Annotated in this window: 53 protein-coding genes, 1 tRNA gene and 1 riboswitch (2 of these 55 only partly in view); of the genes, 24 read left to right on the forward strand and 30 right to left on the reverse strand. The window is 57.8% G+C overall.

Annotated features, from left to right (window positions below; genetic code table 11):
• From LKO31_RS03585 to thiC, 4 genes are all read right to left on the reverse strand, one after another.
• Window positions 1-63, reverse strand: partial view of a reverse transcriptase domain-containing protein gene (locus tag LKO31_RS03585; RefSeq protein WP_227688703.1) — the beginning only. Its footprint begins 1,185 nt before the window's first position; the window shows 63 of its 1,248 coding nt (coding positions 1-63); the start codon lies at window positions 61-63; its stop codon lies off the left edge, out of view.
• A 24-nt stretch (window positions 64-87) separates the two neighbouring features.
• Window positions 88-492, reverse strand: a complete 405-nt coding sequence (locus LKO31_RS03590; protein WP_227688704.1) for a hypothetical protein — start codon at window positions 490-492, stop codon at window positions 88-90.
• 255 nt (window positions 493-747) lie between these two features.
• Window positions 748-1,443 carry a hypothetical protein gene (locus tag LKO31_RS03595; RefSeq protein ID WP_227688705.1) on the reverse strand — a complete coding sequence of 232 codons (696 nt, stop codon included), beginning with the start codon at window positions 1,441-1,443 and terminating at the stop codon, window positions 748-750.
• Window positions 1,444-1,611: 168 nt separating this feature from the next.
• Window positions 1,612-3,492, reverse strand: coding sequence for a phosphomethylpyrimidine synthase ThiC (gene thiC / locus LKO31_RS03600; protein WP_227688706.1), 1,881 nt, complete (start codon window positions 3,490-3,492; stop codon window positions 1,612-1,614).
• A 56-nt stretch (window positions 3,493-3,548) separates the two neighbouring features.
• A riboswitch (TPP riboswitch) is annotated at window positions 3,549-3,660 on the reverse strand.
• Between the two features lie 131 nt (window positions 3,661-3,791).
• Between thiC and LKO31_RS03605 the strand changes: the two genes are divergently transcribed.
• The 4 genes from LKO31_RS03605 to LKO31_RS03620 all read left to right on the forward strand — a co-directional run bounded on the left by LKO31_RS03605 (window position 3,792) and on the right by LKO31_RS03620 (window position 6,960).
• Window positions 3,792-4,076, forward strand: a complete 285-nt coding sequence (locus LKO31_RS03605; RefSeq protein WP_227688707.1) for a hypothetical protein — start codon at window positions 3,792-3,794, stop codon at window positions 4,074-4,076.
• A gap of 17 nt (window positions 4,077-4,093) precedes the next feature.
• The gene (locus LKO31_RS03610) at window positions 4,094-4,675 is read left to right on the forward strand and encodes a hypothetical protein (protein ID WP_227688708.1); all 582 of its coding nucleotides are present in this window, start codon (window positions 4,094-4,096) and stop codon (window positions 4,673-4,675) included.
• A gap of 69 nt (window positions 4,676-4,744) precedes the next feature.
• Window positions 4,745-6,664, forward strand: a complete 1,920-nt coding sequence (gene dxs, locus LKO31_RS03615) for a 1-deoxy-D-xylulose-5-phosphate synthase (protein ID WP_227688709.1) — start codon at window positions 4,745-4,747, stop codon at window positions 6,662-6,664.
• A gap of 110 nt (window positions 6,665-6,774) precedes the next feature.
• Window positions 6,775-6,960: a hypothetical protein gene (locus LKO31_RS03620; RefSeq protein WP_227689561.1), complete on the forward strand. Its 186-nt coding sequence runs from the start codon at window positions 6,775-6,777 to the stop codon at window positions 6,958-6,960.
• Between the two features lie 156 nt (window positions 6,961-7,116).
• Here LKO31_RS03620 and LKO31_RS03625 read toward each other — a convergent pair whose 3' ends face one another.
• The 7 genes from LKO31_RS03625 to purE form a co-directional block, all read right to left on the reverse strand.
• Entirely contained in the window at window positions 7,117-7,536 is a 420-nt protein-coding gene (locus LKO31_RS03625) for a DUF3035 domain-containing protein (RefSeq protein WP_227688710.1), read from the reverse strand.
• A 36-nt stretch (window positions 7,537-7,572) separates the two neighbouring features.
• Window positions 7,573-8,091: a signal peptidase II gene (lspA, locus tag LKO31_RS03630; protein ID WP_227688711.1), complete on the reverse strand. Its 519-nt coding sequence runs from the start codon at window positions 8,089-8,091 to the stop codon at window positions 7,573-7,575.
• On the reverse strand, window positions 8,088-11,042 hold the full coding sequence (ileS, locus tag LKO31_RS03635) for an isoleucine--tRNA ligase (RefSeq protein WP_227688712.1): 2,955 nt from the start codon (window positions 11,040-11,042) through the stop codon (window positions 8,088-8,090). The genes lspA and ileS overlap by 4 nt, the downstream gene beginning before the upstream one ends.
• A 67-nt stretch (window positions 11,043-11,109) precedes the next feature.
• Entirely contained in the window at window positions 11,110-12,039 is a 930-nt protein-coding gene (locus LKO31_RS03640; protein ID WP_227688713.1) for a bifunctional riboflavin kinase/FAD synthetase, read from the reverse strand.
• A gap of 46 nt (window positions 12,040-12,085) precedes the next feature.
• Window positions 12,086-12,577 carry a dihydrofolate reductase gene (locus LKO31_RS03645; RefSeq protein WP_227688714.1) on the reverse strand — a complete coding sequence of 164 codons (492 nt, stop codon included), beginning with the start codon at window positions 12,575-12,577 and terminating at the stop codon, window positions 12,086-12,088.
• A gap of 39 nt (window positions 12,578-12,616) precedes the next feature.
• Entirely contained in the window at window positions 12,617-13,696 is a 1,080-nt protein-coding gene (locus tag LKO31_RS03650; protein ID WP_407699240.1) for a 5-(carboxyamino)imidazole ribonucleotide synthase, read from the reverse strand.
• 5 nt (window positions 13,697-13,701) lie between these two features.
• Entirely contained in the window at window positions 13,702-14,208 is a 507-nt protein-coding gene (gene purE, locus LKO31_RS03655) for a 5-(carboxyamino)imidazole ribonucleotide mutase (protein ID WP_227688715.1), read from the reverse strand.
• Window positions 14,209-14,417: 209 nt separating this feature from the next.
• Between purE and LKO31_RS03660 the strand changes: the two genes are divergently transcribed.
• The 3 genes from LKO31_RS03660 (at window position 14,418) to LKO31_RS03670 (ending at window position 16,405) form a co-directional block, all read left to right on the forward strand.
• The gene (locus LKO31_RS03660) at window positions 14,418-15,161 is read left to right on the forward strand and encodes a GGDEF domain-containing protein (protein WP_227689563.1); all 744 of its coding nucleotides are present in this window, start codon (window positions 14,418-14,420) and stop codon (window positions 15,159-15,161) included.
• Window positions 15,162-15,282: 121 nt separating this feature from the next.
• On the forward strand, window positions 15,283-15,633 hold the full coding sequence (locus LKO31_RS03665; protein WP_227688716.1) for a hypothetical protein: 351 nt from the start codon (window positions 15,283-15,285) through the stop codon (window positions 15,631-15,633).
• Window positions 15,634-15,943: 310 nt separating this feature from the next.
• Window positions 15,944-16,405 (forward strand): Dps family protein, encoded by a 462-nt coding sequence (locus tag LKO31_RS03670; RefSeq protein WP_227688717.1) that lies wholly within the window; start codon window positions 15,944-15,946, stop codon window positions 16,403-16,405.
• A gap of 270 nt (window positions 16,406-16,675) precedes the next feature.
• On the opposite strand, the gene LKO31_RS15065 is transcribed toward LKO31_RS03670, so the two are convergent.
• Window positions 16,676-17,503: a cold-shock protein gene (locus LKO31_RS15065; protein WP_320443476.1), complete on the reverse strand. Its 828-nt coding sequence runs from the start codon at window positions 17,501-17,503 to the stop codon at window positions 16,676-16,678.
• Window positions 17,504-17,788: 285 nt separating this feature from the next.
• Between LKO31_RS15065 and LKO31_RS03685 the strand changes: the two genes are divergently transcribed.
• The 5 genes from LKO31_RS03685 to recQ all read left to right on the forward strand — a co-directional run bounded on the left by LKO31_RS03685 (window position 17,789) and on the right by recQ (window position 23,497).
• Complete coding sequence (locus tag LKO31_RS03685) at window positions 17,789-18,406, forward strand: ribonuclease D (RefSeq protein WP_227688718.1); 618 nt, start codon at window positions 17,789-17,791, stop codon at window positions 18,404-18,406.
• Window positions 18,407-18,417: 11 nt separating this feature from the next.
• Window positions 18,418-19,056, forward strand: a complete 639-nt coding sequence (gene lptC, locus LKO31_RS03690; RefSeq protein ID WP_227688719.1) for an LPS export ABC transporter periplasmic protein LptC — start codon at window positions 18,418-18,420, stop codon at window positions 19,054-19,056.
• Between the two features lie 125 nt (window positions 19,057-19,181).
• A complete protein-coding gene (locus LKO31_RS03695; protein WP_227689565.1) occupies window positions 19,182-19,670 on the forward strand; it encodes an LptA/OstA family protein in 489 nt (162 codons plus the stop codon).
• Window positions 19,671-19,868: 198 nt separating this feature from the next.
• Complete coding sequence (locus LKO31_RS03700) at window positions 19,869-21,683, forward strand: ABCB family ABC transporter ATP-binding protein/permease (protein ID WP_227688720.1); 1,815 nt, start codon at window positions 19,869-19,871, stop codon at window positions 21,681-21,683.
• A 41-nt stretch (window positions 21,684-21,724) separates the two neighbouring features.
• Entirely contained in the window at window positions 21,725-23,497 is a 1,773-nt protein-coding gene (recQ, locus tag LKO31_RS03705) for a DNA helicase RecQ (RefSeq protein WP_227688721.1), read from the forward strand.
• A 51-nt stretch (window positions 23,498-23,548) separates the two neighbouring features.
• Here the strand turns inward: recQ and LKO31_RS03710 are convergent, their stop codons facing one another.
• Complete coding sequence (locus tag LKO31_RS03710; protein WP_227688722.1) at window positions 23,549-25,609, reverse strand: spermine/spermidine synthase domain-containing protein; 2,061 nt, start codon at window positions 25,607-25,609, stop codon at window positions 23,549-23,551.
• Window positions 25,610-25,823: 214 nt separating this feature from the next.
• Between LKO31_RS03710 and LKO31_RS03715 the strand changes: the two genes are divergently transcribed.
• From LKO31_RS03715 to LKO31_RS03730, 4 genes are all read left to right on the forward strand, one after another.
• On the forward strand, window positions 25,824-26,258 hold the full coding sequence (locus LKO31_RS03715) for a TIGR01244 family sulfur transferase (RefSeq protein WP_227688723.1): 435 nt from the start codon (window positions 25,824-25,826) through the stop codon (window positions 26,256-26,258).
• Window positions 26,255-26,740, forward strand: a complete 486-nt coding sequence (locus LKO31_RS03720; RefSeq protein ID WP_227688724.1) for a hypothetical protein — start codon at window positions 26,255-26,257, stop codon at window positions 26,738-26,740. The genes LKO31_RS03715 and LKO31_RS03720 overlap by 4 nt, the downstream gene beginning before the upstream one ends.
• 81 nt (window positions 26,741-26,821) lie before the next feature.
• Complete coding sequence (locus LKO31_RS03725) at window positions 26,822-27,790, forward strand: sterol desaturase family protein (RefSeq protein WP_227689566.1); 969 nt, start codon at window positions 26,822-26,824, stop codon at window positions 27,788-27,790.
• Between the two features lie 155 nt (window positions 27,791-27,945).
• The gene (locus tag LKO31_RS03730; protein WP_227688725.1) at window positions 27,946-29,532 is read left to right on the forward strand and encodes a GMC family oxidoreductase; all 1,587 of its coding nucleotides are present in this window, start codon (window positions 27,946-27,948) and stop codon (window positions 29,530-29,532) included.
• Between the two features lie 619 nt (window positions 29,533-30,151).
• Here LKO31_RS03730 and LKO31_RS03735 read toward each other — a convergent pair.
• From LKO31_RS03735 to LKO31_RS03765, 7 genes are all read right to left on the reverse strand, one after another.
• Window positions 30,152-31,480, reverse strand: a complete 1,329-nt coding sequence (locus LKO31_RS03735; RefSeq protein ID WP_407699251.1) for an ammonium transporter — start codon at window positions 31,478-31,480, stop codon at window positions 30,152-30,154.
• Between the two features lie 87 nt (window positions 31,481-31,567).
• Window positions 31,568-31,906 carry a P-II family nitrogen regulator gene (locus tag LKO31_RS03740; protein ID WP_227688726.1) on the reverse strand — a complete coding sequence of 113 codons (339 nt, stop codon included), beginning with the start codon at window positions 31,904-31,906 and terminating at the stop codon, window positions 31,568-31,570.
• Between the two features lie 261 nt (window positions 31,907-32,167).
• Window positions 32,168-32,893, reverse strand: a complete 726-nt coding sequence (locus LKO31_RS03745; RefSeq protein WP_227688727.1) for an endonuclease/exonuclease/phosphatase family protein — start codon at window positions 32,891-32,893, stop codon at window positions 32,168-32,170.
• 332 nt (window positions 32,894-33,225) lie between these two features.
• Entirely contained in the window at window positions 33,226-33,831 is a 606-nt protein-coding gene (locus LKO31_RS03750) for a DUF924 family protein (RefSeq protein ID WP_227688728.1), read from the reverse strand.
• 13 nt (window positions 33,832-33,844) lie between these two features.
• A complete protein-coding gene (locus tag LKO31_RS03755) occupies window positions 33,845-34,246 on the reverse strand; it encodes a hypothetical protein (protein WP_227688729.1) in 402 nt (133 codons plus the stop codon).
• Window positions 34,247-34,397: 151 nt separating this feature from the next.
• Window positions 34,398-35,840: a metalloprotease TldD gene (tldD, locus tag LKO31_RS03760; protein ID WP_227688730.1), complete on the reverse strand. Its 1,443-nt coding sequence runs from the start codon at window positions 35,838-35,840 to the stop codon at window positions 34,398-34,400.
• Window positions 35,841-35,966: 126 nt separating this feature from the next.
• Window positions 35,967-36,173 carry a zinc-finger domain-containing protein gene (locus LKO31_RS03765; protein WP_407699241.1) on the reverse strand — a complete coding sequence of 69 codons (207 nt, stop codon included), beginning with the start codon at window positions 36,171-36,173 and terminating at the stop codon, window positions 35,967-35,969.
• Between the two features lie 117 nt (window positions 36,174-36,290).
• Between LKO31_RS03765 and LKO31_RS03770 the strand changes: the two genes are divergently transcribed.
• From LKO31_RS03770 to LKO31_RS03780, 3 genes are all read left to right on the forward strand, one after another.
• Window positions 36,291-37,214, forward strand: a complete 924-nt coding sequence (locus LKO31_RS03770) for an ABC transporter ATP-binding protein (RefSeq protein ID WP_227688731.1) — start codon at window positions 36,291-36,293, stop codon at window positions 37,212-37,214.
• Between the two features lie 102 nt (window positions 37,215-37,316).
• Window positions 37,317-38,903, forward strand: coding sequence for an L-aspartate oxidase (nadB, locus tag LKO31_RS03775; RefSeq protein WP_227688732.1), 1,587 nt, complete (start codon window positions 37,317-37,319; stop codon window positions 38,901-38,903).
• On the forward strand, window positions 38,900-40,357 hold the full coding sequence (locus LKO31_RS03780; protein ID WP_227688733.1) for a glycosyltransferase family protein: 1,458 nt from the start codon (window positions 38,900-38,902) through the stop codon (window positions 40,355-40,357). Before nadB ends, LKO31_RS03780 begins: the two co-directional genes overlap by 4 nt.
• 31 nt (window positions 40,358-40,388) lie before the next feature.
• Here the strand turns inward: LKO31_RS03780 and LKO31_RS03785 are convergent, their stop codons facing one another.
• Window positions 40,389-40,625: a GlsB/YeaQ/YmgE family stress response membrane protein gene (locus LKO31_RS03785; protein ID WP_227688734.1), complete on the reverse strand. Its 237-nt coding sequence runs from the start codon at window positions 40,623-40,625 to the stop codon at window positions 40,389-40,391.
• A 19-nt stretch (window positions 40,626-40,644) separates the two neighbouring features.
• Window positions 40,645-41,862: a M20 metallopeptidase family protein gene (locus LKO31_RS03790; protein WP_227688735.1), complete on the reverse strand. Its 1,218-nt coding sequence runs from the start codon at window positions 41,860-41,862 to the stop codon at window positions 40,645-40,647.
• 134 nt (window positions 41,863-41,996) lie between these two features.
• Here LKO31_RS03790 and LKO31_RS15070 point away from each other — a divergent pair, with 134 nt between their 5' ends.
• Window positions 41,997-43,265, forward strand: a complete 1,269-nt coding sequence (locus LKO31_RS15070) for a TIR domain-containing protein (RefSeq protein ID WP_227688736.1) — start codon at window positions 41,997-41,999, stop codon at window positions 43,263-43,265.
• A 74-nt stretch (window positions 43,266-43,339) separates the two neighbouring features.
• On the opposite strand, the gene LKO31_RS03800 is transcribed toward LKO31_RS15070, so the two are convergent.
• Window positions 43,340-44,518 carry an acyl-CoA dehydrogenase family protein gene (locus LKO31_RS03800; RefSeq protein ID WP_227688737.1) on the reverse strand — a complete coding sequence of 393 codons (1,179 nt, stop codon included), beginning with the start codon at window positions 44,516-44,518 and terminating at the stop codon, window positions 43,340-43,342.
• 123 nt (window positions 44,519-44,641) lie between these two features.
• Here LKO31_RS03800 and LKO31_RS03805 point away from each other — a divergent pair, with 123 nt between their 5' ends.
• Together LKO31_RS03805 and LKO31_RS03810 are read left to right on the forward strand one after the other, a co-directional pair.
• On the forward strand, window positions 44,642-45,949 hold the full coding sequence (locus LKO31_RS03805; protein ID WP_227688738.1) for a dipeptidase: 1,308 nt from the start codon (window positions 44,642-44,644) through the stop codon (window positions 45,947-45,949).
• A gap of 127 nt (window positions 45,950-46,076) precedes the next feature.
• Window positions 46,077-46,150, forward strand: a tRNA-Gln gene (locus LKO31_RS03810).
• A 277-nt stretch (window positions 46,151-46,427) separates the two neighbouring features.
• Here LKO31_RS03810 and LKO31_RS03815 read toward each other — a convergent pair.
• From LKO31_RS03815 to LKO31_RS03830, 4 genes are read right to left on the reverse strand one after another with little or no spacing between them, the layout of a single operon-like run.
• On the reverse strand, window positions 46,428-48,155 hold the full coding sequence (locus LKO31_RS03815; RefSeq protein WP_227688739.1) for an arylsulfatase: 1,728 nt from the start codon (window positions 48,153-48,155) through the stop codon (window positions 46,428-46,430).
• 29 nt (window positions 48,156-48,184) lie between these two features.
• On the reverse strand, window positions 48,185-49,054 hold the full coding sequence (locus tag LKO31_RS03820; protein WP_227689569.1) for a formylglycine-generating enzyme family protein: 870 nt from the start codon (window positions 49,052-49,054) through the stop codon (window positions 48,185-48,187).
• Window positions 49,055-49,109: 55 nt separating this feature from the next.
• Window positions 49,110-50,549, reverse strand: a complete 1,440-nt coding sequence (locus LKO31_RS03825; RefSeq protein WP_227688740.1) for a sulfatase family protein — start codon at window positions 50,547-50,549, stop codon at window positions 49,110-49,112.
• A 32-nt stretch (window positions 50,550-50,581) separates the two neighbouring features.
• Window positions 50,582-53,326: a TonB-dependent receptor gene (locus LKO31_RS03830; RefSeq protein ID WP_227688741.1), complete on the reverse strand. Its 2,745-nt coding sequence runs from the start codon at window positions 53,324-53,326 to the stop codon at window positions 50,582-50,584.
• A 299-nt stretch (window positions 53,327-53,625) separates the two neighbouring features.
• Between LKO31_RS03830 and LKO31_RS03835 the strand changes: the two genes are divergently transcribed.
• Window positions 53,626-54,396 (forward strand): SDR family NAD(P)-dependent oxidoreductase, encoded by a 771-nt coding sequence (locus tag LKO31_RS03835; RefSeq protein ID WP_227688742.1) that lies wholly within the window; start codon window positions 53,626-53,628, stop codon window positions 54,394-54,396.
• Complete coding sequence (locus LKO31_RS03840) at window positions 54,393-55,214, forward strand: SDR family NAD(P)-dependent oxidoreductase (protein WP_227688743.1); 822 nt, start codon at window positions 54,393-54,395, stop codon at window positions 55,212-55,214. Before LKO31_RS03835 ends, LKO31_RS03840 begins: the two co-directional genes overlap by 4 nt.
• A 78-nt stretch (window positions 55,215-55,292) precedes the next feature.
• Here LKO31_RS03840 and LKO31_RS03845 read toward each other — a convergent pair whose 3' ends face one another.
• The 3 genes in view from LKO31_RS03845 to LKO31_RS03855 are tightly spaced (at most 42 nt apart) and all read right to left on the reverse strand, a layout consistent with a single transcriptional unit that may run on beyond the window.
• Complete coding sequence (locus LKO31_RS03845; RefSeq protein ID WP_227688744.1) at window positions 55,293-56,192, reverse strand: NAD-dependent epimerase/dehydratase family protein; 900 nt, start codon at window positions 56,190-56,192, stop codon at window positions 55,293-55,295.
• Window positions 56,193-56,232: 40 nt separating this feature from the next.
• Complete coding sequence (locus tag LKO31_RS03850; protein ID WP_227688745.1) at window positions 56,233-56,673, reverse strand: nuclear transport factor 2 family protein; 441 nt, start codon at window positions 56,671-56,673, stop codon at window positions 56,233-56,235.
• Between the two features lie 42 nt (window positions 56,674-56,715).
• Window positions 56,716-57,054 carry the final stretch of an SDR family NAD(P)-dependent oxidoreductase gene (locus LKO31_RS03855; RefSeq protein WP_227688746.1) on the reverse strand. It continues 489 nt past the right edge of the window, so the window shows 339 of its 828 coding nt (coding positions 490-828); its start codon lies beyond the right edge, outside the window; the stop codon is at window positions 56,716-56,718.

Here is a 57,054-nt window from a genome sequence, read left to right on the forward strand (position 1 = left end):
GCGCTTCGCCCAGATGCTTCTGAGTTTGGATACTTCAAAGGCCCGATGTCGTGCGTTATTCATTTGTGCTCGCCAACTTAACCTGAATTATCCCAAGCTGGCGGAGCTTAGTGCGGAACGATCATTATCCGTTTCCGGATAGTCGTAATTAGCCAAGTGGCCGAGGCCCTGACTCAGCGCGACGTAGCCGCGTTGGGCAGAGTTCTCAATGACTCCTAGCGCGAAATTTGCGCAAATTGTCCCACCTAACAATAGCACGATTGCGGCTACAAATGCAAGAGCCGAGTGAAAATAATCACTTGCGATTCCTTTTGCGCCGGTTTCGTGTGGCTGCGCGGCGAAAACCGCCGAGCTTTCAGGCCGCCTCGGAGCTGGCCCCTCACAAATAAAATCCCCTGCCTCGCGGGTTTCTTGGATAACACAAGGCATTTCACACTTCCCTTCATCATTGGAACGATCATTATCCGTTTCCGGATAGTCGTAATTAGCCAAGTGGCCGAGGCCCTGACTCAGCGCGACGTAGCCGCGTTGGGCCAGTGATTTCAGGAGGCGGAGGCTTTACTGAAGGGGAACCCCTTGGTGTCTTCTGCCGTAAATATATATCGGTCTGAGGGTACTTTTTTTCAAGTATAGTGCTGCGTAATTTTCCTTAGATTTGGATAATTTCAGCTTGGATCGTTTTACGTTTCCTATATTACAATACGTAATAATCTATTTACATGGCATTATAGGTCGTTCTTGAGGATTTTACTCCTCATCATCCCCTTCACGGAAGTTGCTGCGGATCAGAATTTCTGTCGCTCCGTCGTGGGTCAGGCGTTCGATCAAGTCTAGGAGGGCTTCGGCGGGGGCGGTGCCTAGGTCTAGGGTGAGGGTGGAGAGGCGCGGGGGGGTGTCGTCTTCGTCCCATTCTTCGGCGGCGTAGAGGTCGGTGGAGCGGCCTGTGGCGGTTTCGGGGTCGGCTTCGCTTTCGGGGCTGCTTTGCTGGATTTGGGTGGCGGAGTGGATGGCGAAGGCGAAGGGCTCGCCATTGTCATAGGCGCGATCTTGAGGGTCCATCCATTCTTCGAGATAGTCGGCGATGAGGCTTTCGTCGCTGAGGGCGTGGTCGAAGGTGATTTGCGCGGCGCACCATGTGAAGGGGTGGACTTCCACCCTGACTGTGCCGAGGTTGAAGGCATAGGCGCGGGCGTGGGGGTCGTCTTCTTCGCTGGGGGGGTCTTGCCATAGTTCGACGGCGCGGGTGTTGTCGTCTTCGTCTTCGCCCATCAGGTCGGCGCGGAAGTGGCGGTAGGGGAAGGGGATGCTGTCGTCGCTGAGGGGGATGAGGAATTCGCTGACGACATCGGGGTTTTCCGATTTGGCGCGGGTGACGGCATCGGCGAAATATTCGGTGTAGCGGGCGTGGGCGCTGTCGATCAGCGAGATGAGCGAGATGGTCATGCGCGCCTTATGGCGCAAAGGCGCGGTGGTGAGAAGGGTATGTGCTGCCCTGTATGGGCGGGGATGGTGGGCTGATCTGGCGAGGGGTCGCTGGATCAGCCCGCACCGCAGGCGCGGAAAAAAGAAGGGGTTGCCTGCGGTGAACTGATTTGGGGTTAGGGATGAGGGTTAGTCATGTTCCCTGCCGTCGGCGCCCATATAGAGTTCGCTGCCCGTGGCTTTGAAGATTTTGGACATTTCGGCCATTCCGGCTTCGGCTTGTGCTTCGGTTTCGGACTTGGCTTCTGCCGCGATGAAGGCAGTGGCGGGTTGGTTTTGCTTGGCAGCGAAATCTCTCACTTCCTGACTGATTTTCATCGAGCAGAATTTGGGGCCGCACATGGAGCAGAAATGCGCGGTTTTGGCCCCTTCTGCGGGCAGGGTTTGGTCGTGGTAATTTTCCGCCGTGTCAGGATCGAGCGAGAGGTTGAATTGGTCGCGCCAGCGAAATTCGAAGCGGGCCTTGGATAAAGCATCGTCGCGGACTTTGGCGGCGGGGTGGCCTTTGGCAAGGTCTGCGGCATGGGCGGCGAGTTTGTAGGTGACAACGCCGACTTTGACGTCGTCGCGGTCGGGCAGGCCGAGATGTTCCTTGGGCGTGACGTAGCAGAGCATGGCGGTGCCGTACCAGCCGATCATCGCGGCGCCGATGCCGCTGGTGATATGGTCATAGCCGGGGGCAATGTCGGTGGTGAGGGGCCCCAAGGTGTAGAAGGGGGCTTCGCCGCACGCCGCCAATTGTTTGTCCATATTTTCTTTGATCTTGTGCATGGGGACGTGGCCGGGGCCTTCGATCATCACCTGCACGTCCTCCGCCCATGCGCGCTTGGTGAGTTCGCCCAAAGTGTAGAGTTCGGCGAATTGGGCTTCGTCATTGGCGTCGGCGATGGAGCCGGGGCGTAGGCCATCGCCCAAGGAGTAAGCGATGTCATAGGCCTTCATGATTTCGGTGATTTCGTCGAAGCGTTCGTAGAGGAAGCTTTCGCGGTGATGGGCGAGGCACCATTTGGCCATGATGCTGCCGCCGCGACTGACTATGCCCGTGACGCGGTTGGCGGCCAGCGGGATATAGGGCAGGCGGACGCCGGCGTGGATGGTGAAATAGTCGACGCCTTGTTCGGCTTGTTCAATGAGGGTGTCGCGGAAGATTTCCCATGTCAGCTCCTCGGCGATGCCGCCGACTTTTTCGAGCGCCTGATAGATGGGGACGGTGCCGATGGGGACGGGGGAGTTGCGGATGATCCACTCGCGCGTGTCGTGGATGTTGCGGCCCGTGGACAGGTCCATGACCGTGTCGGCGCCCCAGCGGATGGACCAAACGAGCTTGTCGACTTCGCTCGCCACATCGGATGCGACCGCGCTGTTGCCGATGTTGGCGTTGATTTTCACGAGGAAATTGCGGCCAATCGCCATGGGTTCGGATTCGGGGTGGTTGATGTTGTTCGGGATGATGGCGCGGCCACGGGCCACTTCGTCGCGGACAAATTCGGGGGTGACATAGTCGGGGATGGAAGCGCCCCAATCTTGGCCGTCGCGGATATATTCGGCCAGACGTTCGCGGCCCAGATTTTCGCGGGTGGCGACATATTCCATTTCGGGAGTGATGATGCCTTGGCGGGCATAATGCATTTGGCTGACGTTGTGGCCTGGCTTGGCGCGCAGCACCTGTTTGCGGACGTTGGGAAAGGGAGGGACGCCAGCCGACCGATCAGGGCCGAGTTGGCCGTTATCCTCGGGGCGGACTTCGCGCTGGGCGACTTCTTCGACGTCGCCGCGCGCGCGAATCCAGTCGCGGCGCAGTTCGGGCAGGCCTGCCGCAATGTCGATGGTGGTGGCCGCGTCGGTATAGGGGCCGCTGCTGTCATAGACGCGGATGGGTGGTTCACCGGAGGAGGGGGCTTGGTGAATTTCGCGCATGGCGACGCGCAGGCCGCTGGGCGTTTCGACGTGGATTTTACGGCTGCCGCGAATGGGGCCTGTGGTGACGCCGATAGTGGAAGCTTTGGTCATATTCTTCTCCGCTTTCATTATCGGAGTGAGAATACGGGGTTCCGGTGGATATAGGTGCGCCGGTAGCCGTCCCTCCCTCCGCCCGCATTACCGGGATCAGGTTCAACGGGTCGCGGGATATTCCGCTCTCAGCAGACGATTGCACGCCATGCTCCCCGGGGTATGTGGGATGGGCTATAGGTCCAAGAGATGGGGCTTGTCTAGGGCCTGACCCAGAACAGCGGCTTGCGGGGCGGGGCATTTGCTTTCATGGACAAGGCGGTAAGCATAAGCGCAGCGGTAGAATGAGAGTGGTCGATATGACGAAAGCATGGCGGTTGGCTGGATATGCGCTGATGGTGGTGACGGTGGTAATCGCCTTGGGGGCCAAACAAGGGTGGATGAGCGATTTTGGCCGCGTTCCGGCAGCGGCGGTGGCCATTATGACTGGCGCGTTCGGGATTGTGCTGGTGTTCACAGATATGATGGTGCGCGCGCTATATACGCAGACGGCGAAAATGGCTCAGGCCCAGTTGGATGTGGAACATATGCACGCGGAGCGGCCGGAAGCGGAACAAAATGCGGACGGGCGACCGGAGGCGTAGAGGAGGTGGGAGTAGAAATGGGCAGGGTGATCCGCAAAGCAGGCGTGTTGGGCGCGTTGATGGTGGCGGGACTGGCCGCGTGGACGGTGCCGCTGGCGGTTCAGGCGCAGGAAAAGGGCGGCGGGGATGGCGCTGGGGCGTTTTTGGAAGATGCCGCCGCGGCGTGCCGCCATGGTGATTTTTCCACCTTTTTGTTTAGCTTTTCTGCCGATGATGTCGTGCAGCAACGCTATAGCGCGGCGGTGATTTCCTTTGCGTCCATTGATGACCGGACGCCGCGTCCCGTGCGGTTGGAGCGATATTTGGACCTGGCATCTTTTCCGCTGCGGCCCATGGATACGCAATTTTATACGCGGCCATCGGTTGATACGATGCGCGGACATTTTGGCACCCACAAAGATTTGGTGCCGGTGGATTTTACGGTGGATGAGAGCGTGCCCAGCCGCCGCACGGTGAATTGGGTGTGGGGGCGCTTTGTCGATACGCCGGAGGAGGATGAAGGCATGGGTTATGCGTTTGAGAAAATCAGCGCTGGGGGGACGTTGATTTTTCGCGCCAAAGACGGTTGTTGGCAACTGGAAGGTGATATCAGGCATTGAGTGTGAAAGGGCAGAAAGCGACCACGGTTTCTGTTCGACTTATTGAATGCTTGGGATTAAGACCGCCGCATGACTGAACGCCCGCATACGCCGCTGCTGGACACGGTGGATGTCCCTGCTGACCTCCGCAAATTGAAACCCGAACAGCTTCGCCAATTGGCCGATGAACTGCGCGCCGAAATGATTTCGGCGGTGGGAACCACGGGCGGCCATTTGGGATCTGGTTTGGGTGTGGTCGAATTGACCACCGCGATTCATTATGTTTTCAACACCCCCGACGATAAATTGGTGTGGGACGTTGGGCATCAATGCTATCCGCACAAAATCCTGACCGGACGGCGGGACCGTATTCGCACCCTGCGCCAAGGCGGCGGTTTGAGCGGTTTTACCAAGCGGTCTGAGAGCGAATATGACCCCTTTGGCGCAGCCCACAGCAGCACCTCGATTAGCGCGGCGTTGGGCTTTGCCGTGGCGAATAAATTGCAGGGCAAAAACGGGCGCGGCATTGCGGTGATTGGCGATGGCAGCATGTCGGCGGGCATGGCCTATGAAGCCATGAACAATGCCAAGGCTGCCGGAAATCGTTTGATCGTCATTTTGAACGACAATGATATGTCGATTGCGCCGCCGGTGGGCGGATTATCGGCTTATTTGGCGCGGCTGGTGTCGTCACGGCCCTTTATTGGACTGCGCGAAGCCGCCAAGAAATTTGCCAAGCGCCTGCCCGAACCGCTGCAAGTGGCGGCGCGCAAGACCGATGAATATGCGCGCGGCATGGCGATGGGCGGCACATTGTTCGAGGAATTGGGCTTTTATTATATCGGCCCGATTGATGGTCATAATTTGGACCATCTGATTCCGGTGTTGGAAAATGTGCGCGACAGCGACCATGGACCGGTGTTGATTCATGCCGTAACGCGCAAGGGCAAGGGCTATGCCCCCGCCGAGGCGGCAGCCGACAAATATCATGGTGTGCAAAAATTCGACGTGGTGACGGGCGAGCAGCAGAAATCGCCGCCGGGACCACCCGCTTATCAGAATGTTTTTGGGGATACGCTGGCGAAATTGGCCGATAGCGACCCGCGCATTGTGGCGATTACCGCCGCCATGCCGTCGGGAACAGGCGTCGACCGTTTTGCCAAGGCGCACCCAGACCGGACATTTGACGTTGGCATTGCCGAGCAACATGCCGTGACCTTTGCCGCTGGATTGGCCGCCGAAGGGCTGCGGCCCTTTGCCGCTATTTATTCGACATTTTTGCAGCGCGCTTATGACCAAGTGGTGCATGATGTGGCGATTCAGAATCTGCCCGTGCGCTTTGCGATTGACCGTGCCGGTTTGGTCGGCGCGGATGGGTCGACCCATGCGGGGACATTTGACATCACCTATTTGGCGACTTTGCCCAATATGGTGGTGATGGCCGCCGCTGACGAGGCAGAATTGGTGCATATGACCTATACCGCCGCGCAATATGATGATGGGCCGATTGCCTTTCGCTATCCGCGCGGTGGCGGCATTGGCTTGGAATTGCCGGATGTGCCGATCAAGCTGGAAATCGGCAAAGGCCGCACGGTGAAGCAGGGCAAGACCGTGGCGATCTTGTCGCTGGGCACGCGCTTGGCGGAGGCACTGAAGGCGGCAGAGGATTTGGAAGCGCGCGGCCTGTCGACGACGGTGATCGATTTGCGCTTTGCCAAGCCGCTGGATGAAGATTTGATCCGCAAAGCCTTGGCCAATCACGAAGTCTGTGTGACCGTCGAGGAAGGCGCGATTGGCGGCATGGGGGCGCATGTGCTGACCATGGCCAGCGATTTGGGCTTGATTGATGCGGGATTGAAGCTGCGCACCATGCGCTTGCCCGACCTGTTTCAAGACCATGATAGCCCGCAGGCGCAATATGATGCGGCCCGCCTGAATGCGCCGCATATTGTTGAGACGGTGCTGACCGCGCTGCGTCACAATAGCGCGGGGGTGGCGGATTCGGCCTAGGGCGTCTGCACGATTTGGCAAATCAAAGCTTGGCAATTGGGCTGACGCGCGTCAGCCTAGGAAAAATGGTCGCAAAAAAGACGCGCAAAGCGGAATGAGAGAGAGGCGTGATGAACGGTTATGTCGAGTTTAAGACGATCGACGGGGAATATGTGGCGATTAACGCGGACCGCGTAAATTATGTGCGCCGCTATCGCGGCGGCGAAGATGCCAGCGCCGTGAATTTTGAAAAAGGCCATTATGTGGTGGTGCAGGGCAATTTGGCCGAAGTTACCGACGCATTGTCAAATGCTTGAGGTCCAACGCCTGAGGGCCTAATTCCTGACGCCTGAGTGTCCCGTGCTGGAGCAAGGGGGCGGACGGATTGGATGATGGAATAGCCATGTAGCAACAAAAAGGCCCGCCGGTGATGGCGGGCCTTTTTGTTGGAAAAGTGAAATCAGGCGGTCTGATTAGGCGCCTGGAATAGCGGTGCGGGCTTCGCGGCCATCGCCTTGGGGGGCGGCCAATATGTCGCGCACCGTGCGGCCCTTGTCGACCACTTGTGTGCTGGGGCTGCCGACATTGCTGCGGATGCCGGGGTCGGCGCGCTCGCCGTCGGCGCTGCCGATGATGGCATTTTCCGTTGCGCTGCGCGGGGCGGCGCCGCCGAACAGGGTGCGCAATGTTTGTTCCGCCGTGCTTTCGCCAGCAGGGCGGGCGGCACCGAGGGCGGGCGGGGTCAGCGCATATTCGGGCGGCACGATCAGCGGGGCTTGACGCGACACGGCGAATTCGTCGGGACGGTCGCGGTTGAACAAATTGTTCGATCCGCAAGCGGACAGACTGAGGGCCAATAAAGAGGCGGAGAGAATGGCTGTGTTACGCTTCACGGGAAAACTCCTGATACGCCCCATTGAGAAATTTGGTCATTGGCCAAGCGGCTTGGCGTCTGTGGGCTTTTTTTCGCCCAAAAAGATCGCGCGCGCAACCAGCAAAACCACGCCGATGGAAATACAGGCATCGGCGATATTGAAGATCATGAAGGGACGGAAAGCCCCAAAGTGCAAATCGGCAAAGTCCACGACATAGCCAAAGCGGACGCGGTCGATGATATTGCCGAGCGCCCCGCCGAGGATGAGGGACAAAGCGATGACGTCGCCTTTCTTCTCTTCCTTGGTCATCCAATAGGCGACGGCGGCGGCGACAAGGCCAGTGACGCCGACCAAAGTCCAGCGGGTGGTGTCGGTGCAATTGGCGAACATCGACAAGGAAATGCCGCAGTTTTCAGCCCATGTGAGGTTGAAGATCGGCAATATTTCGATGAATCCGCGCTGTTCCAAAGCCAAAGGCGAAATGATGATCCATTTCGTCAGCTGGTCCAGCACGAAGGCCAAAAGCGCAAAGGCCAAGCCCGTGCGGAAAGTGGATGGGGCGGCGTTGCTCATGCGGTTTTTAATACAGTGTCGCAGCGATTGCACAAGTCGCCATCACTTTCCACTTCGGGAAGGTGACGCCAGCAGCGGCCACATTTATGGTTTTCGGTGCGGGTGACGGCGAGTTCATCGCCTTCGCGGGCCACGGAAACGATGAACACCTCTTCCAACGCCGCCACATCGAGCGCGGGGTTGGGAATGGTGATTTCGGCTTCGAGGCTAGAGCGAATGGTTTTTTCGCGGCGGAAGGGTTCGATGGCGTTGGTGACGCTGACGCGTTGTTCGCGCACCATGGTCCATTTTTCGGCCAGAGCGGTGTCCGCTGCGGCGGTGATTTCGGGCCATTCCAGCAGGTGAACGCTGGTCGCTTCGGGGTAACGGGTGCCCCACACTTCTTCTGCCGTAAAGACCAGAACCGGTGCGGCATAGCGGACAAGGGCTTGGAACATGGTGTCCAAAACCGTGCGGTAAGCGCGGCGGGTGTCGGTGCCCAGCGGCGCGGCGGGGCCGAGGTCGCAATAGAGCACGTCTTTGCGGATGTCGAAATAGAAGGCGGACAGATCTTCGTTGCAGAAATCGGCCAAAAGGCGCGTGTAGCTGTTGAAGTCATAATCATCGACGGCCTTGGACAATTTCTTGTCCAGATCGGCCAGCAGGCCGAGCATATAGCGCTCGAGTTCCGGCATGGCCGCGACATCGGTGATGCGTTCTTCTTCGCTGAAGCCGTCGAGTGCGCCGAGCAAATAGCGGAAGGTGTTGCGCAGCTTACGATATTGATCGGCGACGCCAGCGAGGATTTCCTTGCCGATGCGGTGGTCTTCGGTGAAGTCGACGCTGAGCGCCCAGAGGCGCAAAATGTCCGCGCCATAATCGCGCATCAGGTCGATGGGGCTGATCGTGTTGCCCAGCGACTTGGACATTTTAAAGCCCTTGGCGTCCATGGTGAAGCCGTGGGTGAGCACGGCTTTATAGGGCGCTTGGCCGCGCGTGCCGCAGCTTTCGAGGAGCGAGCTTTGGAACCAGCCGCGATGCTGGTCGCTGCCTTCGAGATAGAGGTCGGCGACGTGGCTGCTTCCATCGCGGCGGACAAGGGCGGGCCAACGGCCGCTTTCCAGCACGAAGGCATGGGTTGAGCCGCTGTCGAACCAGACATCGAGAATGTCGACGATGCGTTCATAGTCCGCGATGTCATATTGATCGCCGAGATATTCTTGGGCGCGTTCGTCGGACCATGCGTCCACGCCTTGCTGCGCCACCGCCGTAATGATGCGGGCGTTAACGGCGGGGTCGTTCAGATATTGGCCGGTTTTGCGGTCCACGAACAGGGTGATGGGCACACCCCATGCGCGTTGGCGCGACAATACCCAGTCTGGGCGGCCTTCGACCATTGAGCCGATGCGGTTGCGGCCTTTTTCTGGGACGAAGCGCGTTTCGGCAATGGCTTGCAGGGCGGCTTGGCGCAAGGTGGGCGCGTCGCACAGATTTTCTTCGGCGGGGTTGAGCGCACCGCCTTCGCCTTCCCAGCGGCGCTCGAAGCGATCCTTGGGGGAGATGTGCGTCATCACCTTGTCCATCGGCACAAACCATTGCGGGGTGCAGCGGAAGATAACCTTGGCCTTGGAGCGCCAGCTGTGCGGATAGCTGTGGGCATAGTCGGCGGAGGCCGCGAGCAGCGCGCCGGTTGCGGTGAGGTCCGAGCAAATCGGGCCGTCAGGCGCGTTGAATTTCGGGTTGATGACCGACATGCGGCGCTCGTCATGGGCGCCGAGCCACAGCCAATCGTCGCGGTAGCGGCCATCGTTCATCACCGCAAATTGCGGTTCGATGCCATTGGCTTTGCATAGGTCGAAGTCATCTTCGCCGTGATCGGGGGCCATGTGGACAAGGCCGGTGCCGCTGTCGGTGGTGACGAAATCGCCAGCCAGCAGCGGACGCGGGCGGGCGTAGAAATCGCCCAGCGCGTGCATTGGGTGGCGGGCGATGGTGCCAGCGAGGTCTGCGCCTTTGAAGGTCGCAACGACTTCGAATCCGATCTTCGCGTTGGTGACTTGTTCCTTAGCGGCATATGCCTTGGTAAGGCGCGTCACGAAGTCGCCTGCCAGCGCTTCCGCTACAATGAATTGCTTATTCTGTAGTGAGGCTGGCAGTGGCGAGTTGCTTTGCTCCGCCAGACGAATGCAAGCGTAGTCGACATCTGGGCCATAAGCCAAGGCTTGGTTGACGGGGATGGTCCACGGGGTGGTGGTCCAGATAACGGCATAAGCGCCGACGAGTTCCGCGACGGCGCTTTGCGTGATTTCGAAGGCTACGTCGATTTGGGTGGACGTGATATTTTCATATTCGACTTCGGCTTCGGCCAGCGCCGTTTTTTCAACTGGCGACCACATCACGGGCTTGGCACCGCGATAGAGCATGTTGTTTTCGGCGAACTTGAGCAGTTCTGCGACGATGGTGGATTCGGCGGCGAAATCCATGGTGAGATAGGGATTTTCCCAATCACCGCCGATGCCGAGGCGTTTTAATTGTTCGCGCTGGGTGTCGACCCAACCGCGCGCATAGGCGCGGCATTCGGCGCGGAATTCCTCGACGGGGACTTCGTCCTTATTCTTCTTTTTCTTGCGGTAAAGTTCTTCGACTTTCCACTCGATGGGGAGGCCGTGGCAGTCCCAACCGGGGACATAAGGCGCGTCCTTGCCCTTGAGCGTTTGGGTGCGGATGACCATATCCTTGAGGATGTGGTTCAGCGCGTGGCCGATATGCATATCGCCATTCGCATAGGGCGGACCATCATGCAGAATGAATTGGCGGCGGCCTGCGCGGGCGGCACGGATCTGCTTTTCCAGATCTTGCTCGGCCCATTTGGCCAAAATTTTGGGTTCCTTCGCGGGCAATCCGGCCTTCATAGGGAAGTCCGTCTTGGGAAGGAAAACAGTATCGCGATAGTCGGGCGCAGTGTCGGTCATGCTGCGCGCTTAACGCAGTTTTGCGCCCGAACCAAGCATGGGATGCGCCAAAAGATCGGTTTTTGGTTTAAAGTGACGCCAGTAAGCTGCGGGCTTGATCGCAATCGGCGGCGATTTGGTCGATCAGCGCGTCCATGGAGTCAAATTTGGCCTCGCCGCGCAGGAAGTGGCGGAATTCGACGTCCACGCTTTGGCCGTATAAATCTTCGGCGAGATCAAAGAAATGCGGTTCTAGCAATTCCTTGGGTGGGTCAAAGCTGGGGCGGATGCCGATATTGGCTGCGCCTTTTAGGACACGCCCATCAGCGAGGCGGCCTGTGATGGCGTAAATGCCGTAAAGCGGGCGCACATAATTGCCCATATCGACATTGGCGGTGGGGAAGCCCAGTTTTCGGCCATTTTTATCACCATGTTGGACGGTGCCGCGCACCGTGAAGGGGCGGGTGAGCAAGCGGGCGGCGGTGGCGCAGTCGCCCGCGCGCAAAGCGTCGCGGATGCGGCTGGAGGAGATCACTTCGTCACTATCGTCCACAGGGGCAACCATTTCGGTGAAGAAGCCGTGGCGGCGGGCATGGTCCGCAAGGGTGACGACATCGCCGCTGCGGCCCCGACCGAAGACAAAATCTGCGCCCGTGACAACGCCTGCCGCGCCATAGCGGGCGAGCAGCAATTGGGTGATGAAATCTTCGGCGCTGGTGGCGGCCAATTGCGCGTCAAAGGGCAGGACGAGCATAGCGTCTGCGCCCAAAGCGGCCAGATAATCTTGGCGTTGATCCAAGCTGGTGAGGCGGAAAGGTTCCGCATCGGGTTTGAAATGGCGGACGGGGTGCGGGTCGAAGGTGGCGACAATGGCCGGACGCCCTTCGTCGCGGGCGTGGCGCACGGCGCGCCCGATCACCGCTTGATGGCCGCCGTGCACGCCGTCAAAATTGCCAAGAGCGATGACCGCACCGCGCAGATCATCGGGGATGGGGAGATGCCCGTCGAGGCGAATCATGGGGCCGAACTTTCCAATGGCAGGAAATAAGGGGGTGCTGATTGCATTAGCCCTGCCGCGTGAAGGTGACAAAATCAAAGGCCGGACGGGGGCCGTCGGCGGGGTGAGAAACGCGCGCGCTTTCGCGCCACATGGCAGGGTCGGGGTAAGCGATGCTGGCGTCGCCTTGGGGCGACAAATGCACTTCGGTCAGTTCGATGCGGGTCGCGAGTGGCAGGAAGAGTTGGTAAACTTCTGCTCCGCCAATGACCATGACATGCGGGCTGTTGGCGCTTTTTAACGCTTGTTCGACGCTGTGGACGGGTTCGGCCCCTTCGTCTTCCCAATCCAGATTATGAGTCAGGACAATATGCCGCCGCCCTTCGAGCACTGCGGGCAGGCTGTCGAAGGTTTTGCGCCCCATGATCATGGGGCGATTCATCGTCAATTGTTTGAACCGGCGCAAATCAGCCGGCAGATGCCACGGCATTTTGCCATGCGCGCCAATCACACCATTGTCAGCACGGGCCAAAATCAGCGTGATATCCGGTCGGTTCATATGGCATCCCCCAAGGAAGAATTATGTATTATCGCTGTATCAGTCAGCGCCCTGATCATCGCCGACCCATGTGACATGCCCCAGCTTGCGACCATCGCGCACTTGGCTTTTGCCATAATGGTGAACATGAGCAACGGACTTTTCCAAAAGTTCGGGGATGGCGTATATTTGATCACCAATCAGATTGTTCATCCGCACGGGCAGAATCGGCACGCTGGTGTCGCCCAGCGGCAAGCCGGCAATGGCGCGGATATGGTTTTCAAACTGGCTGGTGCGCGCCCCTTCGATGGTCCAATGGCCGCTGTTGTGCACGCGGGGGGCCATTTCGTTGAATATGGGACCGCTGGATGTGGCGAAAAATTCGCCGGTTAGCACGCCGACATAATCCAGACCCTCGGCCACTTCGGCCATCATGGCGCGGGCGGCGGGTTGTTGGTCGATGACAATGGCGGGCGGCGGCAGGGTGGAGGTCGCGAGGATGCCGTCTTGGTGGACATTCAGGCTGCTGTCCCAGAAGCGCATTTCGCCGTCTTGGCCGCGCACCATGATGACGCTAAATTCATGATCGAAAGATACAAAGCCTTCGAGAATGGCGGATTGTTTGCCAATGGCGGCCCATGCGGCGTCGGCATCATCGGGCGATTGTAGGCGGAACTGGCCCTTGCCATCATAGCCCATGCGGTTGGTCTTGAGGATGGCGGGGGTGCCGATTTGGGCAATCGCTTCGTCCAGCGCGGCGCGGTTGGGGACGGCGGCGAAGGGAGCCGTACGGCCCCCCATGTCGGCGACGAAATGTTTTTCGGCCAAACGGTCTTGCGCGATTTCCAAGGCGCGGGCACCGGGGTGAACCGCGACATGGCCGGACAGGAAACGGATGGTGTCGACGGGAACATTTTCAAATTCCAGCGTGACGACGTCGCATTTGGAGGCGAAGCCCGCGAGGCGTTGTTCATCGTCCCATGCGGCGCGGGTGTGATGGGCCGCGACATGGGCCGCCACCGATTCGGCGTCGGGAGCATAAATATGGATTTGATAGCCCAATTGCGCGGCGGGGATCGCCAACATGCGGCCCAATTGGCCGCCGCCCAAAATTCCGATGGTCGATCCGGCAGGGAGCATGATGTTCAGCCTTCGATTGCAGCGCGGGTGGGGATGACGGCGACGCTGTCGCTTTGCGCGCTGCGCCATGCGTTGAGATGGTCAGCAATAGCGGGATTTTCATTGGCCAACATGGCGGCGGCGAAGAGGCCAGCGTTTTTCGCGCCGGCTTTGCCAATCGCAAAGGTGGCGACGGGGACGCCGCCGGGCATTTGCACAATGGAATAGAGGCTGTCGACACCGCTGAGGGTCGAGGTTTGTACCGGTACGCCCAGCACCGGAAGCCGTGTCATGGACGCCACCATGCCGGGGAGATGGGCCGCGCCGCCTGCGCCTGCGATGATGGTTTTTAGGCCGCGATCCGCCGCCGTTTTGGCATATTCGACCAAGCGGTCGGGGGTGCGGTGAGCAGAAACAATGCGCACTTCATGGGGAATGCCAAATAGTTCGAGAATCTGAACCGCATGCTCCATGGTCGGCATATCGGATTGGCTGCCCATGATGACGCCGACGAGCGGTGCGTTGGCTTGCATATTGACCTGTACCCCTGATGATCTGACGATTCACACCGCCGGTGATGATCGTCCCCCCCTAGCGATTCGTGGGCGCGCGGGCAATGTTGGGAAGTGGTTGGATAAAATACAGCCAAAATGAACCGCAAATGGGTTAATTTACCCCTTGCTAGGAAGTGGGGTGGTAATGGCATAAGGGGTGTCATTAGGCAGCTGGGGGGCAAGATGTGATGGGCGGCGTGACGCTGGACATGGAAAGGCGAGCGGGAGGCGAGCAAAATGCTGCGCCTGCGGCGGCCATCCCGATGAGCCAGCAGGAGGCGGGTGCCCCGAACGACATATTGATGATGCAGGAACCAGCGATTTTGGATGAGGCCGCATTAGGGGAGGCGGGGGTGTTGCAGGAACTGGCTGCGCTACGTCAGCTATGTTCACAGTTGCAACAGGAAAATGGAGCGCTGCGCGCCGCCATGGTGGAATTGGAACGAGTGGCGCAGCGCGATACGTTGACGCCGCTGTACAATCGGCGTCATTTTTTATCCTGCATTAAAAAACAATTGGTTAAGCTGCAGCCGCACGAAGAACGTGGGGCCGTGGTGTTTATGGATATGAACCAGTTGAAGGCCATTAATGACCGTTATGGTCATGCAGCCGGGGATTTTGCGTTGGTCGAAGTGGCGGCGCGGGTGGAAGCCCAATTGGGGACGGGGGATATGGCCGCACGCATTGGCGGCGATGAATTTGGTTTGTTGTTGGCGAGCGCGGACCGAGAGGATGCGCGGGCGCGGGTGCGATGCATTGAGGCGGCCTTGGCTGATTTGCCCGCGATGTTTGAGGGACAGGCTATTGGTCTGTCGGCCTGCTATGGTGTGGCGATGCTGCGCGGCGGGGAGAGCGGGGTTAGCATTTTGGCAGAGGCCGATCGGGATATGTATGTGTCGAAGCATATTGCGCGGGCCCATCAACGGCCGTGAAATATGTCCGCTCTGGCGGATATTGGGGCTTTTGGGCCTGAGAATGTAAGCGATATTTCATAAATTTCCGTCAGTCTTTTGGTGCCCGCGCTGAATCTGGCGCGGTATTAGGAGGTGGTCTATGCCTGTGCCTTGTGTCGATCATTATGCCGCGCCGCGCGGAGAATTGGGGTTCCGGCACGGGATGGCCGAGCCGATTCGCCGGCTACGGGCGCGTTTGGTGCGGATGAATCATCGGCAGATTCGGGCCGAGGCGGGGCACTTGCACCGCATAGCGGGGGAGCAGGGATTGGCTTTGCTGGCCTGTTTGGCGCAGCAGATGATCCGGCAATTGGGGCCAAATGAGGGAAGGGGCGTAGCCTTGGCTTATTTGGATGCCATGGTTGATGCTGCAGCAAGTCCAGATTTTGGGGTCTGTGATCGCCATGCTGACCATTGGTTGGCGTTGGTTGCGGTGCGATTGGGTGTGTAGCGGAACGGACCCTGATGATTCCGCGATGGCGGAAAAGTGAGCGCGGCGGGTCTGGCCTGTTCGCTTGCAAGCCTTGCGGCCTTTGGTCCAAATATTGGGTCGTAACATCTTTGTTTGATGCGAACATTGCAGGGTAATTATGGTTTTGATCGATTTTTTCGATCTGTGTGATGTAGGCTTATGACGGGCCATATTGGAATAATGGTCTTATATTAGCAGTCTAACCACGACGACCGCCATAAGAGCGGTTGTGCTTGCCCTGCGGCGCGGTGCGCGTCAGATTAGGGTATTGAGCGGAAAGGAATTTTACATGGCCCATGATGAAGGCAAGAATGAATATTCGGTGGTGGATGCGCTGAATGCGGTGTTGGCGGATAGCTATGCCTTGTTTTTGAAGACCAAAAACTATCATTGGCATGTATCGGGCCCGCGTTTTCGGGATTTGCACTTGTTGTTCGATGAGCAGGCCTTGCAGATTATGGCCAGCACCGACTTGATCGCGGAACGGGTCCGCAAAAATAGCGCGGCGACGCTGCGTTCCATTGGCGATATTGCCCGCCGTCAGACGATTAAAGATGATGATGCCGCCAATGTGACCGCTGAGGCTATGGTGCGCAATTTGGCTGCCGATAACCGTGTTTTGGTTGAGCAGCTGCGAGTCGCCAAGGCGGCGGCGGAAGCGCAGGGTGATATTGCGACCAGCGGTCTGGTCGATGGCTGGGTGGATGAAGCCGAGCAGCGTATCTGGTTTTTGGAAGCCACCGCAGCATGATGGCCACGGCCTTGCCAGTTTGGGTGATCAAGCGGAATCGCGCATCGCGGATCTGATAGGCGACCCCGTGCGGGTGGAACCATGATAAAAAAGGGCGACGGGTTTTCCGGTCGCCCTTTTTTATCATCTGAAAATGGTCGAAATGATCGAAATGATCGATATTTAGCAGTCCAGCGCCATGGGGGTGCGTTGCTGGAAAGAGGCTGGAAATAAAGCGTAAAAAAAATGGAGCCGCTAAGCGGCCCCATCTTTTAAGCCCTATTGGGCTGATTAGTCAGCCGAAGCTTCGATGTTGACGGCAGCAAATTTGCCGCGATCATCGACTTCGATATCGAAAGCGACGCGGTCGCCTTCTTCGAGGCCGGTCATGCCAGCGCGTTGAACGGCGCTGATGTGCACGAAGGCGTCTGCTTGGTTGTCATCGCGTGCGATGAAGCCGAAGCCCTTGGTCGCGTTGAAGAATTTCACGGTACCCGAAGTGCGTTCGCCGGTCAGTTGACGGCGACCACGTGCGCCGCGAGGGGCGTCGTCACGCGGGCCGCGATCGTCGCGGCGCGGTGCGAATTCTTCGACCGGCATGGGTTCGCCTTCGATCTTGAGATCGATGGCCGAAATTTTGCCATTGCGTTCCACCAAGGTGAAGCCCAGCGGTTGACCCGAAGCCAGACCGGTCAGGCCGATTTGTTCGACTGCGCTGATGTGCACGAATACGTCTTCGCCGCCGTCATCGCGAGCAACAAAGCCGAAGCCCTTGCCAGCGTTGAAGAATTTTACGGTGCCGGTGCCTTCACCAACAACCTGTGCGGGCATGCCGCCGCCACGACCGCCGCCGAAGCCGCCACGATCACCGCCGCCGAAGCCGCCGCCGCGATTGCCGCCGCCGAAGCCGCCGCGATCACCGCCGCCGCCGCCGCCGAAACGGTCGCCGCCGCCGAAGCCGCCACGGCCCCCACGGTCATCGCCGCCGAAACCGCCACGGCCACCGCCATAGCTGTCACCGCCATAAGGTGCAGGTTCGAAACCACCTTCGAAACCACCACCAAAATCATCGCGCCCGCGGCGTCCACGGTGACCACGGCGATCTTTGTTGAAACTCATTGGCTAATATTCGCTTTCAGCACGTCCACACCCCACTCGACCGGCGATATGCGCCGGACGGGAGACGCAGTTCGCCATGGACGCGGACTCGCCCACGCCACTAAGGAAACAATATATAAACTATTACTCCGCGTTACGCGAATAGAAAATGCATCCGCTGAGCAAGGGATAAATCACGCTTCGTCGCAGGGCATAGCGAGGGGGCTGCGGCTGTTTTCTATCATATCCGAATTTGTCGCAGCGAAGCATTGAGCAGCGCGTCGGCTTGCCCTAAGACAATCGGCTATGAGCGTATATTTCCACGAAGAAGATCTGCCTGAAGGCGTGCTTGCCGACGGGCCTGTGGCCATCGATACCGAGACGATGGGCCTGAACCCGCTGCGCGATCGCCTGTGCGTTGTGCAGATTAGCGACGGAAAAGGGGACGAGCATTTGGTGCGTTTCGGCCCGAATAGCCGATTTGATGCGCCGGTGCTGAAGGCCATTTTGATCGACCCTGCCCGATTGAAGCTGTTCCATTTTGGCCGATTCGATATTGCGGCGATGCAGCAAGCCTTTGGCGTGGTGACGGCCCCTGTCTATTGCACCAAAATCGCGTCGCGCTTGGTGCGAACCTATACGGACCGTCATGGGTTGAAAGAATTGGTCCGCGAATTATTGGGCCAAGATGTGTCCAAACAGCAACAGTCCAGCTATTGGGGTGCGGCGGAACTGACCGACGCCCAAAAGGATTATGCCGCGAGTGACGTGCGATTCTTGCACGCCATGAAGGCCGTATTGGACGAGCGTTTGGTGCGGGAAGGCCGTATGGAGTTGGCCCAAGCTTGTTTTGATTTTTTGCCGACCCGTGCGGCACTGGATTTGGCAGGGTGGCCGGAAACAGATATTTTCGCCCATAGCTGAGGGAATAGACTGTGTCGGAACGCGCCGAGAGGCAGAGGCAACAGCGCAAGAATATGGCGAGAAGCGGATCGGGATATGATCGGCTGATTGCGTCTTTGCGTCTGATTTTGCCGGTGCTGATTGGCGTGATTGCAGCGATTCTGCTGTTTTCTCCCTTTACCCAGCGCAGCGAGATTAGCTTTTTGCTGGCCAAGGATAAGGTAGAGGTGGCGAAGGAGCGGATGAAGGTGAGCCGCGCCGAATATCGCGGGCAGGATAATAAGGGTCAGCCCTTTGCCTTGATCGCGGGGAGCGCGGTGCAGAAAAGTTCGGCGGAACCGGTGGTGCGGTTGCAGGATTTGTCGGCCGCGATCAAATTGGATACCGGTCCAGCGACTTTGGCCGCCAAGAGCGGGGCCTATAATATGGAAAATGAGCAGGTCGAGGTGCCCGGCTTGGTGCAGCTGCGCACCAATGAGGGCTATATTATCGACGTGACCAATGTCGCCATTGATATGAAGAATCGCAGCATGGCTGGGCGCGGTGGTGTTCAGGGTCAGTTGAACGTGGGGCGTTTTTCCGCCAATGAAGTGCAAGCCGATTTGGATGCACGAACGATCAAGCTGACCGGTAACGCACGGCTGCGGATCAACCAAGGAGTGTTGAAATGAACCGCAAGATGACGCCGCGTGGGGCCGAGAATGGCACAGCCGTGAGCCACCGCGCCGCGAAGCGCAGCATGGCCTTGGGCTTGGTGGGATTTGGCGTGGCAAGCGTCGCGATATTGGCCAATGGCATGGGCGATAGCGCCCACGCACAGGCACTGGCCAATCATAATAGCAACGCCCCCGTCGATTTTGCCGCAAGCAGCATTGAAGTGCAGGACCGCGCCGACCGCGTGGTGTTGGCGGGCAATGTTGTGGTGGAGCAAGCTGGGTTGACCGTGCGCGCACCGCGAATGACCGTGGCCTATAGCCGCGAAGGCGGGACGTCGGTGAACCGCTTGGATGCGACTGGCGGCGTGACGGTTACCAAGGGCGCGGAACAAGCGCGCGGCAATGTTGCCATTTATGATTTGGACCGCAAGCTGATCACCATGGTCGGCAATGTGCAATTGCGCCAGCAGGGTAATAATCTGAACGGTGGCCGTTTGGTGATTGACCTGAACAGCGGCCGTGCGACCGTGGACGGCAAGGGCGCAGGGCGTGGGCCAGATGGCAATGCGGTGCAGGGCGGGACGGGTGGCCGTGTGACCGGCACCTTTACTGTTCCCAAGCGCGATTAAACCGGCGGCCCAGCCATAGGTTGGCCGCATTTTCTGGTAGGACATATGACGGTAGGCTATTTGGGCTTGGGGCCTTGCGCCTGAGAATAACGAGCCCATGTAGGCACATGCCATAGAGCGATAGGCGGCGGACCGACAGGTTGAGCCGCCTATTTTATAACATATAACGAATTTCTGTTCAGCGAAGGAGCCTGCCCCATGCCACCCGATCATCATAGTTCGGCCATGGGCGGGAAAGAGCCTGCTTTGTGGCCGACGCTGCGCCGCTTTTTACCCTATTTATGGCCCGCTGGGCAGCGCGAGCATAAGCTGCGGATTGTTGGCGCGGGCTTGATTGTGCTGCTGTCCAAGGCGGTGCAGTTGAGCATGGGCTTTGTTTATGGCGCCGCGATTGACCGCATGGTGCCGGGGATGGAAGCGGGTGTGGCGCTGACCATTGGCTTGGTGGTCGCTTATGCCAGTGCGCGCTTCTTTGGTGTGTTGTTCGACAATTTGCGCAATGTGGTGTTTGAGCGGGTGGGGCAGGACGCGACCCGCGAACTGGCGGTGCAGACCTTTACCCATTTGCATAGCCTGAGCCTGCGGTTCCATTTGGCGCGGCGCACCGGCGAAGTGACCAAGGTGATTGAGCGCGGGACCAAAAGCATTGATACGATGCTCTATTTCCTGCTGTTCAACATCGCGCCGACGATTATTGAATTGGCAGCGGTGCTGATTATTTTCTGGATGAAGTTCAGCTTTGGGCTGGCCAGCATGACCGCGCTGATGGTGATTATCTATATCATCTTTACGCGGAAAATCACCGATTGGCGCAACGCGCTGCGGATGCAGATGAATGATCTGGACACGCTGACCGTGGGGCGGAGCGTGGACTCTTTGCTGAATTATGAAACCGTCAAATATTTTAGCGCGGAGGAGCGGGAAGCCGCCCGTTACCGCGATGTGGCGGACCGTTATGCACGCGCCGCGATCAAGAGCGAAAATAGTCTGGCGTGGCTGAATATTGGGCAGAGCCTGATTACCAATGGCGCGATGGCGGCGGCGATGGGATATACCGTGTGGGGCTGGTCGAAAGGGCAGTTTCAGACGGGCGATGTAGTGCTGGTTAACACCTTGTTGGCGCAATTGTTCCGCCCGCTGGACATGCTGGGCATGGTGTATCGGATGATCCGCCAAGGCGTGATTGATATGGAGGCGATGTTCCGCCTGATTGATAGCAAGCCCGAGATTCAGGATATGACCGGCGCGGCGGCTTTGCGGGTGGCGGGCGGCAGCGTGACGTTCGAAAATGTCCGCTTTGGTTATGATAAGGACCGCACCATATTGGACGGCGTGAGCTTTGCGGTGGAGGCGGGGCAGACATTGGCGATTGTGGGGCCGTCGGGGGCGGGCAAGTCGACCATCGCACGCTTGTTGTTCCGTTTTTATGACCCGACGGGCGGGCGCATCTTGATTGATGGGCAGGATATTCGCGCTGTGACGCAGAGCAGTTTGCGCGGGGCGATTGGTATCGTGCCGCAGGATACGGTGCTGTTTAACGACAGCATTGGATATAATATCGCCTATGGCCGCGAGGGCGCGGAAGCGACCGAGGTGGTGGAAGCGGCCAAGGGCGCGGCGATTGATGGCTTTATTGAAGGTTTGCCGGCAGGTTATGAAACGCAGGTGGGGGAACGTGGGCTGAAGCTGTCGGGCGGGGAAAAGCAGCGGGTGGCGATTGCGCGAACCTTGTTGAAGAATCCGCCGGTGCTGATTTTAGACGAGGCGACCAGCGCGCTGGATAGCCGCACGGAAGCGGCGATTCAGGACACGCTAGAGCGGATTAGCCAGCGGCGCACGACCTTGGTGATTGCCCACCGCTTGTCGACCGTGACCCATGCCGACCGGATTATCGTGCTGGAAAAGGGCCGCGTGGCGGAAACGGGCACGCATGAGCAATTGTTGGCGATGCAGGGCCTTTATGCCGACATGTGGGCGCGGCAACAGGCGGAGAAGGAAGAAGGGACGGATTAAGCGCCTTTCGCTGGGCGGGCATCCCCCCTATGAGCCGTTGCATGTCTGCTGATGCTTTGCTGCCGCTGTTAAAATCCACCTTTGGTTATGATGCTTTTCGCGGGCGTCAGGCGGAGGTGGTGGGCCGTGTGATGGCAGGGCAGAACACGCTGGCGGTGATGCCGACGGGGGCAGGGAAATCGCTGACTTATCAGCTGCCTGCCGTGGCGCTCAACGGCTGTGTGATTGTAGTGTCGCCGCTGATTGCGTTGATGCACGACCAGTTGCGCGGGGCGCGGGCGGCGGGGATACGGGCGGCGAGCCTGACCAGCGCCGATATGGATCAGGCCGAGACGCGGCAGGCGTACCGCGATGGCGCGCTGGATTTGCTATATGTCGCGCCGGAGCGGGCGACGGGGGATAGTTTTCGGGGATTGTTGGAAAGCAATCCGCCCGCGTTATTTGCCATTGATGAGGCGCATTGTGTGTCTGAATGGGGGCATGATTTTCGGCCTGATTACCGCTTGCTGCGGCCTTTGCTGGATCATTTTGGCGATGTGCCGCGCTTGGCGCTGACCGCGACGGCGGATCGGCATACCCGCGATGATATTTTGCGGCAGTTGGGGATAGAGCCGGATGGGTTGATATTGGCGGGCTTTGATCGCGCCAATATTCGTTATGCCATTCGTCCGCGGGTGGGGATGGCGCGGCAATTAAAGGAGTTTATCGAGGAAAACCCCGGGGCGGGGATTGTTTATACGCCGACGCGCACGGGAGCGGAAAAGCTGGCGGTGCAATTGGCAGAGATGACGGGGCGCAAGGTCGCGGCCTATCATGCAGGCTTGTCGCCCGAGGTGCGGGCGCGGGTGCAGAGCGAATTTGTCGCCAGCGAAGATGGCATTGTGACCGCCACCGTCGCCTTTGGCATGGGGATTGATAAACCGGATGTGCGCTTTGTGGCCCATGCGGGGCTGCCGAAAAGCATTGAAGGCTATTATCAAGAAACGGGGCGCGGGGGGCGTGATGGCGACCCTGCGGAGGCGCTGATGCTGTGGGGCGCGGAGGATTTTGCGCGGGCGCGGATGCGGCTGGCAGAATTGCCCGAAGCGCGTATCGCCAGTGAGCGGGCGCGGTTGGAGGCGCTGGCGGCGTTGGTGGAGACGGTGGAATGTCGGCGCGCTTTGTTGCTGCGGCATTTTGGCGAGCAGCCCGCCGACACGTGCGGCAATTGCGACATTTGTTTGGAGCCGCCGCGCCAGATTGACGCCAGTGTGTTGGCGCAAAAGCTGTTGTCGGCGGTGTATCGTACCGGCCAGAGCTATGGCGCGGGGCATATTGAGCAAGTGTTGTTGGGCAAGGCGGACGAGCGGGTGACGGCGCGCGGGCATGATAAATTGTCGGTGTTCGGCATTGTTGGCAGCTATGAAGCGCGGATGATCAAGCCGCTGGTGCGCAGCCTTGTGGCGCGGGATGCGCTGGCGACGACCGAGCATGGCGGGTTGATGTTGGGCACGGCGGCGCGGCCCATATTGAAGGGCGAGAAGCCGGTGCTAATGGCGGAGCCGCCGCTGCGCCGCACCAAGCGCGAGGGGTGGACGGCATCGGCCGCGAACCCTGTGGGCGATCCATTGTTTGACGCGCTGCGGGCGCGGCGGCGCGAATTGGCGGCGGAGGCGGGTGTGCCGCCTTATGTGATTTTCCATGATGCGGCGTTGCGCGCGATGGCCAATGAACGGCCATCGACATTGCACGAGATGGCGCGCATTCCTGGGGTGGGGGCGAAGAAGCTGGAAGCTTGGGGGGAGGAGTTTTTGGCGGTTATTGCGGCGGGTTGAGGGGAGTGTCTTGGCGGTGGCAAGGAGCAGACACCGCCAAGAGCGGTGATCCTAAATCGCTCGTCCGTGCGCCTTGGGGACAAGGATAAAGGCAATCAAATATAGCAAGCCTGTTAACAGGAGAAGATTATTATATCCGGTTAAAAGGGCTGAATATTCGAGGCATCCACCGACGATTGTTCCCATCAAATTGATTGCAAAAGCCGAACGTGAATCCCCAGCGTTTTCGAAGCGTTTGGCGAAGGCTATGTTAGCCAGATAGATTGGCAGGAAAGCGAGTAACGTCGCGGCGATCAGGCGCGGAAGGAAAGGAAGTGGCAATAGCCATTCTGGTCTGATTAGCCATGCTAGAAGTAAAGATGCGATGATGGCTGAGAATATGACGGGTAGAGATGGCGTGCGAAAACGGCGTGTGGTTTCCACCGCCGCCAATACGATTAGCAATACGCCGCCGAAGACCAACGCATTTACTAGCCAAGTTGTACCAAATAGCAGAGCGAATGTTGCAACATTTTTTGTTTCGAGCAGCAGAAACGCTGCGCCCATGAAAAACAAATCCCAATATGGGCGCATATGGCTGATTGGGCCGCCTAATAAGCGCACCGTCAAAAAGGTTAGGGTAAGGATGGAAACCAGCGTGATTGTGTAAAAAGGCGGGAAGGTGTCACCACGAAAATAGAGGAATGGCGCATTGTCATTCGCGGGAGGGACACGGATGCCCGTGGAATGTGTCGGAACTGAAGAACAATTTTGATCATTAGCATCGACGGCAATGCTGATGACCGCCTGAGCGCCAGCAAAAGTGTCGAGGCAAGGCATGTGCCCAAAGGCGCTAGATGTCGTTCTTGCCAAGCGATCAATGAGCCAATTTTCGCGGTAATAATTATACATAGCGAAGGCGCCATGCGGCTTTAGCCGTCGGCGAACGGAAGCCATAGCTTCTTCAGTGAACAGAAAAGATTCAAGCCGTATCTGGGATGCGCCACTGACAAGAGTAAGAGAGTCCGGTAGCGCGAAAAGGATTAAATCATATTTTTTGTCCGTGCTTTCCAAAAAGGCACGTCCATCATTTACGTGGCGTCGAACCCGTGGATCTGAATAGGGTTGATCGACATTAAACTGGGCGCCAATTTCCATAATTCTAGGGTCAATGTCGACGGCATCAATATTCTGCGCGCCTTTGCGTAAGGCAATGGCGACGTCCGATCCTGATCCCGCCCCAATAATAAGGACATCTTGGAGCTTGTTCGTGGGCAAGCGCAAATAAGGCGCTTCATAGATATGTTCTCCCTGCTCCATTTTCCACTGGGCGGGGGCCATGAGTTGATGTGGCACACCATTGGCATCAATTCGGGTCAGCTTGTAGCCGGCGTCTTCGGCGGCTGAGGTGGTGATTTTGTAATATGGTGACCAGCTTACTCCTGGGGTGAACGTCTCCATCCCTAGCATGAGCACCAGTGCTGCGCCCCACGCCATCGAGACGATTCTTCGTTTCACGTCCGATAAGATCGTGAAGATTACGACTGCGATGATGCCCCAGACGATAGATGGGGCCTGCAAGAAACTGAGAGCGGTGAAGCCAACAATACCCAGCAACGAGCCGACGAGATCGTAACGATAGGCGGTCAGGGGGGGTAATTTTGCGAAGCAGCGGCCGACCAACTCCGCTGGGCCAGCTAGGACGACCGCTGTGAGGGTGAAAACGAGTGGTAGGACCACCCATGTGGGAGGGCCGCTAACTTTGAGGGATGTGAAATAAATAATATCATCGCCAGCACGCTCGATTGACACAGGAAAGGTGAGGATGCCGCCAACTAAAATGGTTAGAAGTGGTAAAGAGATGGGCCAAATTGACCAGCTTTTTCGGCTGATTAAGAAACCAGCACCGATACCGAGAAACGAACCTAGCAGAACAAAATTAGAGAAATACGATAGATGTACTACATTTGACCCGAGCCAACGAATGAGCGCTAGTTCGAGGAAGAGCATCAATGCTGCTGCTTCGATCAAGCGTATAATCGTCGAACGGTCAGACGGTATAGGCAAGCCTTTTGAAGGCTTGGCATCACCGGAATCTAGCGGACTATCTATTATATTTTGTAGCAATTCCATCCCCCGCTGGCTCCCTCGGTCTTCTTACTTTTTGGAATTGTGAGGATGTATACGAATTTTGGCGGGGATGTGCATTGGTTTGTTGATGTAATATTATTATATATTTTCATTTAAATTGAGTGTTGGGGAACATTCGCAGGGAAGAGGTGTCGGTATGCGTCTTAGATTTGCCTTCTTGCTTGCGTGCTATCCTCGCGAGGTCTAATCTCAGTGCATGAGTGAATTTCGTTCTTTGACCGACGCGTATAGCGTGGCGCCGCAGATTGGCTTGGATGATGTGGCTGCGGCCAAGGACCAAGGCTTTGCTTTGATTATCAACAATCGGCCCGATGGCGAAGAGCCGAGTGCGCCGCAAGGCGATGCTATGGCGGCGGCTTGTGCCGCTGTGGGCATGGCTTATGCCGCGGTGCCGATTAGCCATAGCGGCTTTAGCCACGCGCAATTGGATGCTTTTGACAAGCTGTTCGCCAGCGCGACGGGGCCGGTGCTGGGCTATTGCCGGTCGGGGACGCGATCAACGCATTTATGGGCGCTGGCCCGTGCGCGGGCGGGGGATGATTTGGACGGCATCGCCAATGCGGCGTCCAAGGGGGGATATGATCTGTCCGGTCTATATCCGATGATGGAGGCACTTGCGGGGCCGAAATGATGGGGGTGCTGGTGCAGGCGGGGGTGTCACTGGCGGCGGTCAGCGGCATTGCATGGCTGGTTAAGAAATTGAAATTGGGGCTGGAACCGCGCATCGCGGACGAAGCCCATGCGCTGCGCTTGGCCGAAGAGGCTGAGGCGGGCTTTGGCGGCGTGGATGTGGCGCGGGACCGTGCGGGATATTCCGCGCTGGTGCGCAATGGCGAGCGGCGGATGATGGTGATCCGCGCCCATGGCAATCATTTTGCGGCGCGTGCTATTGACAGCCGTGTCACCATCAGGCTGGATAAAAACTTTCTGATCCTGACCGTGCCGGAGCGGCGCTTTGGGCCTGTGGCGTTGCAATTGGGCAAGCAAGCCAGCGTTTGGGCCGCGAGGATGCGCGATTTGGTGCCGAGCAAGGGTCGCTGGAGGCGGATTGAGGCCGATGCTGCGGACAGTGTGGAGGTTGAGGGAGAGAGCGAGGGCGAGCGGGCCGCTTGATGGCGGACCGGCGCGGCGGCTGCTGCGACGGCGACGGCGGCGGTTGATTCCCAATGGATGCAGGGCGGCGCGGTGATGGACATGCGCTTGGTTGACCCCATTTTATACGCCATTCCGGCGTTTATCGCTTTGTTGTTGGCGGAGATATTGGTCGCGGCGCGGCGGCACCCTGAACGATATGAAGCGCGCGATACATGGGTTTCGTTGATGCTGGGGGTGGGCAGCCAAGTGGCCGGTGCGATGACGGGCGCGGCTGTGCTGGCGATGGCGATGTGGGCCGCGCAATTTCGATTATTGGATATTGGGCTGGATTTTCGCACCTATTGGTGGGCGTGGATCGCCTGTTTTGTGCTGGATGATTTGGCTTATTATGCCTTTCACCGCAGCGCGCACCGTGTGCGCTGGTTTTGGGCGTCGCATGTCATTCATCACAGCAGCCAACATTATAATTTGTCCACCGCGCTGCGGCAAACATGGACAGGGTTTGTCAGCCTGTCCTTCCTGTTCCGCTTGCCGTTATTTCTGATTTTTCCGGTGGAAATGGTGCTGTTTTGCGGGGCGCTGAACCTGATTTACCAATTTTGGATTCATACCGAGATGATCGGGAAAATGCCGAGCTGGTTTGAGGCGGTGATGAATACGCCGTCGCACCACCGTGTGCATCATGGCGTCAACCCCCGCTATTTGGACAGCAATTATGCGGGCGTATTCATTGTGTGGGACCGGATGTTTGGCACCTTTGTGCCAGAGCGTGCGGATGACCCTGTGCGATATGGATTGGTGCGGCAGTTGGGGAGTTTTCACCTGTTGTGGGCGGCGGTGCATGAATGGGTGGGGATAGCGCAAGATGTGTGGGCCGCGCCATGGCGGCACAAGCTGGGCTATATATGGAAAGAGCCGGGTTGGAGCCATGATGGCAGCCGTGCCACCAGCGCGATGATACAGGCGCGGGCGCGTCAGGGTGCGACGCGTGACGGGGCGCATGATGGAGCAGTGGTGGAGCAGGGTGCCGAGGGGGCGCGTGACAGGGCGGGCGCTGCGACGTCATAGCGGCGGGCCGTCGAGAGGTGCGGGGGATGGCGGTGCAGAGCAAGGCGTCGGGACCTGTCATCAATTGCATTGTGCCGCGGTTTTTCTGCTTGCCAGTCACGCTAATGACAATAGGGTTAGTATCGAAATAAAATCTAATGGTCGGGAGAGAGTGGGTGGATCAATTTGACGTGATCGTCATTGGTGGGGGCAGCGGTGGCAGCGCGGCCGCAGGGCGTTTGGCGGAGGATGGTCGCCGCCGCGTCTGTTTGATTGAAGCGGGCGGTAGCAATGATAATTTTCGCGTGAAAACGCCCGGTTTCATGCCCTTCATTCCCGATGCATCCAATTATCGTTACGAAACGGTGCCGCAAAAGGGGCTGAATGGCCGTGTGGGATATCAGCCGCGCGGGCGCGGGCTGGGCGGGTCGAGCGCGATTAACGCCATGATCTATATTCGCGGGCATCAATATGATTATGACCATTGGGCTGAATTGGGCGCGCATGGGTGGAGCTATGCGGATGTTTTGCCCTATTTTAAGCGGTCAGAGGGCAATGAGCGCGGCGGCAATGAATGGCATGGCGCGGATGGGCCGCTGAATGTCATGGACCAGCGGTGGCCCAATGCGGGCAGCCGCGCCTTTGTGGAGGCGGCAGCGCAGTTGCAGTTGCAGTTGACGGACGATTTTAACAAGCCGGACAATAGCGGATTTGGCCTGTTTCAGGTGACGCAAAAGGCCGGTGAACGCTGGTCGGCAGCGCGGGCTTATGTGGAGCCGCTACGCGGCAAGGGGAATTTCGACATTCGCACCGATGCGTTGGTTGAAAAAATCATCATTGAAAATGGGCGCGCCGTGGGGGTGCAGATTCGCCGGGGCGGTCAGCAGGAACAGGTGCGGGCCAGCGGCGCTGTGGTGTTGGCGGCGGGGGCGTTTAACAGCCCGCAAATATTGATGCTGTCGGGCATTGGGCCTGCCGAGCATTTGGCGCAGCATGGCGTGAGCGTACAGGTGGACCGTGCTGCGGTGGGTAGCGATTTGCAGGACCATATTGATTATGTGTCCAGCTATGAAAGCCCGTGGAACGGGTTTTTTGGCAGCAGCTTGGCGGGAACGTTGCGGATGGCGGGGGCGGTGTTGCAGCATCGCTTGAAGCGCACCGGCATTATGACCACGCCCTTTGCGGAATCGGGTGGGTTTTGGAAATCCCATGCCGATGCGCCCGCGCCAGATGTGCAATTTCATTTTGTGCCCGCCATGTTGGAAGATCATGGGCGCACCAAGTTGAAGGGCCATGGTTTTTCGGTTCATGCCTGTGTTTTGCGGCCCGAAAGCCGTGGCACGGTGCGCTTGGCGTCGGCTGATGCCGCCGTAGCGCCATTGATTGATCCCAATTTTCTGGATGATGACCGCGATATGGCTGTGCTGCGTGCCGGTGTTCGCTTGATTGAGCGGATTCGCGCCGTGTCGCCCTTGGCGGATTTTGCGGGGGTGGACCGGCATGTGGTGGATTATGACAATGATGCGGCCCTGGATGCGATGATCCGTGACAGAGCCGATACCGTTTATCACCCCGTGGGAACATGCCGCATGGGCAGTGATGCCGACGCGGTGGTCGACCCGACATTGAAGGTGAATGGCGTGGATGGATTGTGGGTGGCGGATGCCAGCATCATGCCGCGTTTGGTGTCGGGCAATACCAATGCCCCCAGCATCATGATTGGCGAGCGGGCGGCGGATTTTGTGAAGGCTGCCCTAGCGTAAAAAGTATAAAATGGTGCGCGGCGAGGCGCATCAATTTTTGGTAAAATTTTTAAGTCTGCGCGGCCAAGGTTCGCCATGGCCGCGCCGCTTTTTTATGCGCGGTTGCACGCCATCGAAAAACAGAGAACTGGCAGGCGATGAGCAAGATTCGTCGATGGGCGAAGGTCGAATGAAGCGGCGGATTAGGCCCAAGAATGAGGATGCGGCGTGGCGGAAGGTGGGGATGGAGAGGCGCGGAAAAGCGCCTGTTTTTGCCAGATATTGCAGGGCGTAAAAGGCATAAGGCAAAAAAAGAGGGTCGGAACTTTCGTTCCGACCCAGCCTTTCAGGCTCTCCCCTCCTGAAACTTGTTGAACAATGAATGACACATTAATCTGAGCTTGAAAAGAGGGAATTTGCATCTTCGTGATTTTGCGTTTTTGCGCCTTTGTTGCGCAGCAATTTCAGGGCTTTGCCGAGCATAAAAAGGGGCCGGTGAGAACACCGGCCCAGTGGTTCGCAGGAGGAACCTGTGGAGGGGGGAGCCAAATCTGGAATTTGATTCGGCCTGCCCCAATTTTTGTCTCATGAAGCCATGGTTGGGGCCGGTTCGCTTCGACCGATGCCGGCCCCGCCATGCTTAGTGGTTGTAGGCACGCTCGCCATGTTCGCCGAGGTCGAGCCCTTCGCGTTCGACGTCTTCGCTGACACGCAGTCCGTTGACCGCTTTGGCGATGCTGAAGGCGATGGCCGAGCCGATGGCGGCCCATGCGATGGCAACGCCGGTTGCGAGCAATTGGGTGCCAAGCTGGGACGCGATGGCATAGTCGGCATCGCCAGGGCCGCCGAATGCAGGGGCGTAAGTGATCGCCACACCAAGCGAGCCGATGATGCCGGCTACGCCGTGGATGCCGAAAACATCGGCGGTGTCGTCAAAGCCCAATTTGGCCTTGAGCGAGGTGACGAACCAAAAGGCGATGACCGACGCGATCGCACCCAGAAGGATAGCACCAAATGGGCCAGCATTGGCCGCCGCAGGGGTGATGGCAACAAGGCCCGCGATGACACCGGAGCAGCCACCGAGCAGGCTGGATTTATGCCCGCTGGCTTTTTCTGCGACGAGCCATGCGATGCCGCCTGCAGCCGTGGCAACCAGCGTGTTGAGCATGGCGAGGCCCGCTGTGCCATTGGCACCCAGCGCCGAGCCGGCGTTAAAGCCAAACCAACCCACCCACAGCAAACCGGTGCCGATCAGGGTCATGACGAGCGAGTGCGGCGGCAGAGCTTCTTTGAGATAGCCAATACGCTTGCCAAGGATGAGGCAGCCAACCAAGCCCGAAATACCGGCGTTGATGTGAACCACGGTGCCGCCAGCAAAGTCGAGGGCGCCCATTTCAAAAAATACGCCGCCAGCCGACCAGACCATATGGGCCATGGGGAAATAGACGATGGTGAGCCAGATGACGGTGAAGATCATCAGGCTGGTGAATTTGATCCGTTCGGCCAGCGACCCGACGATTAGCGCGCCGGTGATGGCGGCGAAGGTCATTTGGAAGCTGATGAACACATATTCGGGAATAGTGCCGGAGAGGCTGTCCGGCGTGACGCCCGCCAGAAAGGCTTTGTCGAGATTGCCGATGAAAGCGCCTTCGCCGCTGAATGCCAGCGAATAGCCCCAGCAGACCCAGATGAGCATGGCGACACAGGTGACGGCCAGCGTGTGGGTGAGAACCGAAAGCATGTTTTTCGAGCGGACGAGTCCGCCGTAAAACAGGGCAAGGCCCGGAATGATCATGAGCAGGACCAACAGGGTGGAGGTGAGCATCCAAGCCGTGTCGCCGCTGTTCAAAACGGGTTGTTCGGCGGCCAAGGCTTCGGCCACTTGCTCTTGCGCCCATGATGGGGATGCTGCGAACAGGCCGAGCACGGTGGCGGCGATGCCGCCAGACAGGCGAGCAGGGATGGACAGGCTGGACGGCATGAGGCCGAGGACGTCCCGCGCCCCCCGCGCTTTAGCCAATGATGTGGATATCGTCATATGTTCCCCCTTTCGCTGTTAAAGTGCTGCATCATCGGTTTCGCCGGTGCGGATCCGCACCGCCTGCGCCACATCAAGGACAAAGATTTTCCCATCCCCGATGGAGCCGGTGTTGGCGCTATGTTGCAGGGCCTCCACGATGCGGGGGGCCAAATTATCGTCGCAGACCAGTTCGATTTTGACCTTGGGGACCATGTTGGTGGCATATTCGGCGCCGCGATAAATTTCGGTCTGGCCTTTTTGTCGGCCAAAGCCTTTGACTTCGCTGACCGTCATACCGGCGATGCCCAATGCGGTGACCGCTTCGCGCGCTTCGTCGAGCTTGAACGGTTTAATGATGGCTATGATCAGCTTCATATGATCCCCTTCTTTTGTCGCATCCCGTGGCATGCTGTGGAGGACGCAGTGCAATGGCCGTGCCAATTGACGGGAGGGGCGAGGAAACACCGAATTTTATGGAAATTTGGACAAAGCGTGCCGTGCTGCGGTTGAAAATAGGGCAGCCATTCGGGCGCTATGCCTAAAAATTAGGCAGATATCGCTTTGGGCACCGCAACGTTGGAGGGCGCGGTGGATTTGGGATGGGCGCGGTGGTGGATGTTGGGCGATGCGCCGCCCTTATTCGGCGCGGAAGGTCGCCCAGATGGGGAGATGGTCCGACGCGCGGGCGGCCAAGGGGCTGTGATGCACACCGCTGTCCAGCGCGGTGAGGCTGGGCGAGGCAAAGATGCGGTCGAGGCGCGCCAAGGGGCGGCGTGAGGGAAAGCTTTGGCCGGTGTCCACCACGGGGTGCTGGGTGGAGAAATCATTGAGGCAGCCCGCCATGGGACGCCATTCGTTCATGTCGCCCATCAAAATGGTCGGCAGATCTTCGCCAGCGTCGAGATGCGCCAAAATGGCGCGGGCTTGGTGGCGGCGGCGAATACCCGAAATGTCGAGATGCATGCCCACAACCCGCACGCGGGTGCCGAATAGGTTGAGTGTGGCTGCCACGGCGCCGCGCGGTTCCAGCGTTGGGATGCGCAGCATATGGCTTTCCTCAACCTCGACGCCCCTACGGACCAGCAGAGCGTTGCCGTGCCAGCCAAGGCTGAGGGGGCGATTGTCGAGCGAGACGGGGACATAGTCGCTGTCGCTGGCCAACATTTCGGTGGGGATGGCGCTGGCGCGGGTACCAAAGCGGCGGTCTGCTTCTTGGAGAGCGACAATATCGGCGCTGATTTCGTTCAAGACGCCAAGCACCCGCGCGGGATCGCGGCGGCGGTCGAGGCCAATGCCCTTGCGCATATTATAGCTGGCGACTTTGAGGGTGGGCGTGGTCGGCAATGTCGAAAAATCTGGCATAGAGGGTGTCTTGTCGTTTGTCGAAAGCGGCCAGTGGAGAATGGGGGGAAGGGTCAGACGCAGATAGGAGGCGATGGGGGAGGGGAGAACCAATGCACTCGCTGCGTCTGACAAATAGAAGATGGTGGCGGGGGGCGTAGTTTCAAGATGGCGGTCGTGGCGGTGGGCGGAAATTTTTGGAGACGTTTTTTATAATATTGGAATGTAAGCAAATAATATTTCATTGGGGCGTTATTGGGCATGTATGCGGCGTGCGGAGCGGCATGGGGATGGGGATGCGGGCTGGACCGGCGTCCAGCCACATGGGGTAGCCGGAACATAGGCCACCATTGTTACCAGTTTTTGCCCATTTCAATGGCGGCGGCTTCGTCAGGGCGGCTTTTGCGGCCCAGCGCTTGGTTGCGGTGGGGGAAGCGGCCAAATTTTTCGACAATGTCGAAATGTTTTTGCGCGAATTCGAACAGCTCGGGATCGTCCAATTGCGCGACGAGGCGCAGGGATTCCCGCTGATCGTCCATATCTTCGCTATGTTCGAACGGCAGATAGGCAAAGAGTCGGCGGTCCTTGTCCCATGACTGGTCCCAGCCATGGTCGGTGACGCCGCGCGCAATGGCGACGGCGAGTTCGTCGCTGGCAAAGGCCTGGGCGCTGCCCCGAAACAGGTTGCGGGGCAGTTGGTCGAACAAAATAATCGCTGCCAAGGCTGTGTCAGGGTCGGTCAAAAAGGATTGAGCGGGCAGGCTGCGCAAGGCTGGCCACCATGAAGCGGCCAGCGCGGCCAGTTCGTCGTCAAAGGCGGGGCCGCCGCCAAACCAATGGGAGCGATTATGATCGCGGAACCAAAAATCCAATAATTGCTGCGCCCAATCATTGGGCGGCGGCAGGGGATTTACGTCCGTATCTTGATCATTATCATCATCATAATCGCTCAACATCATCGGCTAGCCTTTATCACTCTGCTTTGCGGTAAGGGACAAATTCGCCAAGGCTGACGAACCCACGCCAAGAACGCGTACCCGGATCAACAAGTTGCACTGTGTCGATGCTGCAAAGCTGGCTGCCGACTGTCTTGGTGACCATGGTATCGCTGTCATTCAAGCTGCTGGCGCCAGAGGTGGGTCGATTGACCCAGATGGTGCGGCCCGCATGATAAACGATGGCGGTTTTGTCGATGATCTGGGTGTTGGTGACGCTGTTCATCGAAATACAGTTCGTCGGTTCACCCGCCACCCGGCCTTCGAGGATTTTTTCCAGCTTTTGTTCGGGCGTCTGTTTGGGAGCGGCGGTCGCTGTCATGGGAACAGCAGCGAGCATTGCGGCACCGCATAGCGCCATTGTTACGGAACGGAACATGTTGAACAACTCCTTCCATCTTGTTCTGTTGACACTAGTATAACGGAGTCCTGTGAACGAAAGCTTAGCTGAATATTTACATTTCGTTCAGGAACAACAGGACTGCGTTATATTATGGCAACAGTTTATTTGAGGATGAGGCCAACCAAAATCAAGCCGTGCCACCAACCGTGAGGCCCGCGACCAGCAAAGTGGGCTGGCCGACGCCCGCAGGAACGCTTTGTCCGCCCTTGCCGCAGACGCCGATCCCCTCGTCAATCGCCATATCATTGCCGATGCCCATGACCTTGGTCAGCACGCTGGGTCCGTCGCCGATCAGGGTCGCGCCCTTGATGGGATCGCCGATTTTGCCATTTTCAATTTTATAGGCTTCGGTGCAGCTGAAGACGAATTTGCCCGACACAATGTCGACTTGTCCGCCGCCGAAGCTTTTGGCGAAGATGCCGTTTTTGACACGCGACAATAGTTCAGCCGGATCATCATTCCCGCCGCGCATAAAGGTGTTGGTCATGCGGGGCATGGGGGCGTGGGCGAAGCTTTCGCGGCGGCCATTGCCCGTGGGTTCCACGCCCATCAGGCGGGCGTTGAGGCGGTCCTGCATATAGCATTTCAAAATGCCGTCTTCGATCAGCACGGTTTCGCCGGTTGGCGTGCCTTCGTCGTCGATGCTGAGCGAGCCGCGACGGCCACCGCCGATGGGGCTGCCGAGGCTGCCATCATCGACCACGGTGACGCCTTCGGCAGCGACGCGCTGGCCGATGCGGCCAGAAAAGGCACTGGTGCCCTTGCGGTTAAAGTCGCCTTCAAGGCCGTGGCCGACCGCTTCGTGCAGCAGCACGCCGGGCCAGCCTGGGCCGAGCAGCACGGTCATTTCGCCAGCAGGGGCATCGACGGCACGAAGATTGGTGAGGGCCTGTGCAAGCGCTTCGTCAATGGCGCGGTTCCATTGTTCGGGTTCGAACAGATGGTCGTACATATAGCGGCCACCAAGGCCGAAATAGCCGGACTCGCGGCGGCCATTTTCTTCGACCACGATGGAGACATTGAGGCGCACGAGGGGGCGGATGTCGGTGGCCAAGAAACCATCCGCGCGGACGATTTCGACGACGGACCAACTACCCGCCAAGGCGACCGATACTTGTTTAATACGCGGATCGCGGGCGCGGGCGGCGGCGTCGATTTCTTGGCACAGCGCCGCTTTTTTCGCGAAGGGGACGAGGTCGAGCGGATTGGCTTCGTCATAGAGGCGTTGGTTGGTGTGCTGGGGCGGGGCGGCGTGGGCGCCCTTGGCAGGGTCGAGCAGGGCCAGCGTTTCGGCGGCGCGGCGAATGGCGGGGGCGCTGATGTCGCTGGCGTGAGCAAAGCCGGTCATTTCGCCAGATACGGCGCGCAGGCCAAAGCCCGCATCGGTAGAATAATCGGCGGTTTTCAATCGGCCATCATCGAAGCCAAAGCTTTCGGTGGCGCGATATTGCAGATAAATTTCCCCGTCATCGGCGCGGGCGAGCGCTTCTTTGGCCAGCTTTTGCGCGAGATCTGGGTCCAGTGCATCGGCGCGGTAGAGAAAATTACGGGGATCGGAAAATTGGGTCATGGTGCGGATATAGGCGCAAGCGAGCCAGACGGAAAGAGGCGGATGGGCCGCGCCAATGTGCCGGACAGCAAAAAGGCGCGGGACGAACCGCGCCTTGATTAGGAAAAACCAAAGGGTGAGGCTTGTTTAGGCCTGATCGGCCACGCCGCCCGCCAAGATGAAGCGGCGGTCGCAATAGCCGCAATCCGCATAGCCTTGGTCGGGGTCAATTTCCAACCAGACGCGTGGATGGCCGAGCGCGGCATTGGCCAAGCCGTCGCCCGTACCGTCACAAGCGATACGGCTTTTGGTGGTGCGGATGGTTTCGGGCTGGGGTGCGCTGTTGCTGGTCATAACCGCGCCCATAGCAAGGCGCGATAGGCTTCGCAATCCGATGCGTGATGCCATGGGAAAGCGCGGCGCTGCTTTTTCATCTGGCGATGATGGGTCAAGCAGGGCTATGGAATGAATATGACTGATGCTGCAATCCGCATCGAGGGAGTTTCCAAACTGTATAAAGGTGGGAAACAGGCCCTTGATCATGTGAGTTTTGATGTTCCGCGCGGGCAGATTTTTGGGCTGCTCGGCCCCAATGGTGCTGGGAAATCCACCCTGATCAATATTTTGGCGGGGCTGGTGAACAAAAGCAGCGGGCGCGCCAGCATTTGGGGATTCGATATCGACGAGAATCCGCGCAATGCCAAAAATAGCATTGGTATTGTGCCGCAGGAAATCGTCTTTGACCCATTTTTCACGCCCTTTGAGACGTTGGAGAATCAGGCGGGCTTTTATGGCGTGCCCAAGAATCAGCGCATGTCAGACGAGTTGCTGGCGGCGGTGCATTTGGCGGATAAGCGCGACGCTTATGCTCGCACCCTGTCGGGCGGTATGAAGCGGCGGTTGTTGGTGGCCAAAGCGATGGTCCATTCGCCGCCGATCATTGTGTTGGATGAACCAACAGCTGGCGTGGATATCGAGCTGCGCCAGCAATTATGGGAATATGTTGTCAGCTTGAATGATCGCGGTGTCACCGTCGTGCTGACCACCCATTATTTGGAAGAAGCCGAGCAATTGTGCGACCGCATTGCGATTATCAACCAAGGCAAGCTGATTGCGAATAAGCCGACCCGCGAATTGGTGGATATGGCGCGGGAAAAAATTGTCGTCGTGACGCTGGATCAAGATGTCACCGTGCTGCCCAGCCACCCTGCCTTTGATAAAGTCGAGCGGGAAGGGGAGCGGATGCTGGCCATTAGTTATAATAAAGACCGCGCCAATGCGGGCGATGTGTTGGCGGCGGTGGGCGCGCTGGGGTTGGGGATTGTTGATGTGTCCACCCGCGAGGCGGATTTGGAAGATGTGTTTTTGAATTTAACGCGGGCTGCCCGTTCTTAAGAGGTTTGGGCGTGCATAAGAAGTTGGGCATGCATAAGGGATAGGACGGCCAAAAGGCCGCGCTGCCACGGCATGGTTCGGCAGCGTTGAGAAGGTTTTGCTATGTCGGATACTGAGGTTCATGACGTCATCATTGTGGGGTCAGGCGCGGCAGGATTAACCGCTGCCATCGCTTTGGCCGACCATTGCCGCGTGCTGGTGTTGGCCAAGGGGAATTTAACCGGCGGGTCCACGGCTTGGGCGCAGGGCGGTATTGCGGCTGTGCTGGATGCGGGCGATACTTTTGACAATCATATTGACGATACGATGGTGGCGGGTGCGGGGCTGAACCGGCGCGAAACCGTGGAATTTGTTATTGAAAATGCACCAGAGGCGATTGACCGTCTGGTGAAAATGGGCGTGCCGTTTAATAGCGAAAAAGGCGCATTGCATTTGACGCGCGAGGGTGGGCACAGCCACCGCCGCATTGTGCATGTGGACGACGCCACGGGCTGGGCCGTGCAAGAAGCGCTGCTGAAAACAGCCGAGGCGCATCCGAATATCACGTTGATGCCCGGCCAAGCCTGTATTGATTTGATTACCGGACGGCATGAGGAACGCTATTCTGGGTCGGGCCATGTTTGGGGCGTTTATGCGCTGGACGAGGCGAGCGGCAAAGTGCGGGCGCATGTGGGCCGTGCGACCATTTTGGCTAGCGGCGGGGCGGGGCGTGTTTATCAATTTTCCACCGCGCCGCGCGGGGCGACCGGCGATGGCATTGCGATGGCTTGGCGCGCCGGTGCGCGGGTTTCCAATATGGAAATGATGCAGTTCCACCCGACCTGCTTGTATAATTTGGACGTGAAAAACTTCCTGATTACCGAGGCGGTGCGCGGCGAAGGCGGCATCTTGCGCCATCCCGTGACGGGATATCGCTATATGCCCGATTATGATGAGCGGTTGGAGTTGGCTCCGCGCGATATTGTGGCGCGGGCCAATGATGATCAGATCAAACGCTTCGGCCTAGATTTTGTGCATTTGGATATTAGCCACCAAGATCCGGAATTTGTGAAGGGCCATTTCCCGAACATCTATGAGAAGCTGATGAGCTTGGGCATTGATATGACCCAGCAGCCGATTCCGGTGGTGCCCGCGCAGCATTATACGTGCGGCGGGATTTTGATTGATTTGAACGGGCGCACGGATTTGCCCGCACTTTATGCCGCGGGGGAATGCACTGAAAGCGGGTTGCACGGCGCGAACCGCTTGGCGTCGAACAGCTTGCTGGAATGTTTTGTGTTCGGCGAGGCCGCCGCGCGGGATATTATCGCCAATTGGGCCGATTTGCCGCCGCCGCCCGCCATTCGGCCATGGGATGAAAGCCGGGTGACGGACAGCGATGAAGAGGTGGTGATTAAGCAAAATTGGACGGAAATTCGCCGATTTATGTGGAATTATGTCGGCATTGTGCGGTCGACCAAGCGGCTGGAACGCGCTCAGCACCGCATCAAAATGCTGACGGATGAAGTGGGCGATTATTACGGCCATTTCCGCGTGACGACCGATTTGATCGAGCTGCGCAACTTGTTGCAATGTGCGGATTTGATCGTGCGTTCGGCGTTGGAGCGCAAGGAAAGCCGTGGCTTGCATTATACGCTGGATTATCCGGACTTGCTGGCCGATGCGCGGGATACGGTGTTGGTTCCTTGAACGAGCGCTGGGGGGGAATTAGCGAGCGTCAGATTTTTTGGGGCATAATGGCGCTGGCGGCGATTTTGCGGGCGGTGGCGGCTGTCCCCTTCATGATCGGCTGGTATGACGAAATTTGGCAATATTTAGAACCGGCTTGGTCGTTGGTCGAAGGGCCATGGATTCAGACATGGGATTTTCGCGACGGCATCAGAAGCTGGTTGTTACCACAATTTTTGTCCTTGCCTATGGCGCTGGGCTGGTGGTTGGCACCGGATAGCGCCTTGAATTTGTTCCTTCCGCGTTTGCTGATGGCGGCTTTATCCCTGACCGTGGTGGGATGTGCCACGCAATTGGGCCTGCGTCTGTCGCGCTTGCATGGCCTCATGGCTGGTGTTGTCGCAGCGGTTTGGTTTGAGCTGATTTATTTTGCGCCGCGTACCCTGTCCGAACCGCTGGGCTTTTCTTTGTTCATGGGCGCGGTTTGGTTGTTGATAGCGCGGCGCTATACCCCAAATTTTCGGGCCTATCAGGTGGCGGGTTTCTTGCTGGGGCTGTGCTTTGCCGTACGAATTCAATATGCCCCGATGATATTAATCCTGACCATATGGGCGGCGCGGACGGAATGGCGTGCGTTGTGGACGCCGATGGTGCTGGGCGGATTGGCGGCGCTGGGGGTGGATGCCGCAGTGAATTTGGCGATGGGCAATATGCCCTTTCGCTGGATGGTCGAGGCGGTCCGTGTGAATGTGATCGAGGGGCGGGCCGACAGCTATGGCGTGTCGCCAGTGACCGAATATTTGGGTATGATGGGGCTGCATTGGTTTTTGCTGTTCCCCGCCATCCTGATCTTGGCGCGCAAGGGGGCCCGACATTATCCGATTTTATTCTGGATCGCCGTCGTTCATATTTTGTGTCACAGCTTGATTGGGCACAAGGAATTCCGCTTCATCATGGCGGGTGCGGGCTTGCTGGTGGTGCTGGCGGGGCTGGGCAGTGCGGATATGTTGCGGCAGGTGCCGCGACAGCGTTTGGCATTGACGACGGTCACCATGTTGTTTTTGTGGATGGGCGGATCTGCCGCGCTGGCCAATGCTTTTTTTCAGCATAATTGGTCACGCGGTGCGGCCTTGGCTGAGATTTATGATGAGATCAGAAGCGATCTGAAAAGCTGTGGGATTGCTTTTCACACGCCAGAAGGCAGTGTTAATGGCAGCTATGCTTTGCTGCGACGATCTATTCCGATGTATAGCATTGATGAACCAGCGGAATTGGCTCGCTATGCCAGCTCTTACAATCATATTTTGACCTATCAGGACCGGTTGGCGGATTTGCCCAGTGGATTTGGTCAGGTCCAATGTGGTGACGCCAAGGATATGGATGCCGCCGTGTGCCATGCGCGGCGCGCAGGCGGGTGCAGCGGCGATCCGGTACAGCATCATTATAATGCTTGGTTGGAGCGCCGCGACAATTGAGCATGAGCAGTCCTTGCGCTGTTCCCGATGCTTAGGTGATGGAGCGGACGACGAAGATGAGGGCGGCGGCGCCGAGGATGGAGGCGAGGCAGCCGGCGCGGTGGAAGTCGGTGCGGCCTCGGCTGATGATGAAGCCGGATAGGAGGCTGCCGCAGATGCCGAGTAGGATGGTGGCGGGCCATGTCATGGGGACTTCGCCCGGATAGAAGAAGCGGGCGAGGACGCCGATGAGGAAGCCGGAAAAAAGCGCGCCGATGAGGTTTATCATAGCGCGCCTTTAGCGAAGATTATCCGGTAAAGCCATCGCGCAAGAAGCGTTCGGCCAAGGCGGCGTGGAGGGCGGCTCCGCGGGCCATGGGTTTTTCATCTAGCACCATATGGTTGCTGTGTAGGCCGCAGCATTGCCGCCAATCGCTGCCCTGTTCGCTGACGCCCAGCCAGAACATGGCACCGGGGACTTTTTCGAGGACATAAGAGAAATCTTCCGCGCCCATCACGGGGTTGTTCATGGTGATCCACGCGGCTTCGCCATAGAGGTCTTCGACGATGCGTTGGCCGAAATCGACCGCGCGGCTGTCGCAGATGGTGACGGGGAAGCCTTCCTCAATCTCTACGGTGGCGGTGCAGCCATGGGCCTGTGCAATTGCGGGTGCGAGTTGGTGCAGTTCGCGGGAGATCATGGCGCGGCGTTCGGGCGACAAGGTGCGGATGGTGCCGAGCATTTCCGCCGTTTCGGGGATGATATTATAGGTCGTGCCTGCCGCGATTTTGGCGATGGTGATGACGGCGGGGTCGAACACGCTGACGCGGCGGGTGACCAAGGTTTGTAGCGCGGTGACGATGGCGCAGGCGACGGGGATGGGGTCTAGCGCGTCTTGCGGCATGGAGGCGTGGCCGCCTGCGCCTTTGACGGTGATTTTTAACTGGTCGGAGGAGGCTAGCAGGGGGCCTGCTTTGCTGGCGAAGACGCCGTGCGGGGCGTTGGGCATGATGTGCAGCGCGAAGGCGGCGTCGGGGAGTGGATTTAGGAGGCCGTCGTCGAGCATGAAGCGCGCGCCATGATGGCCTTCCTCGCCCGGTTGGAACATGAAGAGGACGGTTCCGGTCAGGCGGTCGTGGTTGGCGCAGAGCAATTTGGCCGCGCCGACGAGCATGGCGACATGGGTGTCGTGCCCGCAGGCGTGCATCATGCCGCTGTGTTCAGAAGAAAAATCGAGGCCGGTTTCTTCGGTGAGGGGGAGGGCGTCTGTGTCTCCGCGAAGTAGCACGGTGCGGGTGTTGCCGCCGTCCGCTCCGCCGCCGCGCAAGATGGCGATGAGGCCGGAGGTGCTGGGGCCTTCGCGAAATTCCAGCGGCAGGCCAGCAAGGGCGTCGCGGATTTTATCGCGGGTTTTGGGGTTTTGGAGGCCGAGTTCCGGCTCGCGGTGAATGGCGCGGCGCAGGTCCACGAGGGCGGGGAGAATGGCTTCGGCCTCTTGCGGCCATGAGGTGTGGGTGTTGGTCATGGTGCGGGGGAGTGTGGCGTGGGATTGGGGGAATGGGAAGTCTCATGTGACTTTAAAACAAAGAGGGCGTTTTTTTATGATTTTGATAGGGTTTTGAATTAAAGTTTATTGGTCGATTTGATTGGGGGGTGGCTGTGAGCGAAGAATCTGCGATTATTTTTCTTTCGTACGCGTCTGGTGATTACGATCGTGTCCATGAGTATTATGCCTTTCTTGTAGGGGACGGGTTAGATCCATGGCTTGATAAGGAAAAATTGGTTGCAGGTCAGAATTGGGATTTTGAAATAAAGAGAGCATTGCGGAAGTCGGCGATAATAGTAATTTTTCTGTCTCAAAATTCGGTGACAAAGCGAGGGTATGTTCAGCGTGAGATTGCAATCGCCTTGGATCAGTCACAGGCGAGGCTCCACGACGACATTTACGTTATCCCCGTAATGTTGGATGATGTGCTTATCCCCACGCAGTTGGAAGCTATTCAAGTTATTGGCATCGGGTCGGATGACCCGCGCAAGCAGTTGTCACTCGCTATATCAACTCAACTCGACAGATTGGGTCTCGAAAATGCGAAACTTCAAGGCGATGCCAAACTACGCTGGAATATGACGTGGTATCGGGACAAATGGGAAGGACTTCTCGGTTATGAAACTGCCTATCAGATACCACGTTTTTTCTCGGATCAGTTCCCACAGGCAAACGAGATTTCTGACGTAATACGCGGGTGGGCCGTGGATGCCGCGATGTCAGAGCGAGAGGTGAAGTTTTCTCAGGAAAGTGATTTTTACTCATTTGGCCAAGACCCGTATCGTCGTACTAATACATGGGAAGCTTGGTGTAATGCACCTGTCGTGCACGAGAGGATGATTTCCATTACGTATTCCGTTTCCACGATGGGTGCGGGCGCGATGCATCCTAATCAACACTTCAAAACTTTCTCTTTTACGCTCAGTCCGATGACACAGGTTAAATCCTTGGATCAAATTTTCGCAGACACCGATAGCGCGTTCAAAGTGCTGCAGGAAGATGCACGTCATCAATTAATGTATGAGAATGACCGCTTTATTGAGCTAGATGACGAAGGAGGTGTTGTCACTTCTAACGAGCCGGTGCTGGATGAGGATTGGGTGGTTTCTGGAACATCGAGCTGGAGTGATTTTTGTAACTTTATATTTGCAGAATCGGGAGTAGAAATACTTTTCCCGCCTTATCAAGTTGCAGCGTATGCATTTGGTCCGCAAATGGTTAAAGTGGATTATGATAAGTTAGCCAAATTTATGCATAAAAATTATGCTTATGCACTCGGTGTGGAGTATTTGCAGCGGGACTGGCCGCAATTGGTTGCCGACGAGGCGACCCCAGCTTCTCCAACGAGCATTGATAACTATGACAGGGCTTTTCCGGACTGAGCAGTCGAAATCATATTTTATGATATGCTGCTCACTCATAAGCCCTATTTTTTGTTTTAGGCGGTGGCTTCAAATCACCGTCCTCCCCCAAACAACTGCCTCCCCGCCAAGTCCAGCATGATTTCTTCGCTGCCGCCGCCGATGGCATTGACGCGGACTTCTCGGTAGATGCGTTCGACTTTGCTGCCGGTTAGGTAGCTGGCTCCGCCGAGGATTTGGGCGGCTTCGCGGGCGACATGTTCTAGCATGCGCGTGGCTTGGACTTTGAGCATGGCGAAGTCGGCGGGGCGGTCTTTGCCTTCGCGCACTTGCCATGCGCACAGGTCTACCCATGCTTGGGTGGCCTCGATTTGGCGTTCCATGTCGGCGAGTTTGATGCGGATGCTTTGGTGCTGGACGAGCGGTTTGCCGAAGGTTTGGCGGTTTTGCGCCCATGCGGCGGCCTCTGCCATGGCGACGCGGGCGTAGGCGCAGCAGCCCATGGCCATGCCGAGGCGCTCTCCGTTGAAATTACGGACAATTCCGATGAAGCCGCCATTTTCGGGACCGATGAGATTTTCCGCCGGAACGCGCACATCGCTGAAATAGATCGCCGCTGTGTCGGAGCAGCGCCAGCCCATTTTGTCGAGCCTTTGGCGTTCCACGCCTTCGCTGCTCATGTCGATGAGGAGGAGGGAGATGCCGCCTGCGCCCGCGCCGCCCGTGCGGACGGCGCAGGTGAGATAGTCGGCGCGCATGGCGCTGGTGATGAACATTTTATCGCCGTTGACAATATAATGATCGCCCTCTCGCCGCGCGGTGGTGCGGATGTTGGCGACGTCGCTGCCGCCGCCTGCTTCGGTGATGCCGAGCGCGATGATTTTGTCGCCCGCCAGCACGGGGGGCGCGATGCGTTGTTTGAGTTCTTCGCTACCCAGCGCGAGGATGGGGGGCAGGCCGATGCCGTGGGTCATGAGGGAAGCACCGAGGCCGCCTGCGCCGACGGCGGCGAGTTCTTCGGTGACGATCAGGCTGTGGAAGATATCGAAGCCGTCATCGTCATGGCCGCCATATTCTGACGGGTAGCGGAGGCCGAGAATGCCCGCTTCGGCGGCTTTTTTGTGGAGATCGCGCGGCAGTTCGCCATCCTTTTCCCATTGGTCGATGTGGGGCGCGATTTCACGTTCCACAAATTTGCGGATGGAGGCGGCGAGGGCGTCGTGGCTCTCGTCATAATAGGGCGAACGGGCGCGCCAATCGTCAAAAGCTGTCATATCGGAAAGGTGATTGACGTTTTCGTTAACGTCAAGCGGGAAAGTGAGCGAGATGCTTTTTGGGGTGGGGCGGAATTGATGGTCGATTTTTGGACGCGAGGGATTTAGCGTGGGGGGATGAACATGCACTCGCTCTTTGCCGCTGGGTCGGCGCTCGCTTTGATGTTGGGTTCGGCTGGAACAGTTTCTGGGCAGACGGGGGCTGGGCAAAGCGGGGCTGGGCAAGCAGCGTCGTCGCACGAGAAAATGGCGCAAGAGGTGCTGACGAAAAGCCCCGTATTTGATGGGCATAATGATGTGCCTTGGGCGCTGCGGGCGCGGGTGGGCAATGTGATTGGCGATTTTGATTTTCGCGATACCAGCCAGCGCCACGATGCGGGCGAAGGGATGATGCACAGCGACTTGAAGCGACTGCGCGAAGGGCGTGTGGGGGCGCAATTTTGGTCGGTCTATGTGCCGTCCAACAGCAATGAACAAATTAGCGTGCAGCAGACGATTGAACAAATTGACGTCATGAAGCGGCTGATTGCGAAATATCCCAAAGATTTGGGCTTGGCGCGCGATAGCCGCGAGGTGGAAGCCCAGATGAAGGCGGGCAAGATCGCTGGTATGCTGGGGATTGAGGGCGGTCAGAGCATCGGGTCGTCGTTGGCGGTGCTGCGCGAAATGTATGGCATGGGCGTGCGCTATATGACCCTGACGCATGGGAAAAATACGCCTTGGGCGGATAGCGCGACGGATGTGCCCGTGCATGGCGGCTTGACGGATTTTGGACGGCAAGTGGTGCGGGAAATGAACCGTATCGGCATGATTGTCGACCTGAGCCATGTGAGCGCGGACACGATGAGAGATGCGCTGGCGGAGGCAAAGGCTCCGGTCATGTTCAGCCATAGCGGCGTGCGGGCGGTGAATGACCATCCACGCAATGTGCCCGATGATGTGTTGCCGATGGTGAAGGCCAATGGCGGGATTATCATGGTGGTGTTCCTGCCCAGCTTTTTGGACAGCGAGGTGCGCGCCCATGATTTGAAACGGGCGGGCGTGGTGGCCAGCTTGAAAGCGCAATATGTTTATGCCCCCGACCGAGTGGAGGCGGAGTTAAAGGCGTGGGATGCGGCCAATCCGACGCCGTTGACCGATGCCGCCAAGGTGGCGGACCATATCGACCATATTAAGCGCAGCATTGGCGTCGACCATATTGGGCTGGGCGGGGATTATGATGGCATGGATAGCGGCCCCCAGCATATGGAAGATGTGCGCGGATATCCCACGTTGTTCACCGAGTTGGCGAAGCGCGGCTATAGCGCCGAGGACATGCGCAAAATTGCCAGCGGCAATATGATGCGTGTGTTGAAGGCTGTGGAGGCTTATGCGGCGGCGGCGCAGCGGGCACAGCAGCGGGCAGAGGAAACGCCAGCGGTGCTGCGGTGATGGATGAGGCTTCGCGCCCTGTGCTATTTTGGGTGTGATCACAACGTCTTGGACGGTGCGGGGTGAAGGGGGAAATGAAGAACGCCCCTTGACCCGCCAAAAGCAAGGGTTTAGTGGCAGCCGCGATTGCCCCGTCGTCTAATGGTAAGACTACGGATTCTGATTCCGTCTATTGAGGTTCGAATCCTCACGGGGCATCCAATCTTTCATGCCATATAATGATCTGAGTGTGGCTGGTGCTCTTGCTCTTGCTCGTGCTTACCTTGGATTTCACGTCATGCGCGTTTTGCAAGGAGGCTGAGATTGTTGCCTAAGACCATGCGAGAGTTGGTGGGTCATTCGTCCATCGCCGTGAGGCTTCTAGTGCTGCGGCCATGGCGGCGCCGTTGGTGTTGGTGACAGGACTTGATCCATAACGCTTGCTCTCATCCGAAGATGGGGGAGCAAGCGTTCAGGCGTTTATGAGGGGTTTTGGCGATTAGTTTCCGTCTTGCTCTGCCTCATCGGCATATTGGCGCATGGACTGGATACGAGGACTGGGTTCGGATAGGGGAGGGTTGCTATATCTGCGCGCTTCTGACCACCAGAGTGTTTGCAACTCTTTGAGTTTCAATGGATATTCTGCTGCTAAGTCCCGACTTTCTGAAAAATCTTCCTTCACATTGAATAGTGACCAACGGTCCAGTTCGAAATCCGTCCCATAATTGTGAATTGCGACGGCTTTCCAATCACCTGCGGTGATCGATCTGTTTCCGCGCAGAGCGAAAAACTGCACCTTTCGTCCGCCTGCATGGGCGGAGGTGAAGGTTGCGCGAACGGATTGTCCCGCGATGGGCACTTGTGCCACGCCATTAATCGTTGATTGATAGGCTGTTCCAGCGGCATCTAGGAGGGTTGCGCCGATGTCGACGGCATCGACATATTGGCTGCGGACAGCGCCTTTGTCGCGGATTTCCTTGGGCCATGATATGATGAGCGGCGTGCGCACGCCCCCAGCATAGGGCCATAATTTATAGCGACGGAAGGGGGCGACGCCCGCCATGGCCCAAGGCCGTTGATAGAGAGACTGTGTTTCAGGACCGCCGAGCTTGTCGAGGTTAGCCGCCATTTCTGACACAGGGGTGCGCGGATCATAGGGGTGCCAAAACCCGCCATTTTGCCCTGGTTCGGGTGCGGCCCCATTGTCGGACAACAGGATGAACAAGGTGTTTTCATATTGTCCGATGCTCTTCAAATGTTGAATCAGGCGGCCAATTTCATCATCGGCTTGGGTGATGAAGCCTGCATAGCTTTCCATGAAGCGCGCAAACACCTGTTTTTCCTGTTCATTCAGGTCGGACCAAGCGCGATCGCCGCTATTGCGTTCGTTCAACACGCTGTTGGCGGGGATGACCCCTAGTTGTTTTTGACGTTGGAAACGAGATTCTCTTATCGCGTCCCAACCGGCGGCATATTGGCCCTGATAAGCGTCGATATAGGATTTTGGTGCTTGAATTGGGGCATGGGCCGTTCCGAGTGCCAAATAGACGAAGCGCGGCTTTTTATCTTGCGCCATGGCGTTGGGGTCAAAGGCGCTGATGGCCTGATCGATGAGGTCAGGGGTTAATATATAGTCGGGTTTGTCGGGCACGGGGATCGGATCATTATCGCGCACGAGTTTGGGCTTATATTGATCGGTCCAGCCGCTTAAAAAGCCGTAGAAATGATCGAAGCCGCGCTGCAAGGGCCAAGAGGCTTTGCCTTGTGTTTCGTCATAGCGCGGCGCGAGATGCCATTTGCCAACGGCCCAGCTGGTGTAGCCAATGCCCCGTAACCGTTCGGCAACGGTGTCGATATTTCGGGGCAGCTCTCCTCTGTCGGCATCGCTGGCGGTGGGGTCTGCTGCTTCGGCGCTTGATGCCAAATCTAGCATGCCAACGCTTTGTGGATTCCGGCCGGTCAGCAAGGCTGCGCGGGTTGATGAGCAGATCGCTTTGCTGTCAAAGCGATTATAGCGCAGCCCATTTCGCGCCAGACTGTCCATATGCGGCGTCCTGATTTCAGAGCCATAAGAGCCCAGTTCTGCGAAGCCAACGTCATCCAGCACAATCAGCACAATATTGGGGCGCGGCGATGGGGCGTCCTTGGCCGAGGCCGGCGTTAAGGCTGTTGCGGCGAGGAGCGTAGCGGAGGCGACGCCCCGCAATGAATTTTTCCATAGGAGCATATAATAATCTTCTTTCGGTGATTGGAAATTTAGGAAGCGAGACGGCGGATGCAGCGAAAGCCGACATGGCCGGTTGTCGTATCGGTGGGCTGCAACCAGCGGGCGGCTGGGCGATAGCGTTGGCAATATTCGGGAGCGCACATGTGGGAGCCCCCTTTTAAGATTTTTTCTTGTGGACCCCCGTGATGGGCAGGCGGCCGTCTTGAGCAGCAACCCCCTTCGCCTTGTGGGGTGTCGCTGCTTGTCGTCCATTCCCAGACGTTACCGATCATGTCGAAAAGACCGTAGCCGTTGGCGGGATAGCTGCCGACTGGCGAGCTACGGTCCCAGCCATGGGGCGAGAGATTATAGTGTGGAAAATGGCCTTCCCATATGTTGGCCATGCGCTGGCCGTTTGGAAAAAGCTCATTCCCCCATGCGTAAGGCGCGCGGTCCAAACCGCCGCGAGCGGCCTTTTCCCATTCCGCTTCGGTCGGCAGATCCTTATTGGCCCATGCCGCATAGGCTAGCGCGTCGGCATAAGCGATATGAACGACGGGGTGGGTGTCTAGCCCTTCGATGCTGCTATTCGGGCCGCGGGGATGACGCCAATCGGCCCCGATAATAAAATGCCACCAATGGGGTCCGCTGAGTTGGTGGAGCGGCTTATCTGGAGGGATGAAGACGATGGACCCTGGATGGGCAAGGCTTGGGTCCATGCCCGGATAGTCACGTGGGTCCGGCGCGATTTCGGCAAAGCTGATATGGCCCGTTTCCGCCACAAAGCGCGCAAATTGCGCATTGGTGACCGGCGCTGCGTCTATCCAGAAGCTTTCGACTTGGACAGGGCGTGCTGGGGCTTCTTCGGGATAATGATGATCGGAGCCCATCCAAAATTCGCCGGCTGGGATGAAGATCATATCGTCAGACGATGGCTTTTGTAACGCCGTTGCTGGGATGGATATTGCCATGGGGTTAGCCTTTGCGCGGACGGCTTCGGCCGCTGAGCTGAATATCTGTCAGTATCGTTGATAAGCGTGTGACGATGTCGGGGCGGAGCAGATAGAGATTATGTTCTTCGCGGGGGTCATCCGCCAGATTGTAAAGCTGGCCTTGCGGGCCGCTTTCGGCTGGCACCATCGTTCGGGGGGCGGTGAACCCGCCAGAGCCCAGCCCTTGAATGAGCTTCCAATCTCCTTCGCGGATTGTGAACATTCCGGTGAGGCTGTGGTCGACGATATGAGGTCGTATCGAACCGCTTTGCTGGCCATGCAAGGTCGGCAGAAGATTGAAACTATCCTCTGCGGCATCGTCGGGCAGCGGCAGATTGAGCGCGGCGGCAATGGTCGCCATCAAGTCGGTTAGCGACGCCGTTTCTGTGCTGACGCTATTTTCTCGGATATGGCGGGGCCAGCGGATGAGAAAGGGCACGCGATGTCCTGCTTCCCATGCGTCCGCTTTCTTGCCCCGCCAATGGGCGTTGGCACGGTGGGCGAAGCGCGCATCATCTTCCTCTTTCCAATCCGCGCCATTGTCACTGGTGACAATGAAGATCGTTTTGTCTCTTTGGCCAGAGCGATCCACTGCATCGAGCAATCGTCCAATCATATCGTCTGTCTGAACGACATAATCGCCATAATCGCCCGCGCCGGATTTGCCCTGATATTCGGGGAGTGGCAGCCACGGCGTGTGGGGCGATGGCATTGGGAAATATAAGAAATAAGGCTGGTTTCCATCGGCTTGGTTGATGAATTCCACCGCTTTGTTCGTCAGTGTTGGGACAACTTGCTCCATCTCAAAATGGGGGGCGATGGGACCTGCCCGCCAGAAAACGCCGCGTGGGTCGTTCCGCCCCTCGGTGTGGGCGGTTGGCGCCTCGATGACATGGTCATTTTCGAAATATAAATAGGGCGGGAAATCCAGTGAGGCTGGAATGCCGAAATAATAATCAAAGCCATGATCGCGCGGACCGGGACGAAGGGGTTTGCTATAATCGGTTTTGTCCCCATCACCGAGGCCCAAATGCCATTTGCCGACCCCGCCGGTTTTATATCCGGCTTGCTGTAAGAGCGCGGGCAAAGTGAGCCGTCCGATTTCAATCAAGTTCGTTCCATGCCCGTCGAGGACGCCAGATTTCAAGCGTGAGCGCCAGCAGTAACGGCCCGTCAGCACGCTGTAACGGCTGGGCGTGCAGACCGCCGAAGAGCTGTGCATATCCGTAAAACGCATGCCTTCGCGGGCGAGGCGATCAAGATAGGGGGTTGGAATGGCGGACCAAGGATTATAGGCCTTGGTATCGCCGATCCCCATATCATCGAGTAAGATCAAGATGATATTGGGGCGATCATTGCCGCGTAGCGCGGCCAAGCTGGTGGCGAGGGGAGCAAATGCAGCCGTTGCTGCACCTGCTGCCAAAAATTGGCGCCTGCCGAGGGTATTGCCTTGGGTCATAGGGCAAAGCGTGCGCCCGCGAAGACGCGGCGTCCTGCATCCAAATAGGCTTGCGGCAAACCATTGGTGAAACGGACGCTTTCGTCCGTATCCAAGATATTCACGGCCTCTAAGAGGATCGAGACACGGTCCGACAGCTTGACGTTGATGCTGCCGTCCAATGTTCCATAGGCGTTGGTATATTGGCTGAGGCTGGGTGCGACGGCGGCGGTTGATAGAAAACCGCTGCGCCAGCTGTAGGAAAGCCGGGCACCTATGGGGCCTTTTTCATAATAGCCGGTGAGGTTGAAATTGTTGCGCGAGGCCGCCGTAAGCTGGGTCGGGTCACTATTGTCGATGAAGGTGTAATTTGCGACGGCGCCTAGCCCATCAAAGGGAGCCGGTAGGAAGCGAAAAGCGTGCTGATAATAAAGTTCAAAGCCTTTTACCGTCACGCCTGATCCATTCACCAACTGGTTCACCGTGAAATTCAATTCGCTGCGGACGCTGTCTCCATTGGAATAAATATAGGTCACCGGCAGGGCCTGTGTTGTCGTTTCGGTGCGAATGAGAGATTTAAGATCTTTGTAGAAAAAGGAGCCGCCCAGCAGACCATCTTTGTTGAAATACCATTCCACCGTGGCATCCAAATTATTGGCACGGAAAGGTTCCAAATATGGGTTGTTGCGCGTGATGCTGCGCGCTGTGCCATTGGCTGTGGTGGTGGGCGAAATCTGATTCAAATTTGGTCTGGTCATCGTACGCGACGCGGCGAACCGCAGCACCAGATCATCCGATGCTTGCCATTTCACATTCAAGCTTGGCAGAAAATCCCAATATTCGCGGACGACGGTGATGGGTGCTGATGCTGGGACACGGGTTACATTGCCTGCATCGGGTTCCACGGTAATCGCCGTTAAATCAGGACTGACCCCAACACTGCTTTGTTTGGTATGGGCGACACGGAACCCCAAATTCCCTGATAAGGATCCAAAGGAAAAATCGCCGCGCGTATAGGCTGAAAATGTCTTTTCGGCGACATCGGTGATGCCGGTGGCATCATTGGTGTAATTGCCCGCCGCAATCAGTTGTTCGTCCGTCAGATTCGCGATGAAGCTGCGGGTGTCGGAGGCCAACCATGATCCCGCGAACAGAGCGTCGCCCGTGTAGCTTCCCAAGAAGCTGCCTTTGCCCGCGGTGATAAGCTGCATGAAGGGAGCGGCGCTATAGGAACCGGGGGTAGGCCCAGCAGGGAGACCGCCGTAAAGTTCTGACACTTTGGCGGCGGAAATATTGAGCGCACGGTTGTTTTGAAAGATTTTGCGATCGCTATAATGAACACCCAAATGGAAACGGGTCAGGCCTTGGTCGGAGAATTCGCGGCTGATATCGCCCTTCACATCCCACAACCGGTCTGAACTATCCCGATTGAAAGCGCCGTTGAGGCTCGCGACGCGATAGCTGTTGGGATCGAGGCGCGCGGTATCAAAGCCATTGTGATACAGCATGGTCCATAAGGACGAGCCGGGCTGGGTGATGAATTCCGCTTCGCCCACCGCGATATCCGCAATGTTCAGATTATCGAGATGCTGTTTGGAAGAGGCATAGGAGGCTTCCAAGCTTCCTTCCCAGCCGTCATGTTCATATTGGAGACCGCCGACGAGCGAATAGGTCTTGCTGACGCGGTCTTCAAACCGACCGCCGCCGCGCATGTCCAAATCTGTCACGCGCAACTGTGTGACCGTTGGTAATCCGTCCAGCAGCTCTGTACGCGCGCTCACCACATTGCGCGCATTGGCGAAGATTTGCAGAAATTCATTGGTGACGGCTTCGACTTTCAGACGGGAATAAAAGCCGTCGAGCGAAAGCGTCAGATTGTTTGTCGCTTGATATTGCAGTGACGCCATGCCGCTGAGGCGCTGATTATCTTCATCATATTGATAATAGTTGATCTGGTTCGGAAAGCGGACCGTTAAATCACGGTCAATCGTTCCATCACCATTGAGATCGGCGGGGGCGACGCCGCTTCCTTCTTTGGCCGTGGTGAAGCCCATTGAGGCGTTTTGGGTTTGCGGTTGGCGGCGCGTGTAGGAAAGACCCAGCGAAAGGCCGAGCCGGTTATCGGCAAAGCTATCGGAATAAAAACCGGAAATTCGAGGAGAGCTTTTCCCACTATTGGTTTCATATTGCGCTTGCGCTGAACCGCTGATCACGCGCTTGCCAATATCGAGCGGGCGGGGGGTGCGTATATCGACTGTGCCGGCGAGACCACCTTCTTGCAGGTCCGCCGTGGGAGATTTGTAAACGGATAAGGTTCTGACAAATTCCGGCGGCAAAATCGAAAAATCGAAGGTGCGGCTGCCCGCAGAATCTCCGCTAGCATTGGGTAGAATGCGACCGTTAAGCGTGGTCTGGGTGAAATTGGCGGGTAGACCGCGAATATTCACGCTGCGTCCTTCACCGCGCACGCGATTGATTTGAACACCGCTGATGCGCTGGATCGATTCTGCGATATTAACGTCAGGATATTGGCCGACATCCTCGGCGCTGATGGCGTCTACGACGGAGTCGGCGGAGCGTTTGACGTTTAAAGCGCGATCGAGCCCGCCGCGAATTCCTTGGATGACAATTTCTTCTTCGGCAGAGCCATCAGCAGCCGCATTGTCGGCCAATTCTGCCGCCGAAACGGCGGAATGATAGATGAGGCAGGCGAGGACAAGCGACGCGCGGGATGCGCCGCCGAATTTTGACGAACGAGACATGGAGAATATGATCCTGGACTAGAATTATCTGGTCAGGTTGTCCGGTCCCAGTCTTTGTCATTGTCTACAAATTTGATTGAAAATTTGGCAATGAAATTTTTCTAATTATGCTGAAAGCTTAGCTGACATCATCTATGTCGCGTCCGTGTATCGGCACATTAGAGGGTGGCTCGGCCTCCGTCATTTCCCCTGATGCGCCTAATTTGCAGCGGGTTTTCCTTTTTTGCGTAATAACTTGCAATTTAATACGCAAAATATGTATCGTGCTGTTCAACACTAGCAATTTGCAGGAGAGTTGGATGACCAGAATGCGCGATAAGATTGTGCTGATCACTGGCGCAAGCGAGGGGATTGGCCGTGCCACGGCGGAGCTGATTGCGGCGGAAGGTGGCCATGTTGTCATCGCGGCGCGCCGGCCTGAAAAGTTGGAAGAAACCCGCGCGGCGATTGCGGCGGCCGGTGGTTCGGTAGAAGCGCATCAATTGGATGTGTCCGATTTGGCAGCCTATGAGGCCCTGATTCAAGATGTGGCGAAGCGCCATGGCCGGCTGGACGTGTTGATCAACAATGCGATGGCTGCGACCTATAAAGCCTTGGTTGATTTGACGATTGACGAGTGGCGGAGCGATTTTGCGGTGAACGCCGAAGCGGTTTTCGTGGGAACACGCGAAGCGATGAAGCTGATGGTGCCAGCGGGACGCGGTTCGATTGTCAATATTTCGTCGGCGTGCGGCATTCGCGCCATGCCCGGTATGCCGAGCTATTCGGCATCAAAGGCCGCGCTGATTCACTTCTCTGCCTGCGCGGCAATTGAAGGGGCGCCGCATGGCGTGCGCGTCAACAGCATTGTTCCTGGACAGGTTGCGACGCCCGCAACGCTGCAATTCCATGAATATGCGCCCGAAGCCGCCAAGGCGACGACGGCCGCAATCCCGATGGAGCGCAGCGGTTTGCCAAGCGAATTGGCCCAAGCGATTCTGTTCCTGGCATCGGACGATTCAAGCTATATCACTGGTGTTGCGTTGCCCGTTGATGGCGGCAAGGCCCAACAATTGTACATGCCGTCATGAGCGGCCCGTTGGTAGGAAAGCGCGCGGTTGTTACGGGCGGTGCGCAGGGAATCGGGAAAGCGATTGCAGAACGATTGGCAGCCGATGGCGCACGCGTGGCGGTGCTGGATATGGACGAAGCGGCGGCCAAGGCTGCGCTGAGCGGCGACGAGCATCTGGGCTTTGGCTGTGATGTGTCGAACAGCGCATCGGTTGATGCGGTGTTTGCGCAGATTGCCGGGGCCTTTGGCGGGGTCGATATTCTGGTCAATAATGCGGGCACGGGCCGTGGGCCTGATGATGGCAGCGACCAAATGTATGCCGGACAGGCGGAGCGCGCAGCGCAGATTGCACGCGGTGAAACGCCAACCGCCCATGGCGATCAGTTGATTCACATGTCGGATGCCGGATGGCACAAGGTGATTGGCGTCAATTTGGATGGTGCTTTCTTTTGCAGCCGCGCGGCGGTGCGCTTGATGGCCGCAGAAAACCAAGGCGGCAGCATTGTGAACATTGCGTCGACATCGGCGGCGTCGGGTGAAGGCCCGATGCATTATGTGACGAGCAAGGCTGGTATCGTCGGTTTGACACGCGGCCTGTCGCGTGAGCTGGCATCGCGCGGGATTCGGGTGAATGCAGTGCATCCGGGACCGACCAACACGCCGATTATGCGCGATGTGCCCGATACGATGGTCGCGGCCATGGAAAGCGCCATTCCGCTGGGCCGTATGGCGCGTCCGGATGAAGTGGCGGCAGCGGTTGCGTTTCTGGCGTCGGACCAAGCGAGCTATGCGACGGGCAGCGTGCTGACCGTAAACGGCGGGTCCTATATGGTGTGATGGTGCGGTAATATCCCGAACCATTGTCCAAAAAAGGCAGCGATCACAAAGCCGTGATCGCTGCCTTTTTTGTTGTTTTTAGCCGAATTGGGCGATGATTTCTTGCACCGCTGGGCGGATGTCGTTGCGGCGATAGCCGAGCAGTGCGACTTGCGCGTCGTCGGGGTTGACGCGCACCCAATTGCCGCGCCCTTGGGGGATGGCGATATCGGGCAGCAGGGGGTGTTCGGCGTCCCGTTCTTCGACCGTAATTTCTTGGCCAGCCGCATCAAAATAAAGCTGGAAATATTCGGTGAAGGTCAGATTTTCGTCGCCCACCAAATAAGCGGCATTGGGTTCGCCGCGTTCCAGCGCGCCTTCAATCGCTTCGGAAAGGGATTGGAAGGACATGAAGTTGGTGCCGCCGGTTGGGCCAAAGGCGTCGATGGGCAATTTGCCGCTGGCCCATTGCACATAGGGTTCGAAAATCATGCTGGGCAGGCCTGCGACCGTGCCGACCATGAAGGGCGCATTGACGCTGATGACGTCAAAGCTTTCGCTGGCCTCTGCGCGGGCGCCTTCGCACGCCGCTTTGCGCGATTGGATATAGCGATTATCCGCGATCAGCTCGGGGCTGGCTTGGTGATAATAGCTGCCCAATTGAATGGCGCGCTTGACGCCCGCTTCGCGGCAGGCGGCGAAAAAGGCGGGCACGGCGACATGATTGGCTTGGTAGAGGAAATCAAAGAAATCGGCGTCAGCGGGAACGTGGCGCGGGTCATTGCCTGCCGCGAAGACCACCCAGTCAAAGCCAGCGAGACGGTCTGGCGTATAATCGCCAGCGATATAGTCGCCCTGAAGGAAGGGGAGTTTCGCCATAGGGGTGGCGGGATTGGCGGGGTTGCGGCCGCCAATGGTGACGTCATGGCCTTTGCTGGCCAGATGGAGGGCAGCGTGACCTCCCAAGGCGCCGGTGCCGCCAACGACAAGAATTTTCATAATATATCTCTTTCAAAGCTAAAGATTTTGGGTTCTGACCCTAAGAAATGGATTCATGGTGGATGGGACGGATTTCTTCCCAATCGAGCAGCAGGGTGCGCCGTGCGATTTTCCATCGCCCACCCCCCTGTCCATCTTCGCGCCGCCATTCATCTTGGTAGCGAATGGCCCAGCAGCGCAGCATGTCGCCCGCGCCCGATGCAAAGCGATGTTCGGCGGTGCAATAAGTTTCACCCACCGCCGTATCGCCGTTGATCGTGGCGGTTTGGTTGTGGATGAGGTGGCGGGTGGCCGTGTAAAGCTGGCCTAGATAATCCAGCGAGCCGAGATTTTGCTCCAGCCCTTTGATGGAAAATCCGGGGCCAGAGATTTCGACATCGTCGGTGAGAACCGCTATCCAATCATCCTTGCAGCGGCGGTCCGCCCCGCGCGCATAAATTTCGGCGGTTTGGCGAAGCGCAATATAATCATCAGGGGTCATATCAAGTCATCCCGTGAAATGGCGGCAGGGCGTGCGGGCTGATTAGAACAGCAAGCCGTGGGTGGGGATGACCGGCGTGTTGGTCCATTTGTCTTCGGCGGTGCGATACCAACCCGATGCCGCCAAAGCGCCGCCGTCGATGTTGATCGCGGTACCCGTAATCCAAGACGCCATGGGGCTGGCGAGGAACAATATGGCGTTGGCCATATCGTCTGGCGCGCCGAAGCGGCCCAAGGGGATCCATTGTTTCACATCATCTTGATGATCGGGCTTGATGACGTGGCTGATCGGGACTTGGGCGGTTTCGGTGGTTTCCGGCGCGATCAGATTGACGCGGATACCCTCGGGCGCCAAATCCAAGGCCAAGCTTTTGGTGAAGCC

Origin of the sequence: Sphingopyxis yananensis (genome assembly GCF_020687785.1) — a bacterium.
Lineage (GTDB): Bacteria > Pseudomonadota > Alphaproteobacteria > Sphingomonadales > Sphingomonadaceae > Sphingopyxis > Sphingopyxis yananensis.

What these genes read in the sequence shown, in the direction of transcription:
- LKO31_RS03595 (WP_227688705.1), bottom strand. Translation starts at nt 1,443, where the DNA reads ATGACCATCTCGCTCATCTCGCTGATCGACAGCGCCCACGCCCGCTAC.
- thiC (WP_227688706.1), bottom strand. Translation starts at nt 3,492, where the DNA reads ATGACCAAAGCTTCCACTATCGGCGTCACCACAGGCCCCATTCGCGGC.
- LKO31_RS03605 (WP_227688707.1), top strand. Translation starts at nt 3,792, where the DNA reads ATGACGAAAGCATGGCGGTTGGCTGGATATGCGCTGATGGTGGTGACG.
- LKO31_RS03610 (WP_227688708.1), top strand. Translation starts at nt 4,094, where the DNA reads ATGGGCAGGGTGATCCGCAAAGCAGGCGTGTTGGGCGCGTTGATGGTG.
- dxs (WP_227688709.1), top strand. Translation starts at nt 4,745, where the DNA reads ATGACTGAACGCCCGCATACGCCGCTGCTGGACACGGTGGATGTCCCT.
- LKO31_RS03620 (WP_227689561.1), top strand. Translation starts at nt 6,775, where the DNA reads ATGAACGGTTATGTCGAGTTTAAGACGATCGACGGGGAATATGTGGCG.
- lspA (WP_227688711.1), bottom strand. Translation starts at nt 8,091, where the DNA reads ATGAGCAACGCCGCCCCATCCACTTTCCGCACGGGCTTGGCCTTTGCG.
- ileS (WP_227688712.1), bottom strand. Translation starts at nt 11,042, where the DNA reads ATGACCGACACTGCGCCCGACTATCGCGATACTGTTTTCCTTCCCAAG.
- LKO31_RS03640 (WP_227688713.1), bottom strand. Translation starts at nt 12,039, where the DNA reads ATGATTCGCCTCGACGGGCATCTCCCCATCCCCGATGATCTGCGCGGT.
- LKO31_RS03645 (WP_227688714.1), bottom strand. Translation starts at nt 12,577, where the DNA reads ATGAACCGACCGGATATCACGCTGATTTTGGCCCGTGCTGACAATGGT.
- LKO31_RS03650 (WP_407699240.1), bottom strand. Translation starts at nt 13,696, where the DNA reads ATGCTCCCTGCCGGATCGACCATCGGAATTTTGGGCGGCGGCCAATTG.
- purE (WP_227688715.1), bottom strand. Translation starts at nt 14,208, where the DNA reads ATGCAAGCCAACGCACCGCTCGTCGGCGTCATCATGGGCAGCCAATCC.
- LKO31_RS03660 (WP_227689563.1), top strand. Translation starts at nt 14,418, where the DNA reads ATGGGCGGCGTGACGCTGGACATGGAAAGGCGAGCGGGAGGCGAGCAA.
- LKO31_RS03665 (WP_227688716.1), top strand. Translation starts at nt 15,283, where the DNA reads ATGCCTGTGCCTTGTGTCGATCATTATGCCGCGCCGCGCGGAGAATTG.
- LKO31_RS03670 (WP_227688717.1), top strand. Translation starts at nt 15,944, where the DNA reads ATGGCCCATGATGAAGGCAAGAATGAATATTCGGTGGTGGATGCGCTG.
- LKO31_RS15065 (WP_320443476.1), bottom strand. Translation starts at nt 17,503, where the DNA reads ATGAGTTTCAACAAAGATCGCCGTGGTCACCGTGGACGCCGCGGGCGC.
- LKO31_RS03685 (WP_227688718.1), top strand. Translation starts at nt 17,789, where the DNA reads ATGAGCGTATATTTCCACGAAGAAGATCTGCCTGAAGGCGTGCTTGCC.
- LKO31_RS03695 (WP_227689565.1), top strand. Translation starts at nt 19,182, where the DNA reads ATGGGCGATAGCGCCCACGCACAGGCACTGGCCAATCATAATAGCAAC.
- LKO31_RS03700 (WP_227688720.1), top strand. Translation starts at nt 19,869, where the DNA reads ATGCCACCCGATCATCATAGTTCGGCCATGGGCGGGAAAGAGCCTGCT.
- recQ (WP_227688721.1), top strand. Translation starts at nt 21,725, where the DNA reads ATGTCTGCTGATGCTTTGCTGCCGCTGTTAAAATCCACCTTTGGTTAT.
- LKO31_RS03710 (WP_227688722.1), bottom strand. Translation starts at nt 25,609, where the DNA reads ATGGAATTGCTACAAAATATAATAGATAGTCCGCTAGATTCCGGTGAT.
- LKO31_RS03715 (WP_227688723.1), top strand. Translation starts at nt 25,824, where the DNA reads ATGAGTGAATTTCGTTCTTTGACCGACGCGTATAGCGTGGCGCCGCAG.
- LKO31_RS03720 (WP_227688724.1), top strand. Translation starts at nt 26,255, where the DNA reads ATGATGGGGGTGCTGGTGCAGGCGGGGGTGTCACTGGCGGCGGTCAGC.
- LKO31_RS03725 (WP_227689566.1), top strand. Translation starts at nt 26,822, where the DNA reads ATGCGCTTGGTTGACCCCATTTTATACGCCATTCCGGCGTTTATCGCT.
- LKO31_RS03740 (WP_227688726.1), bottom strand. Translation starts at nt 31,906, where the DNA reads ATGAAGCTGATCATAGCCATCATTAAACCGTTCAAGCTCGACGAAGCG.
- LKO31_RS03745 (WP_227688727.1), bottom strand. Translation starts at nt 32,893, where the DNA reads ATGCCAGATTTTTCGACATTGCCGACCACGCCCACCCTCAAAGTCGCC.
- LKO31_RS03750 (WP_227688728.1), bottom strand. Translation starts at nt 33,831, where the DNA reads ATGATGTTGAGCGATTATGATGATGATAATGATCAAGATACGGACGTA.
- LKO31_RS03755 (WP_227688729.1), bottom strand. Translation starts at nt 34,246, where the DNA reads ATGTTCCGTTCCGTAACAATGGCGCTATGCGGTGCCGCAATGCTCGCT.
- tldD (WP_227688730.1), bottom strand. Translation starts at nt 35,840, where the DNA reads ATGACCCAATTTTCCGATCCCCGTAATTTTCTCTACCGCGCCGATGCA.
- LKO31_RS03765 (WP_407699241.1), bottom strand. Translation starts at nt 36,173, where the DNA reads ATGACCAGCAACAGCGCACCCCAGCCCGAAACCATCCGCACCACCAAA.
- LKO31_RS03770 (WP_227688731.1), top strand. Translation starts at nt 36,291, where the DNA reads ATGACTGATGCTGCAATCCGCATCGAGGGAGTTTCCAAACTGTATAAA.
- nadB (WP_227688732.1), top strand. Translation starts at nt 37,317, where the DNA reads ATGTCGGATACTGAGGTTCATGACGTCATCATTGTGGGGTCAGGCGCG.
- LKO31_RS03785 (WP_227688734.1), bottom strand. Translation starts at nt 40,625, where the DNA reads ATGATAAACCTCATCGGCGCGCTTTTTTCCGGCTTCCTCATCGGCGTC.
- LKO31_RS03790 (WP_227688735.1), bottom strand. Translation starts at nt 41,862, where the DNA reads ATGACCAACACCCACACCTCATGGCCGCAAGAGGCCGAAGCCATTCTC.
- LKO31_RS03800 (WP_227688737.1), bottom strand. Translation starts at nt 44,518, where the DNA reads ATGACAGCTTTTGACGATTGGCGCGCCCGTTCGCCCTATTATGACGAG.
- LKO31_RS03805 (WP_227688738.1), top strand. Translation starts at nt 44,642, where the DNA reads ATGCACTCGCTCTTTGCCGCTGGGTCGGCGCTCGCTTTGATGTTGGGT.
- LKO31_RS03815 (WP_227688739.1), bottom strand. Translation starts at nt 48,155, where the DNA reads ATGCTCCTATGGAAAAATTCATTGCGGGGCGTCGCCTCCGCTACGCTC.
- LKO31_RS03820 (WP_227689569.1), bottom strand. Translation starts at nt 49,054, where the DNA reads ATGATCTTCATCCCAGCCGGCGAATTTTGGATGGGCTCCGATCATCAT.
- LKO31_RS03830 (WP_227688741.1), bottom strand. Translation starts at nt 53,326, where the DNA reads ATGTCTCGTTCGTCAAAATTCGGCGGCGCATCCCGCGCGTCGCTTGTC.
- LKO31_RS03835 (WP_227688742.1), top strand. Translation starts at nt 53,626, where the DNA reads ATGACCAGAATGCGCGATAAGATTGTGCTGATCACTGGCGCAAGCGAG.
- LKO31_RS03840 (WP_227688743.1), top strand. Translation starts at nt 54,393, where the DNA reads ATGAGCGGCCCGTTGGTAGGAAAGCGCGCGGTTGTTACGGGCGGTGCG.
- LKO31_RS03845 (WP_227688744.1), bottom strand. Translation starts at nt 56,192, where the DNA reads ATGAAAATTCTTGTCGTTGGCGGCACCGGCGCCTTGGGAGGTCACGCT.
- LKO31_RS03850 (WP_227688745.1), bottom strand. Translation starts at nt 56,673, where the DNA reads ATGACCCCTGATGATTATATTGCGCTTCGCCAAACCGCCGAAATTTAT.